The sequence below is a fragment of the Mycobacterium sp. ZZG genome (assembly GCF_054786995.1).
Window position 1 is genome coordinate 1 of record NZ_JBTBFV010000006.1, and the last position, 57671, is coordinate 57671.

At 68.1% G+C, this 57671-nt stretch carries 51 protein-coding genes and 3 pseudogenes (1 of these 54 running past the window's edge); 17 read left to right on the forward strand and 37 right to left on the reverse strand.

Annotated elements, in window-relative coordinates:
* The 6 genes and pseudogenes from ACXMYJ_RS05625 to rpmF all read right to left on the reverse strand — a co-directional run.
* Window positions 1–202 (reverse strand): annotated as a pseudogene (locus ACXMYJ_RS05625) (MspA family porin); the annotation flags it as partial.
* A gap of 717 nt (window positions 203–919) precedes the next feature.
* Window positions 920–1465, reverse strand: a complete 546-nt coding sequence (locus tag ACXMYJ_RS05630) for a MogA/MoaB family molybdenum cofactor biosynthesis protein (RefSeq protein ID WP_260758266.1) — start codon at window positions 1463–1465, stop codon at window positions 920–922.
* 29 nt (window positions 1466–1494) lie between these two features.
* Window positions 1495–2856: a S1C family serine protease gene (locus ACXMYJ_RS05635; RefSeq protein ID WP_460354566.1), complete on the reverse strand. Its 1362-nt coding sequence runs from the start codon at window positions 2854–2856 to the stop codon at window positions 1495–1497.
* 190 nt (window positions 2857–3046) lie between these two features.
* Window positions 3047–4489: a sensor histidine kinase gene (locus tag ACXMYJ_RS05640; RefSeq protein WP_260755130.1), complete on the reverse strand. Its 1443-nt coding sequence runs from the start codon at window positions 4487–4489 to the stop codon at window positions 3047–3049.
* Entirely contained in the window at window positions 4489–5178 is a 690-nt protein-coding gene (locus ACXMYJ_RS05645; protein WP_260755131.1) for a response regulator transcription factor, read from the reverse strand. Before ACXMYJ_RS05645 ends, ACXMYJ_RS05640 begins: the two co-directional genes overlap by 1 nt.
* Before the next feature lie 72 nt (window positions 5179–5250).
* Window positions 5251–5424, reverse strand: a complete 174-nt coding sequence (rpmF, locus tag ACXMYJ_RS05650; RefSeq protein ID WP_003930126.1) for a 50S ribosomal protein L32 — start codon at window positions 5422–5424, stop codon at window positions 5251–5253.
* A gap of 337 nt (window positions 5425–5761) precedes the next feature.
* Between rpmF and ACXMYJ_RS05655 the strand changes: the two genes are divergently transcribed.
* The 7 genes from ACXMYJ_RS05655 (at window position 5762) to ACXMYJ_RS05685 (ending at window position 14921) form a co-directional block, all read left to right on the forward strand.
* Window positions 5762–7555: an acyclic terpene utilization AtuA family protein gene (locus tag ACXMYJ_RS05655; protein WP_460354789.1), complete on the forward strand. Its 1794-nt coding sequence runs from the start codon at window positions 5762–5764 to the stop codon at window positions 7553–7555.
* Entirely contained in the window at window positions 7552–8712 is a 1161-nt protein-coding gene (locus tag ACXMYJ_RS05660; protein ID WP_460354570.1) for an acyl-CoA dehydrogenase family protein, read from the forward strand. Before ACXMYJ_RS05655 ends, ACXMYJ_RS05660 begins: the two co-directional genes overlap by 4 nt.
* Window positions 8709–10301, forward strand: coding sequence for an acyl-CoA carboxylase subunit beta (locus ACXMYJ_RS05665; RefSeq protein ID WP_460354573.1), 1593 nt, complete (start codon window positions 8709–8711; stop codon window positions 10299–10301). The genes ACXMYJ_RS05660 and ACXMYJ_RS05665 overlap by 4 nt, the downstream gene beginning before the upstream one ends.
* A gap of 28 nt (window positions 10302–10329) precedes the next feature.
* Complete coding sequence (locus ACXMYJ_RS05670) at window positions 10330–12300, forward strand: acetyl/propionyl/methylcrotonyl-CoA carboxylase subunit alpha (protein ID WP_460354576.1); 1971 nt, start codon at window positions 10330–10332, stop codon at window positions 12298–12300.
* On the forward strand, window positions 12297–13454 hold the full coding sequence (locus tag ACXMYJ_RS05675) for an acyl-CoA dehydrogenase family protein (RefSeq protein WP_460354579.1): 1158 nt from the start codon (window positions 12297–12299) through the stop codon (window positions 13452–13454). The genes ACXMYJ_RS05670 and ACXMYJ_RS05675 overlap by 4 nt, the downstream gene beginning before the upstream one ends.
* Window positions 13454–14224 (forward strand): enoyl-CoA hydratase family protein, encoded by a 771-nt coding sequence (locus ACXMYJ_RS05680; protein ID WP_460354581.1) that lies wholly within the window; start codon window positions 13454–13456, stop codon window positions 14222–14224. The genes ACXMYJ_RS05675 and ACXMYJ_RS05680 overlap by 1 nt, the downstream gene beginning before the upstream one ends.
* A 109-nt stretch (window positions 14225–14333) precedes the next feature.
* Window positions 14334–14921, forward strand: coding sequence for a DUF1707 SHOCT-like domain-containing protein (locus ACXMYJ_RS05685; RefSeq protein WP_260755137.1), 588 nt, complete (start codon window positions 14334–14336; stop codon window positions 14919–14921).
* A gap of 33 nt (window positions 14922–14954) precedes the next feature.
* Here ACXMYJ_RS05685 and ACXMYJ_RS05690 read toward each other — a convergent pair whose 3' ends face one another.
* The 13 genes from ACXMYJ_RS05690 to ACXMYJ_RS05750 form a co-directional block, all read right to left on the reverse strand.
* On the reverse strand, window positions 14955–16958 hold the full coding sequence (locus tag ACXMYJ_RS05690) for a VWA domain-containing protein (protein ID WP_260755138.1): 2004 nt from the start codon (window positions 16956–16958) through the stop codon (window positions 14955–14957).
* Window positions 16958–18340: a sigma 54-interacting transcriptional regulator gene (locus ACXMYJ_RS05695; RefSeq protein WP_443186901.1), complete on the reverse strand. Its 1383-nt coding sequence runs from the start codon at window positions 18338–18340 to the stop codon at window positions 16958–16960. Before ACXMYJ_RS05695 ends, ACXMYJ_RS05690 begins: the two co-directional genes overlap by 1 nt.
* Before the next feature lie 68 nt (window positions 18341–18408).
* Window positions 18409–19839 carry an amidohydrolase family protein gene (locus ACXMYJ_RS05700; protein ID WP_460354585.1) on the reverse strand — a complete coding sequence of 477 codons (1431 nt, stop codon included), beginning with the start codon at window positions 19837–19839 and terminating at the stop codon, window positions 18409–18411.
* 18 nt (window positions 19840–19857) lie between these two features.
* Window positions 19858–20739, reverse strand: coding sequence for an alpha/beta fold hydrolase (locus tag ACXMYJ_RS05705; protein ID WP_260755141.1), 882 nt, complete (start codon window positions 20737–20739; stop codon window positions 19858–19860).
* A 2-nt stretch (window positions 20740–20741) separates the two neighbouring features.
* Window positions 20742–21149, reverse strand: coding sequence for a RidA family protein (locus ACXMYJ_RS05710; protein ID WP_260755142.1), 408 nt, complete (start codon window positions 21147–21149; stop codon window positions 20742–20744).
* A gap of 50 nt (window positions 21150–21199) precedes the next feature.
* The gene (locus ACXMYJ_RS05715; RefSeq protein ID WP_460354588.1) at window positions 21200–22162 is read right to left on the reverse strand and encodes a DODA-type extradiol aromatic ring-opening family dioxygenase; all 963 of its coding nucleotides are present in this window, start codon (window positions 22160–22162) and stop codon (window positions 21200–21202) included.
* A 1-nt stretch (window position 22163) separates the two neighbouring features.
* Window positions 22164–23051 (reverse strand): fumarylacetoacetate hydrolase family protein, encoded by an 888-nt coding sequence (locus ACXMYJ_RS05720; protein WP_460354591.1) that lies wholly within the window; start codon window positions 23049–23051, stop codon window positions 22164–22166.
* A complete protein-coding gene (locus tag ACXMYJ_RS05725) occupies window positions 23042–23854 on the reverse strand; it encodes an ABC transporter ATP-binding protein (RefSeq protein ID WP_260755145.1) in 813 nt (270 codons plus the stop codon). Before ACXMYJ_RS05725 ends, ACXMYJ_RS05720 begins: the two co-directional genes overlap by 10 nt.
* Complete coding sequence (locus ACXMYJ_RS05730; protein WP_460354594.1) at window positions 23841–24608, reverse strand: ABC transporter ATP-binding protein; 768 nt, start codon at window positions 24606–24608, stop codon at window positions 23841–23843. Before ACXMYJ_RS05730 ends, ACXMYJ_RS05725 begins: the two co-directional genes overlap by 14 nt.
* Window positions 24608–25624: a branched-chain amino acid ABC transporter permease gene (locus ACXMYJ_RS05735; RefSeq protein WP_460354596.1), complete on the reverse strand. Its 1017-nt coding sequence runs from the start codon at window positions 25622–25624 to the stop codon at window positions 24608–24610. Before ACXMYJ_RS05735 ends, ACXMYJ_RS05730 begins: the two co-directional genes overlap by 1 nt.
* 52 nt (window positions 25625–25676) lie before the next feature.
* Complete coding sequence (locus ACXMYJ_RS05740) at window positions 25677–26564, reverse strand: branched-chain amino acid ABC transporter permease (RefSeq protein ID WP_260755148.1); 888 nt, start codon at window positions 26562–26564, stop codon at window positions 25677–25679.
* A gap of 4 nt (window positions 26565–26568) precedes the next feature.
* Complete coding sequence (locus tag ACXMYJ_RS05745; RefSeq protein WP_460354598.1) at window positions 26569–27873, reverse strand: ABC transporter substrate-binding protein; 1305 nt, start codon at window positions 27871–27873, stop codon at window positions 26569–26571.
* Between the two features lie 138 nt (window positions 27874–28011).
* On the reverse strand, window positions 28012–28725 hold the full coding sequence (locus ACXMYJ_RS05750) for a transposase domain-containing protein (protein WP_460354600.1): 714 nt from the start codon (window positions 28723–28725) through the stop codon (window positions 28012–28014).
* 184 nt (window positions 28726–28909) lie between these two features.
* Between ACXMYJ_RS05750 and ACXMYJ_RS05755 the strand changes: the two genes are divergently transcribed.
* Both ACXMYJ_RS05755 and ACXMYJ_RS05760 read left to right on the forward strand, forming a co-directional pair.
* Window positions 28910–29596 (forward strand): FadR/GntR family transcriptional regulator, encoded by a 687-nt coding sequence (locus ACXMYJ_RS05755; RefSeq protein ID WP_460354603.1) that lies wholly within the window; start codon window positions 28910–28912, stop codon window positions 29594–29596.
* The gene (locus ACXMYJ_RS05760) at window positions 29593–30273 is read left to right on the forward strand and encodes a FadR/GntR family transcriptional regulator (protein WP_460354606.1); all 681 of its coding nucleotides are present in this window, start codon (window positions 29593–29595) and stop codon (window positions 30271–30273) included. The genes ACXMYJ_RS05755 and ACXMYJ_RS05760 overlap by 4 nt, the downstream gene beginning before the upstream one ends.
* Window positions 30274–30302: 29 nt before the next feature.
* On the opposite strand, the gene ACXMYJ_RS05765 is transcribed toward ACXMYJ_RS05760, so the two are convergent.
* The 6 genes from ACXMYJ_RS05765 to sfnG all read right to left on the reverse strand — a co-directional run bounded on the left by ACXMYJ_RS05765 (window position 30303) and on the right by sfnG (window position 36909).
* On the reverse strand, window positions 30303–30980 hold the full coding sequence (locus tag ACXMYJ_RS05765; RefSeq protein WP_443186890.1) for a hypothetical protein: 678 nt from the start codon (window positions 30978–30980) through the stop codon (window positions 30303–30305).
* Between the two features lie 11 nt (window positions 30981–30991).
* Complete coding sequence (gene purH / locus ACXMYJ_RS05770; protein ID WP_260755154.1) at window positions 30992–32578, reverse strand: bifunctional phosphoribosylaminoimidazolecarboxamide formyltransferase/IMP cyclohydrolase; 1587 nt, start codon at window positions 32576–32578, stop codon at window positions 30992–30994.
* Entirely contained in the window at window positions 32575–33228 is a 654-nt protein-coding gene (purN, locus tag ACXMYJ_RS05775; RefSeq protein WP_460354792.1) for a phosphoribosylglycinamide formyltransferase, read from the reverse strand. The genes purH and purN overlap by 4 nt, the downstream gene beginning before the upstream one ends.
* A 15-nt stretch (window positions 33229–33243) precedes the next feature.
* On the reverse strand, window positions 33244–34692 hold the full coding sequence (locus ACXMYJ_RS05780; RefSeq protein WP_460354611.1) for a cell division protein PerM: 1449 nt from the start codon (window positions 34690–34692) through the stop codon (window positions 33244–33246).
* Window positions 34693–34752: 60 nt separating this feature from the next.
* Window positions 34753–35607 (reverse strand): DUF5336 domain-containing protein, encoded by an 855-nt coding sequence (locus ACXMYJ_RS05785; RefSeq protein WP_460354614.1) that lies wholly within the window; start codon window positions 35605–35607, stop codon window positions 34753–34755.
* A 162-nt stretch (window positions 35608–35769) separates the two neighbouring features.
* The gene (gene sfnG / locus ACXMYJ_RS05790) at window positions 35770–36909 is read right to left on the reverse strand and encodes a dimethylsulfone monooxygenase SfnG (RefSeq protein ID WP_460354617.1); all 1140 of its coding nucleotides are present in this window, start codon (window positions 36907–36909) and stop codon (window positions 35770–35772) included.
* Between the two features lie 119 nt (window positions 36910–37028).
* Here sfnG and ACXMYJ_RS05795 point away from each other — a divergent pair, with 119 nt between their 5' ends.
* Window positions 37029–37877, forward strand: coding sequence for an LLM class F420-dependent oxidoreductase (locus ACXMYJ_RS05795; RefSeq protein WP_260755158.1), 849 nt, complete (start codon window positions 37029–37031; stop codon window positions 37875–37877).
* Between the two features lie 17 nt (window positions 37878–37894).
* Here the strand turns inward: ACXMYJ_RS05795 and ACXMYJ_RS05800 are convergent, their stop codons facing one another.
* Window positions 37895–39421 carry an acetyl-CoA acetyltransferase gene (locus ACXMYJ_RS05800; protein WP_460354620.1) on the reverse strand — a complete coding sequence of 509 codons (1527 nt, stop codon included), beginning with the start codon at window positions 39419–39421 and terminating at the stop codon, window positions 37895–37897.
* 139 nt (window positions 39422–39560) lie between these two features.
* On the opposite strand from ACXMYJ_RS05800, the gene ACXMYJ_RS05805 reads away from it, so the two are divergent.
* Both ACXMYJ_RS05805 and ACXMYJ_RS05810 read left to right on the forward strand, forming a co-directional pair.
* Window positions 39561–40691 carry an ATP-binding protein gene (locus ACXMYJ_RS05805; RefSeq protein ID WP_460354795.1) on the forward strand — a complete coding sequence of 377 codons (1131 nt, stop codon included), beginning with the start codon at window positions 39561–39563 and terminating at the stop codon, window positions 40689–40691.
* The gene (locus tag ACXMYJ_RS05810; protein ID WP_460354622.1) at window positions 40688–41779 is read left to right on the forward strand and encodes a MarR family transcriptional regulator; all 1092 of its coding nucleotides are present in this window, start codon (window positions 40688–40690) and stop codon (window positions 41777–41779) included. Before ACXMYJ_RS05805 ends, ACXMYJ_RS05810 begins: the two co-directional genes overlap by 4 nt.
* A 39-nt stretch (window positions 41780–41818) precedes the next feature.
* Here ACXMYJ_RS05810 and sucD read toward each other — a convergent pair whose 3' ends face one another.
* Window positions 41819–42721, reverse strand: coding sequence for a succinate--CoA ligase subunit alpha (gene sucD, locus ACXMYJ_RS05815; protein WP_260755161.1), 903 nt, complete (start codon window positions 42719–42721; stop codon window positions 41819–41821).
* Window positions 42722–42733: 12 nt separating this feature from the next.
* Complete coding sequence (gene sucC, locus ACXMYJ_RS05820) at window positions 42734–43897, reverse strand: ADP-forming succinate--CoA ligase subunit beta (RefSeq protein WP_260755162.1); 1164 nt, start codon at window positions 43895–43897, stop codon at window positions 42734–42736.
* Window positions 43898–44149: 252 nt separating this feature from the next.
* Between sucC and ACXMYJ_RS05825 the strand changes: the two genes are divergently transcribed.
* The gene (locus tag ACXMYJ_RS05825) at window positions 44150–45202 is read left to right on the forward strand and encodes a M23 family metallopeptidase (protein ID WP_443186885.1); all 1053 of its coding nucleotides are present in this window, start codon (window positions 44150–44152) and stop codon (window positions 45200–45202) included.
* On the forward strand, window positions 45203–45802 hold the full coding sequence (locus ACXMYJ_RS05830; RefSeq protein WP_460354625.1) for a hypothetical protein: 600 nt from the start codon (window positions 45203–45205) through the stop codon (window positions 45800–45802).
* Here ACXMYJ_RS05830 and pcrA read toward each other — a convergent pair.
* The gene (gene pcrA, locus ACXMYJ_RS05835) at window positions 45799–48120 is read right to left on the reverse strand and encodes a DNA helicase PcrA (protein ID WP_460354628.1); all 2322 of its coding nucleotides are present in this window, start codon (window positions 48118–48120) and stop codon (window positions 45799–45801) included. The two genes, ACXMYJ_RS05830 and pcrA, sit on opposite strands and share 4 nt — an antisense overlap.
* A gap of 275 nt (window positions 48121–48395) precedes the next feature.
* Between pcrA and ACXMYJ_RS05840 the strand changes: the two genes are divergently transcribed.
* Complete coding sequence (locus ACXMYJ_RS05840) at window positions 48396–48662, forward strand: chorismate mutase (RefSeq protein WP_260755166.1); 267 nt, start codon at window positions 48396–48398, stop codon at window positions 48660–48662.
* A 49-nt stretch (window positions 48663–48711) separates the two neighbouring features.
* Here the strand turns inward: ACXMYJ_RS05840 and ACXMYJ_RS05845 are convergent, their stop codons facing one another.
* Together ACXMYJ_RS05845 and ACXMYJ_RS05850 are read right to left on the reverse strand one after the other, a co-directional pair.
* Entirely contained in the window at window positions 48712–50703 is a 1992-nt protein-coding gene (locus tag ACXMYJ_RS05845) for an acyltransferase family protein (protein WP_460354798.1), read from the reverse strand.
* 217 nt (window positions 50704–50920) lie between these two features.
* Window positions 50921–52369, reverse strand: coding sequence for an NAD-dependent succinate-semialdehyde dehydrogenase (locus tag ACXMYJ_RS05850; RefSeq protein WP_260755168.1), 1449 nt, complete (start codon window positions 52367–52369; stop codon window positions 50921–50923).
* A 50-nt stretch (window positions 52370–52419) separates the two neighbouring features.
* Here ACXMYJ_RS05850 and pgi point away from each other — a divergent pair, with 50 nt between their 5' ends.
* On the forward strand, window positions 52420–54069 hold the full coding sequence (gene pgi, locus ACXMYJ_RS05855; protein ID WP_260755169.1) for a glucose-6-phosphate isomerase: 1650 nt from the start codon (window positions 52420–52422) through the stop codon (window positions 54067–54069).
* 49 nt (window positions 54070–54118) lie between these two features.
* Here pgi and ACXMYJ_RS05860 read toward each other — a convergent pair whose 3' ends face one another.
* The 6 genes and pseudogenes from ACXMYJ_RS05860 to ACXMYJ_RS05885 form a co-directional block, all read right to left on the reverse strand.
* Complete coding sequence (locus ACXMYJ_RS05860; protein WP_260755170.1) at window positions 54119–54646, reverse strand: hypothetical protein; 528 nt, start codon at window positions 54644–54646, stop codon at window positions 54119–54121.
* Complete coding sequence (locus ACXMYJ_RS05865) at window positions 54639–54923, reverse strand: helix-turn-helix transcriptional regulator (RefSeq protein WP_260755171.1); 285 nt, start codon at window positions 54921–54923, stop codon at window positions 54639–54641. Before ACXMYJ_RS05865 ends, ACXMYJ_RS05860 begins: the two co-directional genes overlap by 8 nt.
* A gap of 108 nt (window positions 54924–55031) precedes the next feature.
* Window positions 55032–55784 (reverse strand): SDR family oxidoreductase, encoded by a 753-nt coding sequence (locus ACXMYJ_RS05870; protein WP_260755172.1) that lies wholly within the window; start codon window positions 55782–55784, stop codon window positions 55032–55034.
* 69 nt (window positions 55785–55853) lie between these two features.
* Entirely contained in the window at window positions 55854–56327 is a 474-nt protein-coding gene (locus ACXMYJ_RS05875) for a zinc finger domain-containing protein (RefSeq protein ID WP_260758271.1), read from the reverse strand.
* A 147-nt stretch (window positions 56328–56474) separates the two neighbouring features.
* A pseudogene (locus tag ACXMYJ_RS05880) lies at window positions 56475–56717 on the reverse strand (DNA-formamidopyrimidine glycosylase family protein); the annotation flags it as partial.
* A gap of 5 nt (window positions 56718–56722) precedes the next feature.
* Entirely contained in the window at window positions 56723–57103 is a 381-nt protein-coding gene (locus ACXMYJ_RS05885) for a phage holin family protein (protein ID WP_460354634.1), read from the reverse strand.
* Window positions 57104–57200: 97 nt separating this feature from the next.
* Here ACXMYJ_RS05885 and ACXMYJ_RS05890 point away from each other — a divergent pair.
* Window positions 57201–57671 (forward strand): annotated as a pseudogene (locus tag ACXMYJ_RS05890) (AurF N-oxygenase family protein) (its annotated part continues 423 nt past the right edge of the window); the annotation flags it as partial.

Consider the following 57671-nt stretch of genomic DNA (forward strand, 5'->3'; position numbering starts at 1 on the left):
ACCACTCACGGGTCAGGCGGTTGCGGTCCAACGGAAACACGCCGTTGAGGAACGTGTCCCACTGCTGGATCGTCAACGTCCGGCCCTGGCCGTCGACCAGGCTCAGCTCGTTGTCCAGCCCTGCGTGAGAGGTGCCAGTGCTCACGAACAACGCCGCGATGGACGCGACCATCGCGATTAGCACCCGACTGATTGCCTTCATCTTCTCCCTGCTCTGTCGCACAAAGCCCCGGCGGGGCTTCGCTCTGTCCGTGCCTGGCTACCGCTTACACCACACACCTCGCAAGACTTTCATGTGAGGAGAATTAAAAACCTCACATGTCGTTCTTACGATTCACTAATCGTTGACATGAGGAACATAACGGGGAGGCATCGGACCGGCAACGCGGAGCTCCGGGTGGTGTGGACCGGAACCGCTCGCTGCCCGTCGTTTGCTGGATAACCCCCGCCGACCCCCGGCCCCATCCGTGCGACCACGGAGTAAGGCTAGGGAAACCGTCGCGGATTGTGACCCCGCACTCAGCTATTCGCCGGCGAGTCCAGGTCCGTTACGCAAGTCACCTGCTGGTGCTATTGCGAAAACACAGGTCAGTCGTGGTGGGGCGGGACGTTGTCGCGCAGCCAGCGATCATGGTCTGCGTCATCCTCTGGCGAAACCGGTTCGCGCTCCTCAGGTGATACCTCGGGGAACGCCTCGCCGAAGACGCTGTTAACTAGGTCTTGCGGCCTCTTCCGATCTTGCATCACATACCGATCTTGAAGTGATGAAGATCACAGTTTGCTTGCGTCGCCTGTTCACCTGCTCGTAATACCGCAGGTAGGGCGCGGTTACGACAGTGAGGCGCGACGCGGGCCGGCAAGGGCTCGCGTCGCGCCGTCGCATCGCCGTTGTGAACAAACGAGAGCGCAGGCAACCCGCTTAGATCTCCAAACTGGATAGCTGAGCGATGATCTGCCCGGCCAGCGGCCCGAGGGTCGCCATGCCGTCGCGGACGGCCGCGCGGGACCCGGCCAGGTTGACCACCAGGGTGCTGCCGGAGATCCCGGCGAGCCCACGGGAGACTCCCGCGTCGATGATTCCCGCCGCCAGGCCGGAGGCACGGAGAGCCTCGGAAATACCCAACAGTTCCCGGTCGAGGAGCTCACGGGTCGACTCGGGGGTGACGTCGCGCGGCGTCACGCCGGTGCCGCCGACGGAGACGACGAGGTCCACGCCGCCGATGACGGCGGTGTTCAGGGCGTTGCGGATCTCCACCTCATCGGAGGACACCACGACGACACCGTCGACGACGAATCCCGCCTCCCCGAGCAGTTCGGTGACCAGCGGACCGCTGTGGTCCTCTTCGTCACCGTGGGCGGTGCGGTCATCGACGACGACGACCAGGGCCCGTCCGACCAACGCATGAGGCTGTTCCATGAGCTCAACCGTATATCTCGGTCCGGACACCGGCGCAGCCACTCGCAGGTCGGGGCGACCCTGCCCCGCTGACGGTCTCACTGGCTGGCCTTGCCGAGCGTCACGTCCACAGATTGAGTCCGGCCCGACGGGTCGATGAAGGTCAGGGTGACCTTGTCGCCGGGGGCTTTCGACCGCACCGCGGCGACCAGCGCGTCGGCGCTGCTGATCACCCGGTCGTCGAGCTTGGTGACGATCACTCCGCCGGGCAGCCCGGCAGCCGATGCCGCCCCGCCCGCGGTGACCTCGACGATCTTCGCGCCGTCCACCCCGGCCTCGTTGCCGACCTGCACGCCCAGCGAGGCGCGGGTTGCCGATCCGGTCTTGATGATCTCGTCGGCGATCCGCTTGGCCTGGTCGACCGGGATCGCGAAACCGAGCCCGATCGAACCGCCCTGCGGTCCGCCGGCGTCGGCGCCCAGCGTGGCGATCGCAGAGTTGATGCCGACGAGCTCACCGTTCATGTTGACCAGGGCCCCGCCGGAGTTACCCGGGTTGATCGCCGCGTCGGTCTGGATCGCGTCGAGCACGGTGTTCTGGTTGCGTGCGTCGCCGCCGGCCGCGACCGGGCGGTTCAGCGCGCTGATGATCCCTGTGGTGACCGTGCCCTCCAGCCCGAGCGGGGAGCCGATGGCCACCACGTCCTGCCCCACGCGCAGATCGGCCGATGAGCCGACCGTGATCGACGTCAGATCGGACACGTTCCTGGCGCGCACGACCGCGATGTCGCTGCTGGGATCGGTGCCGATGACCGTGAACTCCGCGGTCTTGCCGTCGAAGAAGGTCACCTTGGTCTGTGCGGGACCGCCGGGACCGCCGGCGTTGCCCTGGGCGCTGGCCACCACGTGGTTGTTGGTCAGGATCAGCCCGTCCGAGGACAGGATCACCCCCGACCCTTCCTCTGAGGCTCTGCCCTGGTTGACCTCGAGCTTGACCACGCTGGGCACGACCTTGGCGGCGACCGCCTCCACCGATCCGGCCGGGGCGCTCGCGGCGGGCACGCTCGGCGCCGCCCCCGACGCGCTGATCCCGGTGAGATTGTGGTCGGGGTGCACCAGCATCGCGACGCCTCCGCCGATACCGCCCGAGACCATCGCCAGGGCCACTGCCCCCGCGGCGAGCGCCGCGGTACGGGACCGCTTCTTCTGTCCTCGCGCCGCCGGCGCGGGCATCCCGGGCCGCGGGTACTGGCCGGTGACGGGCGCACCCGCATACGGGTCATAGGGCGAACGGAACGCTTGGCGCTGGTGCTCGGTGGCGTACCGCCAGTCCCAACCACCATTGCCCTGTTGCTCGTAGGCACCCGTCGGCGGGCCGTGATGGCCGGGGGCCGCCTGCCCGGGATAACCGGACTGGTGCCCCTGTTGCTGAGTGGGCGAATACCTCGGGTGGTTGGTCATGTCGCTGCAGTGCTCTTCCTGGAGTCGGTGTCGTCACTAGGAACAATGAAGGTTGCTAGCTCAGCCTGCCGAAACGTGCTGAGAATCGGCTTAGAGAAGGATTGCCGTTCCGAAAACTTTCGGCTCAATCATCGTCAACGACCGATCGCGTTCACGTCGGGTGTACCCCGCGTGTCGCGTTCTATGACCGCTACTCCTCGGCCGGATCGGCGCCGGCGGGCGACGGCCGGCCCGGGAGCACCACATGCATGGAGGTGCCCGGCGGCTGGCCGCCCGGGACCGTCTCGCCGACGTTCACCGAGCCGCCGTGTTTGAGCACCACCTGTTTGACGATCGCGAGGCCGAGACCCGAGCCGGGCATCGCGCGCGCCGAGGTCGACCGGAAGAAGCGCTCGAACACCAGCGCGCGTTCCTGCGGCGCGATGCCGGGCCCGTGGTCGGACACCACCAATTCGGCGTGCGTGGAGTCGATCTGGACCAGGCGAACGCCGACATGCGCTCCCGGCGGACTCCACTTGGCCGCGTTGTCGAGCAGGTTCAGCACCGCCCGGCCCAGTCCGGCCGCGTCGCCGAAGACCTGCCACGGCATTACCGACAGGTCGAACTCGATGTCGTTGCGGCGCCGGCGCACCCGCTCCAGCGAACGGTCGATCACGTCGGTGAGCTCGACCGTCTCGTGGACCGTGAATCCGGCGTCGCCGCGGGTCAGGTCCACCAGGTCACCCACCAGGGTAGACATCTCCTCGATCTGGGCGATGACGTCGGCGCGCAGCTCGGCCATGTCCTCGTCCGGTATCCGCGGCGCTCCCGGCTTCATCGACTCCATCAACAGCTCGACATTGGTGCGCATCGAGGTCAGCGGCGTCCGCAACTCGTGGCCGGCGTCGGCGACCAGGCGCGCCTGGCGTTCCCGGGACTCGGCCAGGGCCCGCAGCATCATGTTGAACGTCTCGGTGAGGCGGGCGAGTTCGTCGTTGCCGACCACCGGTATCGGGCGCAGGTCGTCGGTGCGCGCGACACGCTCGGCAGCCTGCGTCAGCCGGGCCACCGGACGCAGCCCCGCACTGGCGACCATGCCGCCGGCGATCGCCGCCACCGCGACGCCGAGCCCGCCGACGATCAGCAGCACCGTGCCGAGCCGCTTGAGCACCTGTCCCGTCGGGGCGAGGCTCTTGGACAGCAGCAGCGAGTTGCCGCTGTCGAGGCGCAGCGCCAGCACCCGTTGATGCTCGACGGTGCGCAACGACATCCACAGCTTGCCGTCCATCACGTCCTGCTCGGGTGGACCGATGGGCAGCGTCTGCCCTTGCTGGTTGGCGGTGTATTTGCCGCGGCCGGGGATGTAGAACATCGCGTTCGTGTCGGAGTAGGCCGTACCCTCGATCGCCTTGCCGGGGTCGGCATCCAGCGAACCGCTCTCCACCAGCATCTGCGCCCGGCTCTGCAGCTGATCGTCGATGTCTTCGTAGAGCGCGCGGGAGACCACCGCGTACACCGCCACGGCCAGCAGGACGACCGAGATGACCACCATCGACATCGCCAGCAGCATCACCCGCCATCGCAGGGACACCGAGCTGGCCGGATGGGGCGGGGCCGGCGGTAGTCCGGGCCACGGCCTGCCGTCGGCCGCCATCAGGGCGGGGTCTCGCGCAGTACGTATCCCACGCCGCGCACGGTGTGGATCAACCGCGGTTCGCCCTCTGCCTCGGTCTTGCGGCGCAGGTAGCCGACGTAGACTTCGAGGGCGTTCCCCGAGGTCGGGAAGTCGAAGCCCCAGACCTCTTCGAGGATCCGGCTGCGCGTCAGGACGCGGCGCGGGTTGGCGATCAGCATTTCCAGCAGCGCGAACTCGGTCCGCGTGAGGCTGATCTGCCGGTCCCCCCGGGTCACCTCGCGGGTGACCGGGTCCAGTGACAGGTCCGAGAACGTCATCGCCGCGGACTCGGCGGTGCCGTCGTCGGGGCTGGTGCGGCGCAGCAGCGCACGCATGCGGGCCAGCAGCTCTTCCAGCGCGAACGGCTTCGGCAGGTAATCGTCGGCGCCGGCGTCCAGGCCAGCGACCCGCTCGGACACGGAGTCCCGGGCGGTGAGTACCAGGATCGGCAGGTCGTCGCCGGTGCTGCGAAGCTGACGGCACACTTCGAGGCCGTCGAGCCTCGGCATCATCACATCGAGCACCACCGCGTCGGGCCGATCGCTGGCGATCAGGTCGAGCGCTTCGCGGCCGTCTTGGGCCAGCTCTACCGAATATCCATTGAACGACAGCGAGCGGCGCAGGGATTCGCGCACCGCGCGATCGTCATCAACGACAAGAATGCGCACCGGCACAGTCTCAACCCCTCGTCTGAGAGTGAGCTGAGAGGCAAGCCGCCAATTCGGCGCCGCCCCGCAGAGTTAGCGGCGGTCGAGGTCGATCAGGCCCAGACGGGCGGCTTTGAGCAGGCGGCGGGGCACCTTGCGCTGCTGACCCGCCACGGTGACGCCGACCAGATTGGTTGCGGTGGCCTTCCACTGCGCGCGCCGGCTACGGGTGTTCGCGCGCGACATCCTGCGCTTCGGCACAGCCATGATCGAGCTCTCCATCTATCGGGGGTGATACCAGTTCACACTGCCTGCGGGCCTGGATGCGGCCGCGCACCGGCAATTGCGGTTCAGGATAGCCGGTGAGCAGGATCGGCTCCAAACTCGGCGGCTTGCCCGCAGGCGCCGGACGGCGCGGCGCCGGCGTCGGCGGAACCCCCCAACCCGGCGGAGCAGCGTCGCAGACTGGGGAACGAAAACCCGCCCAAAGCCTTGACGCGATACCGCCGGTACCCCGTAACCTACCGGTTGGTTGGTCGCTGGCCCGACGACAGTCAGGAGTGTGTGCGTGACGAATGCGCCGCCCGCAGAGATGCGGATGCCCGTGCGTATCGGCAATTGTTCGGGATTCTACGGCGACCGCATGTCGGCCATGCGCGAGATGCTCACCGGCGGTGAGCTGGACTTTCTGACCGGCGATTACCTCGCCGAACTGACGATGCTGATCCTGGGCCGCGACCGGATGAAGAACCCGGACCGCGGCTACGCGAAGACCTTCCTGCGCCAGCTCGAGGATTGCCTGGGGCTCGCGAAGGACGCTGGGGTCCGCATCGTGGCGAATGCGGGCGGCCTCAATCCCGCGGGGCTGGCCGACGCGGTGCGTGAGCTCGCCGCCAGGCTCGGCGCCGACGTCACGGTGGCGCACGTCGAAGGCGACGATCTGCTGGCCCGCGCGGCCGAGCTCGGACTGGGGAAGCCGCTGACCGCAAACGCGTATCTCGGGGCGTGGGGCATCGTCGAGTGCCTGAACGCCGGCGCGGACGTCGTGGTCACCGGCCGGGTGACCGACGCCTCGGTGATCGTCGGCCCGGCCGCCGCGCACTTCGGTTGGGCGCCCACCGACCACGACCGCATCGCCGGCGCGGTCGCGGCTGGGCACGTGATCGAGTGCGGCGCGCAGGCCACCGGCGGCAACTATGCGTTCTTCGCGCGGGATTTTCCCGACCTGACCGCGTTGACCCATCCCGGGTTCCCGATCGCCGAGATTCACCACGATGGCTCGTCGGTGATCACCAAGCACCCCGGCACCGGTGGCGCGGTCACGGTGGACACCGTCACCGCCCAGCTGCTCTACGAGATCGGCGGCGCCCGCTACGCCAACCCCGACGCCACCCTTCGCATCGATTCCCTCCGGCTGAGCGATGACGGCGCCGACCGGGTCCGGATCGGCGACGTCCGGGGCGAGCCCCCACCGCCGACCGTGAAGGTCTCCCTGAACAGTCTGGGTGGATTCCGCAACGAGGTCACCTTCATCCTCACCGGCCTGGACATCGAGGCCAAGGCCGCGCTGGTGCGTCACCAGCTCGAGACGAGCCTGACCGTCAAACCCGCCGAGCTGGAATGGACGCTGGCACGCACCGATCATGTCGACGCCGACACCGAACAGACTGCCAGCGCGCTGCTGCGCTGTGTCGTGCGTGACCCCGATCCCGACCTGGTCGGTCGCCGGTTCTCCTCTGCGGCAGTCGAACTCGCGTTGGCCAGCTATCCCGGCTTCACCAGCACCGCGCCTCCCGGGGACGGGCAGGTGTACGGCGTGTTCACCGCTGCCCATGTCGCCGCCGGCGAGGTTTCCCACGTCGCCGTGCACGCCGACGGCACACGGGTCGACATCCCGGCGCCGACGGTGACGCGGGAACTCACCGACGTCCCCGAGCCCGGACTTCCCGCGCCTGGTGAATTCGGGGTGACGCACCGGATTCCCCTAGGTTCGGTCGCCGGCGCCCGCAGCGGGGACAAGGGTGGCAGCGCGAATGTCGGTGTCTGGGTTCGCACCGAGGAGCAATGGGTGTGGCTGGCCCACACGCTGACCGTGGACAAGCTGCGCGAGCTGCTCCCCGAGGCGGCGGGCCTCCCGATCACCCGCCATCTGCTGCCCAATCTGCGCGCCGTCAACTTCGTCATCGACGGCATCCTCGGCAAGGGCGTGGCCTACCAGGCCCGCTTCGATCCGCAGGCCAAAGGGCTCGGCGAATGGCTGCGCAGCCGGTCCGTCGACATACCTGTCGAGTTGCGCCGGGACATACCTGTCGAGTTGTGCCGGGACATACCTGTCGAGTTGTGCCGGGACATACCTGTCGAGTTGTGCCGAGCCAGTGCGGAGGAGCCGCTTCGATGAGTATCTGGACCACCCCGGAGCGAGACGAACTGCGAAAGACTGTGCGGGCGTTCGCCGAACGCGAGATCCTGCCGCACGCCGACGAGTGGGAGCGGTGCGGTGAGCTGCCCCGCGACCTGCATCGCGCAGCCGGTCAGGCGGGGCTGCTCGGCGCCGGTTTCCCCGAGGCCGTCGGCGGAGAGGGCGGCGACGGCGCCGACGCGGTGGTCATCTGCGAGGAGATGCACCACGCCGGCGCACCCGGCGGGGTGTTCGCGTCGTTGTTCACCTCCGGGATCGCGGTACCGCACATGGTCGCCTCCGCTGACGGACACCTGATCGACACCTACGTGCGGCCCACCCTGCGCGGCGAGAAGATCGGGTCGCTGGCGATCACCGAACCCGGCGGCGGATCCGACGTCGGGCATCTGACCACCCGCGCCGAACTCGATCTGGCGAGCGACGGGCCGCACTACATCCTCAACGGCGCCAAGACCTACATCACCTCCGGGGTGCGCGCCGACTATGTCGTCACCGCCGTGCGCACCGGCGGGCGCGGCGCGGCGGGGGTGTCGCTGATCGTCGTCGACAAGGGCACCCCCGGTTTCGAGGTGAGCCGCAAGCTGGACAAGATGGGCTGGCGCTCCTCGGACACCGCCGAACTGTCCTACACCGACGTGCGGGTGCCGGCGGCCAACCTCGTCGGCGCGGAGAACACCGGCTTCCTGCAGATCGCGGCCGCGTTCGTGTCCGAACGGGTCGGCCTTGCCGCGCAGGCGTATTCGAGTGCGCAGCGTTGCCTGGACCTGACCGTCGAGTGGTGCCGCAACCGGGAGACATTCGGCAAACCGCTGATCACCCGGCAGTCGGTGCAGAACACCCTGGCCGAGATGGCCCGCCGCATAGACGTCGCCCGCGTTTACACCCGTCACGTCGTGGAACGTCAACTCGCCGGAGAGGACAACTTGATCACCGAGGTCTGCTTCGCCAAGAACACCGCCGTCGAGGCCGGCGAGTGGGTGGCCAATCAGGCGGTCCAACTCTTCGGCGGCATGGGTTACATGGCCGAATCGGAGATCGAACGCCAATACCGCGACATGCGGATTTTGGGGATCGGTGGCGGCACCACCGAGATTCTCACCGCGCTGGCCGCCAAGACACTGGGATTTCAGTCATGAGTTTGACCTCAGCGCTCGACGTCCGCTCGACCGCCTACCGGGAGGCGGCCGAGGCGATGACCGCCAAGCTCGCCGAACTGGAGACCGAACACGCCAAAGCGCTGGCCGGCGGTGGCGAGAAATACGTCTCGCGTCACCACGCCCGCGGCAAGATGACCGCCCGCGAACGTATCGAAGCGCTCCTGGACGCGGATTCACCGTTCCTGGAACTGAGCCCGCTGGCGGCCTGGGGCACCGACTTCGCCGTCGGTGCCAGCGTGGTGATCGGCATCGGCGCGGTCAGCGGCGTCGAATGCCTGCTGGTGGCCAACGACCCGACCGTCAGGGGCGGCACCAGCAACCCGTGGACGCTGCGGAAGATCCTGCGCGCCAATCAGATCGCGCTCCAGAACCGGCTTCCGGTGATTTCCCTGGTGGAATCGGGCGGCGCGGACCTGCCGACGCAGAAGGAGATCTTCATCCCGGGCGGGCAGATGTTCCGGGATCTGACCCGACTCTCGGCAGCGGGCATCCCCACCATCTCGCTGGTCTTCGGCAACTCCACCGCCGGCGGCGCTTACATCCCCGGCATGTCCGACCACGTCGTGATGATCAAGGAACGTTCGAAGGTGTTCCTGGCCGGCCCGCCGCTGGTGAAGATGGCCACCGGCGAGGAGTCCGACGACGAATCCCTGGGCGGCGCCGAGATGCACGCGCGCACGTCGGGCCTGGCCGACTACTTCGCCGTCGACGAACTGGACGCGCTGCGGATCGGCCGGCGCATCGTCGCGCGGCTGAATTGGCGTAAGCAGGGCCCGGCGCCGCAGCCGTTCACCGCGCCGCGTTACGACGAGAACGAGTTGATCGGCGTGGTGCCACCGGATCTGCGCATCCCGTTCGATCCGCGCGAGGTGATCGCCCGCGTCGTCGACGGTTCGGAGTTCGACGAGTTCAAACCCCTCTACGGCGGTTCGCTGGTGACGGGGTGGGCCACCCTGCACGGTTATCCGATCGGCATCCTGGCCAACGCCCGCGGCGTGCTGTTCAGCGCCGAGTCGCAGAAGGCCACCCAGTTCATCCAGCTGGCCAACCGGTCGAACACCCCGCTTCTGTTCCTGCACAACACCACCGGCTACATGGTCGGCAAGGATTACGAGGAGGGCGGGATGATCAAGCACGGCGCGATGATGATCAACGCGGTCTCGAACTCCACCGTGCCGCACATCTCGTTACTCATCGGCGCCTCCTACGGCGCCGGGCATTACGGTATGTGCGGGCGAGCCTACGATCCCCGGTTCCTGTTCGCCTGGCCCAGCGCGAAATCCGCGGTGATGGGCGGCACGCAGCTGGCAGGGGTGCTCTCGATCGTCAACCGGGCCGCGTCCGAGGCACGCGGCCAGCAGGTCGACGAAGCCGCTGATGCTGCACTGCGCGCGGCGGTGGAGGCGCAGATCGAGGCGGAGTCGCTGCCGATGTTCCTGTCCGGCCGGCTCTACGACGACGGCGTGATCGACCCCCGCGACACCCGCACCGTGCTCGGAATGTGCTTGTCCGCCATCGCCGGTGGCCCGATCCAGGGGACGTCGAACTTCGGCGTCTTCCGGATGTGAGCGCCCGCATGTCTGCGAAGGGACATCGATGATCACTCGAGTTTTGGTTGCCAATCGCGGGGAGATCGCCCGTCGGGTGTTCGCGACCTGCCGCCGGCTGGGCATCGGCACGGTCGCGGTGTACACCGATCCCGATGCCGACGCACCGCATGTGACCGAGGCCGACGCCCGGGTGCGTCTGGACGGCACCCGCGGCTACCTCGACGCGAGCCAACTCATCGCGGCAGCGCACGCGGCGGGCGCCGATGCGATCCACCCCGGCTACGGCTTCCTTTCCGAAAACCCGGATTTCGCCGCTGCGGTGCAGGACGCGGGCCTGACGTGGATCGGTCCGCCGGTGGCCGCCGTCGCGGCGATGGGCTCGAAGATCGAAGCGAAGAAGATCATGGCCGCCGCGGGTGTCCCCGTGCTCGACGAGCTGGCGCCAGACGCCGTGACCACGCAGCAGCTGCCGGTGCTGATCAAGGCCTCTGCCGGGGGCGGGGGCCGCGGCATGCGCGTGGTGCGCGATCTGACCGATCTGCCCACCCAGGTGGAGGCCGCACGCCGTGAGGCGCAGTCGGCGTTCGGCGATCCGACGGTGTTCTGCGAGCGCTACCTCGACGCCGGCCATCACGTCGAGGTGCAGGTGATGGCTGACGCGTACGGCACCGTGTGGGCCGTCGGCGAACGCGAGTGCTCGATCCAGCGGCGGCACCAGAAGATCATCGAGGAAGCGCCGTCCCCGCTCGTCGAGCGCGTCGCGGGGATGCGCGACAAGCTGTTCGACGCCGCCCGGCTGGCCGCGACCGCGATCGGCTACACCGGCGCGGGCACCGTGGAGTTCATGGCCGACGATGACGGGTCCTTCTACTTCCTCGAGATGAACACCCGCCTGCAGGTCGAGCACCCGGTCACCGAGCTCACCGCCGGCGCGGACCTCGTCGAACTGCAGCTCGCCGTCGCCGACGGCACCCGGCTGGAGCCCACGCCGCCGATGTCGCGGGGCGCGTCGATCGAGGCGCGGCTCTACGCAGAAGATCCCGCCAAGGATTGGCAGCCGCAGCCCGGCACCGTGCACCACTTCGACGTTCCCACCGCCGGAATCGAATTCGGCCTGATCGACCGGGCCGGGGTGCGTCTGGACTCCGGCGTCGACGACGGTGCGGTGATCTCGGTGTTCTACGACCCGATGATCGCGAAGGTGATCTCATACGCCCCGACACGCGGGCAGGCCGCCGCGCTGCTGGCCGACGCGCTGACCCGGGCCCGTATCCACGGGGTGCGCACCAACCGGGACCTGCTCGTCAACGTGTTGCGCCATCCCGCGTTTCTCGACGGCGCCACCGACACCGGGTTCTTCGACACCCACGGGCTGACGGGACTGACCGCACCCGTGGCCGACGCCCGCACGGTCGCGTTGAGCGCCGTTGCCGCGGCCCTCGCCGACGCGGCCGCCAACCGCAGCGGTGCGGTTGCTTTCCCCGGGATCCCCAGTGGCTGGCGCAATGTGGCGTCGGGATTCCAGTGCAAGAGCTACCAGGGCGCCGACGGTTCGACACACGAGGTGCGGTACCGCTTCACCCGCGACGGGATCACGATCGCCGACCACGACGACGTGTCGTTGGCGTCGGCCGACGGGCGACGGGTGGTGCTGACGGTGTCGGGGGTGGATCGCCCCTTCGACGTCGCCCGCTACGGCGACACGGTGTGCGTCGACTCGCCCGGCGGATCGGCACACCTGCGGGCACTTCCCCGCTTTCCCGATCCGGCGGCAGCGCTGGCCCACGGTTCGCTGCTGGCCCCCATGCCGGGCACGGTGCTGCGGGTTGGCGCCGCCGCCGGTGACACCGTCACCGCGGGACAACCGCTGGTATGGCTGGAGGCCATGAAGATGGAACACACCATCACCGCCCCCGCCGACGGTGTCCTCGTCGAACTCATCGCCGAACCCGGCCGTCAGGTCGAGGTCGGCGCCGTACTCGCCCGCGTCGAAAGCCGAGAAGGAGATTCACGATGAGCTTCATTGAAACCGAGGAGCAGCAGGCACTGCGCAAAGCGGTGGCCGCGATGGCCGCCAACTACGGGCAGGACTACTACCTGGCGAAGGCCCGCGCCGGGCAGCACACCGACGAATTATGGGCCGAGGCGGGAAGACTCGGCTTCATCGGGGTGAACCTGCCCGAGGAGTACGGCGGCGGCGGTGCCGGCATGTACGAGTTGAGCCTGGTGATGGAGGAGATGGCGGCCGCGGGGTCGGCGCTGCTGATGATGGTCGTCTCCCCCGCCATCAACGGCACCATCATCTCCAGGTTCGGCACCGAGGAGCAGAAGAAACGCTGGATTCCCGGCATCGCCGACGGCACGCTGACGATGGCGTTCGCGATCACCGAACCCGACGCCGGCTCGAACTCCCACAAGATCACCACCACCGCACGGCGCGACGGCAGCGACTGGATCCTGTCCGGCCAGAAGGTGTACATCTCGGGCGTTGACCAGGCCCAAGCGGTGCTCGTCGTCGGCAGGACAGAAGACCACAAGACCGGCAACCTCAAGCCCGCGCTGTTCGTGGTGCCCACCGACACAACGGGTTTGACGTATACCAAGATCCCGATGGAAATTGTCAGCCCGGAGTTCCAGTTCCAGGTGTTCCTCGACGAGGTGCGGCTGCCCGCCGATGCGCTCGTCGGTTCCGAGGACGCCGCGATCGCCCAACTGTTCGCGGGACTGAACCCCGAACGCATCATGGGCGCGGCCAGCGCGGTCGGCATGGGCCGCTTCGCGATCAACAAGGCCGTCGATTACGTCAAGACCCGGCAGGTGTGGAAGACCCCGATCGGCGCCCATCAGGGCCTGTCACATCCCTTGGCGCAGAACCACATCGAGATCGAGCTGGCCAGGCTGATGATGCAGAAGGCCGCGACGCTGTACGACGCCGGAGACGACGCCGGCGCCGCTGAGGCCGCCAACATGGCCAAGTACGCGGCGGGCGAGGCGTCGGTTCGGGCCGTCGATCAGGCGGTGCAGTCACTCGGCGGGAACGGCCTGACCAAGGAGTACGGCATCGCCTCGGTGCTGACCGCGTCGCGGCTGGCGCGCATCGCCCCGGTCAGCCGGGAGATGATCCTCAACTTCGTCGCGCAGACCTCGCTCGGGCTGCCCCGGTCCTACTGATGACGAGCACCCTGGTCCGCTACGAGCGCGACGGCGCGGTCGCCCGGCTCACGCTGGACTCCCCGCACAACCGCAACGCACTGTCCTCGGCGCTGGTCGAGCAGTTGCACCACGGGCTGACCCGCGCCGCCGACGACCGCGCGGTGCGCGCGGTGGTCCTCGGGCACACCGGCAGGACGTTCTGCGCGGGCGCCGACCTCGGCGAGGCGGCCGGCCGTGACCCGTCCGAACTGGCCACCGCCCGCGCCCGGGAAATGACACGGCTGCTGCGCAGGATCCTCGAACTGCGCCTTCCCGTGATCGCCGCGATCGACGGGCATGTGCGTGCCGGCGGGCTGGGCCTGGTCGGCGCGTGCGATATCGCGGTGGCCGGCGCTGCGAGCACGTTCGCCCTGACCGAGGCCAGGATCGGTGTCGCGCCGTCGATCATCTCGCTGACGTTGCTGCCGAAGATGACGGCGCGGGCGGCGGGACGGTATTTCCTCACCGGGGAGAAGTTCGGCGCCGTCGACGCCGCCGAGATGGGGCTTGTCACGATAGCGACCCCCGACGTCGCGTCGACCGTCGCCGAATTCACGGCGGCGATCGCGCAGGGCTCCCCCCAGGGCCTGGCCGCTTCGAAAGCCCTGACGACTGCGGCGCTGATCGACGACTTCGAGCGGCGTGCAGAGAAATTGACGCATCAGTCGGCCGCGCTGTTCGTCTCGGAGGAGGCCCGCGAAGGCATGCTCGCGTTCCTGGAGAAGCGTCCACCGCGCTGGGCGCGCTGACACCTCACAGTTTGGTCAAGGCACTTGCGTGAATCGGCGTTCGTCGTAGGCTCGGGGGCGATGTACGCGTGTGCAGCGAGGAGCCGTCGATGAAGAGCAGCGGGTCGCGATGAGCACCCCCGCCTCGCGAAACGGATCCCTGCGCGCCGGGGACACCGACCGGATTCAGGTGGCGCAACTGCTGACCGACGCGGCCGCCTCCGGCACGCTCGGCCTCTCCGAATACGAGTCCCGTCTGAGCAAGGCGTACGCCGCTCAGACCCATGACGAACTGGACCGGCTGTCGGCGGACCTGCCGGGCGCGGTGACGCGGGGCCGCGGCGGGCCGTGCCGGCCGGCGCCGTCGACGATGCTGCTGGCCATCCTCACCGGTTTCGAACGTCGCGGCCGGTGGAACGTGCCGCGCCGGCTCACCACCTTCGCGCTGTGCGGCGGCGGGGTCATCGACCTGCGCTATGCCGATTTCACCTCACCGGAAGTCGAGATCCGCTGCCACTCGATCATGGGCGGTCAGACGATCCTGGTCCCGCCGGAGGTCAACGTCGACACCCGCGGCGTCGCGGTGATGGGCAGCTTCGATCACAGCGTCGACGGTGAAGGCTCTCCCGGCGCGCCGACCGTCCGCATCCGCGGTTTCGCGCTGTGGGGCAGCGTCGCCGTCAAACGCAAGCGGCGCAAGCCGGCAGCCGAGAACTAGCCCCCCGCCCAGAACCAGCCGCGCCCCTCAAGATCAACCGCGCCGCCGCCGGGTGCCCAGATAGTCGCCGACCACCGCGGCGCCCAGACCGTCGAGGTCGGGCACCACCACCCGGCCGCCCACCCGGCGGGCCACCTGATCGATGAACCGTGCCAGCCCCGGGTCGCTGCCGAGCCGGAAGATCGTCACCTGCGCGCCCAACCGGGCCACCTCGTCGAAACCGCGCACGGTGTGCGCGATGGTCCGGGGATGCGGAGGGTAATCGAAAAAGACAGCGGAACGTCCATCCCGGTCGAAGTCCTCCAGGTGCGCCGTCGGCTCGCCGTCGGTGACCACCAGCACCACCGGCTGCGCGTTCGGATGCCGGCGCAGGTGCCGCATCGCCAGCGCCAGCGCGTGGTGCAGGTTGGTGCCCTGCTCGTAGACGCCCTCCAGCCCGGTCAGCTCGGCGGCGGTCACCGTGCGGGCATACCGGCCGAATGCGACGATCTGCAGCGCATCCGACCTGAACCGGGTGCTCACCAGATGGTTGAGGGCCAGCGCGGTCTGCTTCATCGGCACCCACCGGTTCTCCATCACCATGGAGAATGACGTGTCGACCAGCAGCGCCACCGCGGCCTGGGTACGCATCTCGGTTTCGGAGACCTCGACGTCGTCGACGGTGATCCGGATCGGGGGCGCGGACGCGCCGGCACCGGCCTCGCGCCCAACGGCGTTGGTCGCCGCAGTGCGCAGCACTGCATTCGTTACCGTGCGGGTCACGTTCCACGGTTCGGTGTCGCCGAACTGCCACGGCCGGGTGGCGCCGGTCAACTCTCCCGCGGCACCGGCACGCCGGGTGTCGCGTTCGCCGTGCCGACCCGAGAGTTGTTGCGCCACATCCCGTAACGCCGCCTGACCGAGTTGTCGCATCGCCTTGGGCGAGAGCCGCCACTGCCCGTCGGAGCCGCGGTCCAGGAAGCCCTGGTTCATCAGCGCGCGCTCCAGCTCGGCCAGGGTGCGGGCGTTGACCGCGGCTTCGTCACCCAGTTGCCGCGCCAGCATGTCGAGGTCGACGTCGTCCATGGTGGCCCCGGAATAGCTCTGCGAGAGCTGCTCGGCGAGCTGCTCGAGCTCGGCGATGTCGGCCAGTGCCTGCGCTCCCTCGCCCATGCCCAGCGGGTCGTCACCGGAGAACCGCTCCGAACCCGACCAGTCCTCACCCGGCCTGGCCGCCTGCAGGTGGGCGTCGAGACGGTTCAGCGCGTTCATCAACGACGGCGACCCGAATGCCTGCTGCGCCAACGCATCCAGTTCGGCCCGCTGCTGCTCGGACAGGCTGTTGCGGAACCGCTGGGCGGCAGCAGCCCGTTTGGCCAGCGAGTCCAGCAGTTCGTCGATGTTCTGCGGATTCTCCGGGAAGAACTGGCCGTGCTTGGCCATGAAGTCGTCGAAATCCTGCTGCGAGTCCTGCCCCTTGGCGTGCTTGTCGAGCAGGTCGTTGAGGTCGTTGAGCATGTCGTTGACTTGCTGCCGATCCTCATCGGTGGCGTTCTCCAGCGCCTCCTTCATGCCCGCGAACCGCTGATCGAGCATCTCGCGGCCGAGGAGATCCTTGATCTGCTCGTACTTCTCGCGCGCTTCCGGCGATCGCCAGTCGTACTCGCCGAGTTCCTGCACGGCCTTGGCCGGCGACGGCGACAGCGAGTCGAGCTGCAGCTCCCCGAAGCGCGCGTCATCGTCGAGGGCGCGGGCCAGCTCCTTGCGCTCGGCGAGGACCGCCTCGTCGAGCAGCTTCTTGATGTCGGCCAGAGTTCCGTCGAGGTTGTTGCGTTGCAACAGTTCTCGTCGGCGGCGGTTGGCCTCGGCGGCGAGCTTGTCGGCACCGGGCATGTTGCGGGTGCCGCGGCGCAGCAGTTCGGACAGCGCGCGCCGCGGCGACGTGCCCTCCATCACGTCCTGACCGATGGCCTCCAGCGCCTCCCGCAGATCCACAGGCGGCGCCAACGGATCCGGGCCGCCGGTATATCGCGAGTACCGCGAGAGTTTTCTCGCCATCAGCCGTATACCGTTTCGCCCTCGTCGGACACCTTGTCGATGCGCTTGGCCAGATATAACGCCTCCAACGCCAACTCGATCGCGGCGGCGCGCTGCCCCTCCGACGTCGCGCCGAGACGCCGCTGGATCTCGGCCACCGCGGGCACCTCGGGAAGCGCGTCCAGCACCTGGCGGGCCGACACCCGTTCCCCGGTGGTGACGGGTGAGCCGTTCTCCACAGCGGTGACCATGGGTCCGACGTCGATGCCGCCGAGGAGACGCTGAGCGGTCTCGGCGGTCGCGCGCCGCAGCAGGTGCTCCAGCACCGCCTGCTCGCGTCCTTCCTCCCCCGACTCGAACTCCAGTTTGCCGCGCAGCACGTCGATCACCGTCTGCAGATCGACCACCCGCGCCACGGGCTCCTGCTCGCCGAGCAGCGCGGCGCGATGCCGCGCCGACGCGGCGACCGTCTCGGCGGCCGCGATCGCGAAGCGGGCCGACACACCCGAGCGCTGGTCGATCGAGCTGGACTCGCGCAGGCTGCGGGCGAAGCGGGCCAGGATCTGCAGCAGATACTCGGGCACCTCGGCCGCCAGGTGGGCCTCCTGGACGATGACGCCGACCTCGGCGTCGAGCTGGAGCGGATAGTGGGTGCGGATCTCCGCGCCGAACCGGTCCTTGAGCGGGGTGATGATGCGGCCGCGGTTGGTGTAGTCCTCCGGGTTGGCGCTGGCGACGACCAGCACGTCCAGCGGCAGCCGCAGCGTGTAGCCGCGGACCTGGATGTCGCGTTCCTCCATGACGTTGAGCATCGCGACCTGGATCCGCTCGGCAAGGTCGGGAAGCTCGTTGACGGCGACGATGCCGCGGTGGGCCCGCGGGATCAGGCCGTAGGCGATGGTCTCCGGGTCCCCGAGGCTGCGTCCCTCGGCGACCTTGATCGGATCGATGTCACCGACGAGGTCGGCCACGCTGGTGTCGGGGGTGGCCAGCTTCTCGGTGTAGCGCTCGCTGCGGTGCCGCCAGATCACCGGCAGGTCGTCGCCGGAGTCGGCCGCCCGCCGGATCGACTCCGGGGTGATCGGGCTATACGGGTGCTCGCCGAGCTCGGACCCGGCGATCACCGGCGTCCACTCGTCGAGCAGGCCGACCAGCGACCGCAGCAACCGGGTCTTTCCCTGCCCGCGCTCGCCGAGCAGCACGAAGTCGTGCCCGGCGATCAGCGCGCGTTCGACCTGCGGCAGCACCGTGTCCTCGAAGCCGAACAGGCCGGACCAGATGTCGTCGCCGGCGGCAAGGCGGGCCAACAGGTTCTCCCGCAGCTCAGCCTTGATGCTGCGCTCCTGATGGCCGGAGGCACGCAGCTCGCCGAGGGTGCGGGGCAGATCGTTAGGTGATGTCACGACCACCACGCTACGACTGTCCCCGACATCAGGCAGCCGCTCCCTGCTGAGAGCGAAAAAGGGCCGACCTATTCCGCGGCGGGCGCGGCGCCGATCTTCTCGTACTTGCGGACGTCGTTGACGACGTCCAGGCGCTGCTCGGAGGTCCAGTCGAGTTGGGTCTTGGGGGTCTCGGCGCCCTCGAACGCCCGCTCGTAGGACAGCAGGTCCCACCCGTACTCGTGGGGCAGGTAGTCGTTGCGGATGAACCGGGTCCGGATGTCCTCGGGGAACGTCTGGATCTCGCCGTTGAGGACGACGGTCTCGACCCTGCCGGGCTGGTACAGCACCCGGATGTCGGCCACCGGGTCGCCGTCGACGACGATGATGTCGGCCAGCTTGCCTTCGGCGAGCACGCCGAGGTCGTCGGGCAGGCCCATCGCGTTGGCGCCGTGCTTGGTGCCGGCCTGGATGGCCTCCAGTGAACTCATGCCGGTGTAGAGCATCAGCATCTCCAGCTCGCGGGCGTGCCACTGGCCGTACGGCACCAACGAGAAGCCGCTGTCGGTGCCCATCGCGAACTTCACCCCGGCCGCGTACGCGCGGTGCAGGCTGTCCATCGTCGCGTCGTTCATCCGTTTGGTGGCCTCGGAGATCGACGGACGCACCCGCAGCGTTTCGGCGAACTCCACGATGTGGTGCATCAGCAGCTGGGTGGGCGCCAGCGGGATCCGGCTCTTGGCCAGCTTCTCGATGGTGGCATCGGACATGTGGTTGCCGTGCATGATGTGGTCGAACCCGGCCTCCACCGCCGCATTCATCTCTCCGTCGCCGCGGGCGTGGATGGTGATCTGCATGCCGAGCTGATGGGCCAGGTCGGCGCACAGCTTCAGTTCGTCGTCGGTGAACGCCTGGTAGTCGCCGAACGGGCTGTCGGCGAGCTTGATCAGATCCACCCCCGCCTTCTTCTGACGGCGGATCTCGGCGATCATCTCGTCCGGGGTGTTGGTCAGCTTGCCGGTGCTGGACTCCGGGTTGCCGGTGGCGTCCGGGAACCAGTCCGTCAAACCGTTGCTCGTGGTCAGATACCGTCCCGCCGAGGTCATCCGGGGGCCGTGCACGATGCCGCGTTTGATCCCTTCCCGCAGCCCGACGCCGATGTAATACGAGCCACCCGGCTGCGAGATGCTGGTGACGCCGGCCGCCAGCACCTTCTCGATGTTCGCCGCGGCGATGAGCGTGCGCAGCTCCGGCGGCGTGTACATCGAGATCTCTTCCTCGGTGCGTGCCAGGCCGTAGGTCATATGGCAGTGGATGTCGATCAGCCCCGGCATCACGGTCTTGCCGCGGGCGTCGATCACCTCCAGCCGTGCACCCCGCGGGATGTCGGCCTCACGGTCCACCGAGCCGATCTTGACGATCCGCGCATTGCGCACCAGCACAGCGCAATTCGGTACCGGTGGGTTGGCGTCGCCGTCGACGACGGTGCCGTTCTCGATCAGTAGCCAGTTGTCGGCCACGGTGAGTCTCCTTGTCTTTCAGTCCAGTCCGACGCGGTGCCTGATCAGGATCTCGACGAAGGCGTCGGGATCTTCGAAGTACGGCGCGTGGCCGCAGCCGGGCATCAGCTCAAGAGGCGCTCCGGGCAGGTTCTTCTGGGCCTCCATGCCCATCGACGGCGGGGTCCACTTGTCGTCGGCGCCCCACACCAGCAGCACGGGCAGGCCGGGCAGCAGTGAGGCGAGCTCGGTGTCCACCCGGGCGTCGTTGCACTCGGTGTCCAGCCATTCGGAGACCTTCAGCAGGGCCGCCTTGGCACCGGTCGAGGAGTTGATCATCGACTCCTCCCGTACCCAGGCGTCGGTGACCATCTCCGGGTCCGACACCAGGAAGGTCAGCTTGCGGCGGACGCCGTCGACGCTGCCGTCGGAAAGCACCTCCGGCGGGGTGTGGAACTCCTGCGGGAAGTCGCCGACGCCGACCGCGCCGATCAGCACCAGGGCTTTCACCAGATCCGTGCGGTGCACGGCCAGGTGTGCGGCGACGTGACCGCCCAGCGAGGTGCCGACGACGGTGACCTTCGACAAGTCCAGCGAGTCGAGCACCCCGGCGATCACGTCAGCGAAACCTGCTGCGCTGTAATCGATGTCGTCCCGCTTCTCGGCGAACCCGTGGCCCGGGAAATCGATCGCCAGCACCCGGTAACCCGCCGCCACCAGGCCGGGCATCACCGGGACGAACCGGTCCGCCCGGGAGCCGGCGCCGTGCAGGCACACCAGGATGTTGTCGCCGGAACCGGATTCGACGACGCGCGTGGTGACGCCGGCCCCGGTGACCGGATAGGCGATCACGGTGTCCCGACCGTGGTGGAACGGGTAGCGCCGCGGCTGCACCGCGGCCTCGGGCGTCACCTCCTGCACCGTCACGACGCTGCCGCCGGACGCACCGCCAGTGCCTCGATCTCGACCCTGGCCGCCTCCTCCACCAGGCCACCGATGATCAGCAGGGTGTTCGGTGGGTACACGCCGGACGGGTAGATCTCGGCGAACTTCTCCTTACGCCCGGCCATGAACTCCGGGATCATCTCCCGGCCCACCACGTAGGTGCGGAACCCGATGACGTTGTCGAATCCGAGTCCCGCTGCGGCCAGCGCGACCCCGAGGTTGTCGTAGGTGGCCTTCACCTGCTCGGCGCCGTCGGAGGTGGGGAACTTACCGTCGGCGTTCGCGCCCATCTGCCCGGCCACCACCACGACCTCGCCCGGGTTACCGGAGGCAAGGGTGGAGTAGTCGCCGAACTTGGGCAGGGGCGCATCCTGGTAGGTGATCACGTGTCTTCCTTTTCCTCTTCGTGGTTTTCGTAACTGGATTCTTCGGTGGCCTAGACGGCGTAGCGGACTGCACCGGTACCGCAGATCCAGGCCGGGGTCGGTTGATAGGTGAGCACCTCGCACGGCCCGCCGCCCATGGCTCCGGCGACGGCCATCCAGTTCAGGATCTCGTGGCCGCCGTGGCCGCCGCCCTTCTCGATGTCGTCGTAACTCCAGGCGAACAGCGTCTGCATGTCACCGGCGGACAACAGGTTCAGGAACTGTCGGTCCCATTCGGGGTTTACGCAGGCATCGCCCATCTCCTGGGCCATCTTGATCTCGTACGGGCCGATGTCGGTCCACAGGTTCGGGTCGCGTTCGAGGTAGCCGCGTCCCTCGTTCTGAAACGTCTTCATCCTGGCCAGGAACTCGTCCGACTCGCGGCTCGGCTCCCAGATCGGCGGCCAGTGCGACAGCCCGCCGGTGCCCCAGAACATGATCCGCTTGTCGCTGCCCTCAACGGCGGCGTGCACCGCCGCGCCGACCTCGAAGGCGCGCTTCATCGTGATCAGCGGAGGGGTGAACACGTTGATGTACACCGGGATCACCGGGATGTCCGCTTCGGGACGCAGCAACCGCATCGGGACCATCAGGTTGTTGCCGAACTCCGCGGTGCCCATCCGGGCCGCGTCGATGCCGGAGGCCACCAGTGTGCGCAGGATACGTTCGGCGAGTTCCTTCTCACCTTCGAATGTCTGCACCTGATCGAACTTCAGCAGCTCGAGGAGGTGCTCGCCGGGACCGGTGTGGTGTTCGGCCACACCGACGCTGATCGACGGCATCAGGTTGCGGAAGTGGTTTTCGAAGTGGTCGTCCAGGAAGGCGATGATCACGTCGGGGCGGGCATCGGCGACGCTGCGCCTGAGCTCGTCATAGGCGGCGAACACCGCTGTGTGCTCATCGGCGGTGACGTCGCCGGGCCAACCGAGGATTCCCGGCGCGTGGGATGCGGAGATCCCTCCGACTACCGGCATGTCAGAACTCCGTCCGAACCTTGTTGGAAATCTTTCCCACACCGGCGATCTCGACCTCGACGACGTCGCCGTCACGCAGGAACTCCGGCGGGTTGCGTTTGAAACCCACGCCGGCGGCAGTGCCGCTGACGATGACGTCGCCCGGCAACAGCGGTGTCACCTGGGAGATCTCGGCGATCAACCGGGGAATGTCGAAGATCAGGTCCCGGGTGAACGCGTTCTGTTTGACCACCCCGTTGACCCGGCAGGTCACCTCGATGTCCGGCTTGATACCGACGGTGTCGCGGTCGACGATGCCCGGCCCGATCGGGGTGGAGGCGGGCGCGTTCTTGCCGAGCGTCCATTGCACGTGCCGGACCTGACGGTCGCGCACCGACACGTCGTTGACGACCGTGTAGCCGGCCACCACATCCCAGGAGTCCTCTTCGGACACATTGCGTGCGGGGGCACCGATGACGACTCCGAGCTCGGCCTCCCAGTCGAACTCGACCGACAGCGCACTCGGCAGGTCGAGCCGGTCGAAGGGACCGGCGATCGTGGAGAGATCCTTTATGAAGACCACCGGCGCCTTCGGCACGGTGGCCAGAAAGACGTCCTTGGACTCCTGTTGATGGTCCAGGTAGTTGATGCCGATGCAGAAGATGCGACTCGACGGCGTGACCGGAGGCAGCAGGACCACCTCGCTGCGCTTCACCCGCCCGGTGCGGGCCTCGGTGACGCGCTCACCCTGCCCCGCCGCCAGCAGCACCAGTGCATCGCGCAGTGACCAGTCCAGGCCGACGATCGTGGCGTCGCCGCCATCGATGAAGCCGTCGCCATCGATGAAGCCGTCGCCATCGATGAAGCCGCACCGGGTGCTGCCCTGATGGACGTATTGAACTAACTGCAACGAACCTCTCCTTCGGTATCCGTGGTTTCGGCGGCGCCGGCCAGCAGGGCCTCTTCGGTGCCGCCGAGGAAAATGTGCGAGAAACTGGGATCGGCGCGCAGTTCGGCCGCCGACCCGGACCGGCGCACCCGTCCGGTAGCCAGCACGTAAGCCCAATCCGCCGATGCCATCGCAAGATTGGCGCGCTGCTCGACCAGCAGCACCGCGATTCCACTGGCCTTGAGTTCGGCGAGCTGCTCGTCGAGCAGACGGGAGGCCATCTCCTCGGTCAGGCCCGCCGTGGGCTCGTCGAGAAGAAGCACCTTCGGCTCGAGCATCAGCACCCGCGCCATGGCGAGCATCTTGCGCTCCCCGCCCGAGAGCACACCGGCGTGCCTCTTGAGCATCGACTTCAGCCGAGGGAACAGCTCGAGCACCCGCTCCCTGTTGGCCGCAACCCTGGTTCTGGACAACGTGTAGCCGCCGATGACGATGTTCTCCTCCACAGTCAGAGGTTTGAAGACGTCGTCGATCTGCGGGACGTATCCCATGCCGCCGGCGGCCCGCTCTGCGGTGGACATCGCGGTGATGTCACCGTGATCGGCCAGCTCGACCGTTCCGCCCATCGGTTTGACCAGCCCGGCCAATCCCTTGAGCAGAGTGCTCTTTCCGCAGCCGTTGGGTCCGACCACACACGCGGTCTTTCCGGCGACCAGCTCCAGGCTGACGTTGTGCACGATCGGTACGCCGTTGTAACCGACCGTGAGATCCTGTACGCCGAGCACCTTCGCGCCCGTCGCGGTGCGGGTGTCATCCGGCGACATACGCGTCCACCACTTCCTGTTCGCGGCGGGCCGCCGCCATGGATCCTTCAAACAGCACCTGCCCGCGCGCCATCACCACGACCGAATCGGTCAGGCGTTCCACCGCATCGAGCTCGTGGGCGACCATCAGGATGCTGATACCGCGGTCCCGCAGCGCCATCAGGAAATCGGAGATGCGCTCGATGATGCTCGCGTGCACACCGGCGAACGGCTCGTCGAGCAGCAGCATCTCGGGTTCGGTGGTGACCGCACGCAGCAGTTCCAGGATGCGGCGCTGACCTCCGGAGAGATCGCCCATGTAGTCGTTTTCCTTGGCCTCGAGGCCGAATTCGGCGAGCAGCGCCCGTGCTCTGGCCACCGCGTCGCGCTGGCCGGGCAGCCAGCTGCGCCGGGGACGGGTGAAGACCTGCAGGAACCCGGTGCCGCCGACGGCGCGGTCGGCCAGCAGCAGGTTCTCCAGCACCGTCAGCCGGCCGAAGTCGGCGGGCATCTGGAAGGTCCGCATGATGCCCCGCCGAGACCGCTTGTACGGCGGCATCTTTGCGATGTCCAGACCGCGGTGGAGCACCCGTCCCGCCTGCACGGGTGCGGTACCGGCCAGCGCGTGCAACAGCGTGGACTTGCCTGCGCCGTTGGGGCCGACCACGGCGGTGATCCTGGCCCGCGGCACGCTCAGCGCGACGTTCTCCAGTACCCGGTTCGCGCCGTAGGCGACGGTGAGCCCGTCGATGGTCAGGATGCGATCGTCACTCATCACACCACCCCTTGTCTGGGTTCGCTCCTGGACCAGAACGGCACCGGGGCGCCATCGACGCCGAAAGTGCGCTTGCGCTCGGGGAACACGCCCTGCGGCCGCCACCACAGGAACGCGATGATCACCAATCCGACCACCACGTACTGCAACGCGTCCACCGTTCCCGGCGCACCGAACTGCGGCAGGTAGCGCGTCGCCTCGGTCAGCCCCACCGGCAACAGCAGCGCGCCGAGCAGCACGCCGAATCGGTTTCCGGCGCCGCCGACGATCACCGCGCCCATCAGGATCAACGTCTCCTGATACGACCAGTCCGCCGGCGCGTAGGTTCCGATGAACGCGGCCAGCAGCGCGCCACTGAGCGCTCCGAGGCCGTTGCCGACCGCGAAGGCCGCCAGCCGGACCGGGGTGACGTTAATGCCGAGCGCGTCGGCGGCCTCCGGGTTCTCCCGCACCGCGCGCAGCACGCGCCACAGCGGCGCCCGCGAGATCCGCAGCACCACCCACGCCGCCAGCACCGTCATCGCGATCGCGAATCCGGCGTATAGCCAGGAATATTCGTCCGACCGCAGCCCCAGCTCCGATTTGAGCGGAGCCGGGATCAGATACAGGCCGTGCCCGCCGCCGAGCAGTCCCGGCATCGCCACCACCAGCGCCGCGGCGATCAGCGCCACCGACAGCATCGCCACCGCCTGGTAGTCGGACCGCAGGCGCCGCAGCGCGACCAGCCCGATCGGTAGGGAGATCAGCATGCCGGCCAGCACCGCGCCGACGAACGGCAACGGGAAGGGCAGCGACGCACCCCAGAAGTACTCCTGGACCACGGTGCCGCCTCCGGCCTCCGGTGGGCCCAGCGACAGCAGCGCCACGGTGTAGCCACCCACCGCCACCGACACGATGTAGCTCAGATTGAGCAGGCCGGTGTCGGAGTACTGCAATTCCAGTCCCCAGCAGCCGATCACGGCCACCGCGGCATAGACCACGAGCGTGACGAGGTAGAAGGACAGATCTGTGCTCATGCGCGATCCGTTCCCGTGCTCTTGCCTCGCACGTCCACTCCTTGCTGGGACGTCATACCTGCAAAGCCCTTCCCGCCGAGAACTCCGCACGGATGCCCTGCGGTCGTGCCATCAGCACGCCGATCAGGACCACCAGCGCGATGGCGATCTTGAAGCTCGGATCCAGCCACACCGCGGTGAGTTCCGTTGCCAGGCCGAGGACGAGCGCACCGAACATGGCGCCGTAGGCGTCACCGATTCCGCCCAGCACCGCGGCGGCGATCACCAACACGATGAACGTGCGTCCCGAGGTGGCCGAGAACGACGAGCTGATGACGAACAACGCCACCCCGGCCAGACCGCACAACGCGCCGGAGATCGCCCAGGCGGTGGCCACCACACGCTGGGTGGGGATGCCGCACGACTGCGCCAGTCCCCCGTCGACCGACGCGGCGCGCATGGCCAGGCCCAGCCGGGACCGCTTGAGCAGCAGATGCATGGTGACCATGGCGATCAGCGCGAGGGCGATCACGATCAACTGGAGGTCGGTGACCGCGGCGCTGGCGATGGTGAACACCACCGTCGGGGTGACCTCGTACCGGAACGACATCGGACCCACCATGGCCAGCAGGGTGTTGGCCAGCACCAGGCTGACCGCCAGGCTGATCACCAGCATCTGGAACACCGACACACCACGCCGCGCGAACGGTTGGTACACAAAGCGATTCAGCAGCAACGAGATCACCACGCCCGCTGCGACACCGATCAACGCCGCGGCAGCCATCGGGAGTCCGGCCCGGCCGGCCCCCAGCGCGGCGAACCCCGAGACCACCATCGTCTCGCTGAACGCGAGGTTGAAGACGTTCGAGACGCTGTACTGCAAGGTGAAACCGACCGCGGCCAGGGCGAGCACCGCGGCGATCACCATCCCGAACACCGTCGCAGAGACAAGCAGATTCACGAGATCAGCGCTGTCCGCTCGCGAGGGCTTCGAGCTCTTCGGCGGGAAGCTGGCTCACCAGCCGCAGTTGCCTGGCGGCCGGATCCCAGTCGTAGAACGCGAAGGCACCGATCACGTTGTGGAACTCGTTGAGCCGGTATTCACCGTTGGCGCCGACGTACTGGATGTTTTCCCCTTTGCCGAGCGCCTCGACGCCGTCGGCGTAGTTGGTCACCACCGTCTTGCCGTCACCGGCGGCGAGGATCTCGGGGATGGCCGAGTTGTAGTCCTCGGGCTCCACCGAGTCGGTCTTGGTGGCGGCCAGACCCGAGAGCACCACACCGTCGTAGGCCGCACGGGCGTACGCGCTGTCCTTGAACGACGGGATGTCGATACCGTCCGTGCCCTCCAGCGACTGCAGGGTTTCGACGAAGGTCTCGGTGCCCGCACCCCCTTCCTGGGCATACCGGACGACCACCTGCAGCGATTCCGCCAGCGCCTCGTCCCCGCCGTAGGCCCCCAACGCCGCTTCCTGCCAGTCGCCGGTGGTGGCAAGGGTGTTCGTGACGATCGGGATGTCGCCGCCGCCGGCCTGGTTGAGTTCGGTCAGGAAGGTGCCCGCGGTGACCGCGTCCGCCTCGAACACGATGGCAGCCGGCCGGTTCTGCAGGATCCGCGCCACCTCGGTGCGGTAGGAGGGCTGCTCGGGCTGGATCGTCATGGCCTCGGTGACACCGACGCCCAGTCCCCCCAGCGCCTCTTCCAGCGGCGGGATGTTCGCCTGCGCCGAGGCGCCGCTGACGAACACCAACGCGACCTTGTCGAAGTTCTGCCGCTGCGAGTGCAACGCCATCGCCTGGGCCCCCACCGAATCCGAGGTGATCAGGCGGTAGTAGTAGTCGAGCTCGGTCCGGTCGAAGCGGCCGTCGCCGGCCGGGGAGAACATCACCTGGCCGGCCTCCTCCAGCACCGGGGCGGCCGCGGCGGCCTCGGCGGTGCTGGGGCCGAGCACGGTGAACAGGTTGGAGGTGGTGCTCAACATCTGGCGCGCGGCGGGCACCGAATCGCTGGCCGTGCCCTTGGTGTCGAACGCTTCGCACTCGATGTCACGGCCGAGCACCCCGCCGGCCTCGTTGATCTCGGCAGCCGCAGGCAGGCATCCGTTGACCACCTCGGCACCCTCCACCGCGGTGGGACCGCTGAACGCCATCAGCATGCCGACCACAAGTGGGTCACCAGTTCCGGCCTTACCACCGCCCGAACATGCGGGCACTGCGAGCAGGGCGGCCGCGGCCGCTGCGCTGGACCAGACCTTCGTCGATTTCTTCATGTCACTCCCACGTGAGTCGGCAACCAATCTGCAACCATTCCTCGCCCAATGAGGCTAGAAGAGTTGTGCTGTGCCGGGAACACAATCACGCAAATTGCTCGACCGCCAGCGCGGGGTCTCGTTGATTTAGTAACCGGATCAGGACAACGACTGCGCGATCCTCGACGCCCGCTCCCACGCTGCGATCACGCAGGCGCGCGCCAGCGCCTCCTGGCGCCAACCCGCGCTGGTCCGGGCTCGCAACCCCAGCCACCACGCCCCGTCGGCCGCGGTTGAGCGTCCCGTCTCGATCCGGACGTCAGCGCCGAGCTGCTGCTGCAGACTCGCGCCCACCCCGACGGGCAGATCGACGGTCACGTGGGACACGCCGGCGCTGCGCAACAACCTCACTGCGGTGTCCAGACTGTCGTCCCGCGCGTCGCAGCCTCGCAACGCGCCGGTGTCAGGACACGTGATCCACCACAGGCCCGGTACCCCCACGGCCTGGAATCTATGCAGGTAGACAGTCGAAATAGGCTCCACTTCGGGAGCCGCTGGCGCCATCCGGGACAGCAGCGCCGCGAGCGGATCGGCACCCAAGCGCGACCGGGCCCTGGTGATCGCGCCGCGGGTCGGGCGCTGCCGCGAGAGGCCGCGTCCGGTGGCCGCCGGCAGCGTCGTCCACACCAGGTCGGTGACGTCGTCGTAGGTCGCGCGCGGACTCATCGCCGAGCCGAGCACGTGGTAGGTCGTCACCCAGGGCGGCAGGGTCCGCACCCGCTGGGCCCCCACGCCGGCGGCCAGCACCGCGTCGTCGACCATCGTGGGAGGCACCGCGCCGACCAGCGCGCACAGCGCCAAGCGGTCGGACATGGTGAACACCTCGGCACCCGCCTTAAGTCAATTCACGAATGGGTCTGTGCGTTCAGAGTTTACGCATGCGTTACTAGAACCAATTCTCATACATTGGTCGAGTTATGTTGGCTTACTCACTAGTGCCGCCCAATACGGTCGCATTGGTTACAGTGAACGCACTCGGCACACGAAAGGGGGACTGATGAGCGGCGGAGCCATGCCGGTGGTCGATCGTGACATCCGACGGCTCATCGACGAGTGGGTCGCTACCGCACATCTCCCCCGCAACGGCCGGTTGCCGGCCGAGCGCCACCTCGCGGACCAACTCGGTTGCACCCGAGCTCAGGTGCGCCGCGTGATGGCCCAGCTCGAACGGGAGGGCCGGGTGGTGCGCGAGGTCGGCCGCGGAACGTTCCTCGTCGCCGACGGCGACGAGGCTGCGCCGTCCGGCACTTCGGGTGCCGGCGGGTCGTTTGCGCCGGCGGCGATCATGACTGCGTCCTTGCTGTTCGAGCCCGAGGTGGTGTCGGTGGCGGCGTTGGCCGCCACCGAGGAAGATTTCGCCGAACTGCGTCGCTGCCTTGCCCGGGGAGAAGCGGCCACCGACTACGAATCCTTCGAACAGTGGGACATCACCCTGCACCACGCGTTCGCGGTGTCCACTCATAATCCGCAGATCGTGGCGATGGTCGACGTGCTGAACTCGACACGCAACAACCCGGTATGGGGCCGGCTCAAGCGTGACGGCTACACCCCCGAGAACCGAGCCACCATCGAACGCGAACATCAGGAGATCGTCGAGGCGCTGATACAGCGGGACCGGCGCCGGGCGGCCACCGCGATGACCGATCACCTTCGCTTCGTGCGGTCGGTGGTGACCGGGCAATGACCGCCCCCGGACCGGAAGCCACCTCGGTCGCGCAATACCTGGACGGTAAGATCCTGGCCGGCGCGCTCAAGCCCGGCGGCCGCGTGCCGACCGAGCGTGCGCTGGCGGGCCTGCTCGGGTGCAGTCGCCACGACGTGCGCCGGCAACTCGACGTGCTGGAGACCCAAGGGCGGGTCACCCGCGAAGTCGGACGCGGCACCTTCCTGACCCGCGACGGCGCCGGCTCCCCCGCAGCTGTGGCGACGCCGGTGAGGATCAGCCCACTGGATTTGATCGACGCCCGCGCCGCGTGGGAACCCAACCTGATGACGCTGGTGGCGGTGGCCGCCACCGCCGAGGACTTCGCCGAGATCCGAAGGTGCCTGGAACAAGGCGAGGCCGCACGCACACCCGTTGAATTCGCGGAGTGGGACATCGCTTTTCACCGCGCGCTGGCCTTGGCCACGCACAACTCCGTGGTGGCCGCACTCAACGACATGGTCGAGTCCGGCAGGCGACGATTGGCCGGCAGCGCGCTGGACACCCGCCCGTACACCCCGCAGAACTACGCCGTGTGCCAGCGTGAGCACCGCGAGATCGCCGAGGCGATCTTCGACCGTGACGCCACCAGAAGCCGCGAGGCGATGCGTCATCACCTGCAGACCGTCCGCGGGCAACTGCTCGCAGGACTGCCCTGATCCGCCAGAACGCTTGTCGGAGAGGGTGATCAGCGGCTGCCGGGAGGCAGCATCTGGAACCCGCCGAGGATCCGGTCGGCGTCCCGCCGGTAATCCGGGTCCTGCTCGTCGGCGCTCTGCACCGTGATCGCCACACCGTATGTCCGGCCTTCACTGACCATCACGGCGCTGAGCAGGTCGGCCCGGCGTGGCTTCAGACCGGGCAGCAGAGGCGACAGGTAGTGCCCGCGCACGGCGGGCAATCCGCACAACGTGGTGTCGGTCAGCGTCAGATCGGTGACGCCCAGCTGGGACACCTGGCGGCGTTGATCGGCGAAGAACTCCTCCGGGGCGATCTCACCGCGGTGCGACTCCAGGGTCACCACCGCGGTCGGCGCGATCCCGCCGGCCGCGAGCCCGTCGTTGCGCATGACGAACCGGATCATCGGCGAGTCCAGCGCGGTGATCCGCTTCCAGCCGTCGGGCTGCGGAATACGAAGCACCGGTTCGGTGTCGGACGCCGGACCGCGCGGCGGCGGGACGTCGGCGAGCTTGCCGTCCACGGGAGTGCACAGATCGACCGACGCGTACGAGCCGAACGGTGTGCCGGGTTCCACGGCCACCGCCCGCGCGTCGTCGACCACTCTTGTACACGACGACACCAGCGCCGCCACCGTCATGACGGTGGCCGCGAACACGCGGCGCCGCAGCAAGGGTGAGATCTTCACCCGATCACCCCCTAGTGCGCGAAATGCCTTGCCCCGGTGAGATAGAGCGTGATGCCGGCCGCCTCGGCAGCTGCGGTCACCTCATCGTCACGCACCGACCCGCCGGGATGCACCACGGCCTTCACCCCCGCCTTGATCAGCGTCTCGAGCCCATCGGGGAATGGGAAGAAGGCGTCGGAGGCACCGACCGCGCCGCGGGTGCGGTCGCCGGCGCGCTCGACCGCGAGCCTGGCCGCGTCCACCCGGTTGACCTGCCCCATCCCCACACCGACCGTCGCGCCGTCCTTGGCCAGCACGATCGCGTTCGACTTGACCGCGCGGCAGGCGCGCCAGGCGAACACAAGATCAGCCAGTGTGGCGGGATCGGCCGGCGATCCGGTGGCCAGCGTCCAATTGTTCGGGTCGTCACCGCTGGCATCCAGAGCGTCGCGCTGCTGCACCAGCAGCCCGCCGCTGACCTGGCGGAACTCGGTGCCGCCCGGCTGCGGTTCGGAGGCGAGCAGCACCCGGATGTTCTTCTTGCCCGACAGCACCTCGACGGCGCCCGGCTCGTAGGCCGGAGCGATGATCACCTCGGTGAAGATCCCGGCGACCGTCTCGGCCATCTCGACGGTGACCTCGGTGTTGGCCGCGATGACCCCACCGAAGGCCGACAGCGGGTCACAGTCATGGGCCTTGCGGTGCGCATCGGCCACCGACACCGACGAGACCGCGATGCCACAGGGGTTGGCGTGCTTGATGATCGCCACGCAGATGTCCTCGTGGTCGAATGCGGCGCGCCACGCGGCATCGGCGTCGGTGTAGTTGTTGTAGGACATCTCCTTGCCGTGCAGCTGCTCGGCCTGGGCCAGGCCCGGCCAGCCGCTGTCGTCGCGATACAGCGCCGCCTGCTGATGCGGATTCTCGCCGTACCGCAGCACCGCAGACCGGTGGAACGTCAAACCGACCCAGGGCGGCAGCTCGGTCGACGCAGCGTCGTGCTCAGGAGCCAGCACCGACTCCATCCAGGACGCGACCGCGACGTCGTACTCCGCGGTGTGCCGGAACGCCAACGCCGCCAGCTTCTTCCGCTCCGCATAGGTGAATCCGCCGGCCCGCACCGCGGCCAGTACACCGTCGTACCCGAGCGGCTCGACCACCACGGCGACACTCGGATGATTCTTGGCCGCCGCCCGCACCATCGACGGACCACCGATGTCGATCTGTTCCACGCACTCGTCGACACCGGCCCCGGAGGCGACGGTCTGGGTGAACGGATAAAGGTTCACCACCACGAGTTCGAAGGCCGCCACACCGAGCGCTTCGAGCGCCGAAACATGTTCGGGTTTGCGCTGATCGGCGAGCAGCCCGGCGTGCACGTGTGGGTGCAGAGTCTTCACGCGCCCGTCCAGCACCTCGGGGAAGCCGGTGACGTCCTCGACCGGGGTCACCGGAACACCGGCGCCGGCAATGGTTTTCGCGGTCGACCCGGTCGACACGATCTCGACACCCGCCGCATGCAGTCCCTGGGCGAGCGGAACGAGGCCGGTCTTGTCGTAGACACTGATCAGCGCGCGGCGGATCGGCCGCCGGAACACCTCGTCGTCGTTGTCGCTCATCCTAGGGTCGCCTTTCGTCCTGTCCGGGTCACGCCGCGGGTTGCCACCGCCGCCACCACATCCACCAGAAGTTGTCGTTCGATCACCTTGATCCGCTCGTGCAGGGTCGACTCGTCGTCGCCGTCGAGGACCTGCACCGCCCGCTGGGCGACGATGGGTCCGGTGTCGGTGCCCTCATCCACGAGATGAACCGTGCACCCGGTGACCCGCACCCCGTAGGCCAGCGCATCGCGCACTGCGTGGGCGCCGGGAAACGCCGGAAGCAGCGCCGGGTGGGTGTTGAGCACCCGCCCCGGAAATGATGAAAGAAACCTCGGGCCAAGGATTTTCATGAACCCGGCCGACACCACCATGTCGGGCCGGTGGGCGGCGGTTGCGGCGGTCAGCGCGGCGTCCCACGCGGCACGGTCGGCGTACTCGCTCAGCGGCACGGTGAACGTCGGTACCGCCGCTCCGGCCGCGATGTCCAGCGCGGCACACGCCCGATCAGTGCCGACCGCCACCACCCGGGCCGGGTAGTCACCGACAGCCGAGTTCAGCAGAGATGCCAGCAGCGAACCGGTGCCCGAAGCCAGCACGACAAGCCGCGCGTCCGGCGCGCTCGGGGGTACGCGCAGGCACGACTGCTCTTCGCGTCGGCCGGCCTCCAGTTGCACGCTGAAAGCCTAGTGGTCGCGGCGTTCGCGTTCGCCGCCGCTGTCGGTGTCGTGACCGTCGCGGTCTACGACGCCCCGGCCATCTCTTTCGTCTACGACGCCCCGGTTATCTCTTTCGTCTACGACGAAGTGCTCCTCCGGGTCGAACTCTTCAAGCGGCAGACCCCCGACCGGTCCGGCCGGCTCGGCCGCGGCATCGGCGGGCCCGGCGTCGACGACGATCTCGTCGGTCTGCGGTTGCGCGTCCTCTTCCAGGCCAGAAGTCGTTTGCGCCCCGTCGTCCACGTCGTCCGGCTCATCGACGGTGGATACGTCCACCGGCTTCGGAGTGCGGACCCGCGGAGTGACCCCGCCCGACATCACGACGGTCAGCGCACCGATCCCGAGCATCCACAGGAACACCGCGGGGCCGAACGTGGTCTGGTCGACCCCGATGTCGCCGAAGTTGCCCAGCGGGCCCCCGCCGGCCTCGGCGAGCAGCGCCATCACCGCGGCCGCGGCTGCGGCGGCGACGACGACCTTCAGGAGCGCCGGCCCCAGCGGCAGCGGGCGGCGCGCGCACTGCTGGCCGAGCGCCACCCCGGAGACGGCCGCAGTGATCATCAGCGCCACCCACACCGGACCGAGCGGCGGCGTCGGCACCGCCGCCAGCACCGGCAGCGCCGGGATATCCCCGCCGAACACGGTGAATGAACTGAACGTCGCCAATCCGACGTGGGCACTGGACCCCACCGCCACCGCGGAGGCGCCGACCATCACATTGGGCAGGTACAGCACCGACAGCACCATCAGGCTGAGCTGCCCGAACATCGAGTCCGTGATGGAGAACAGGTCGTGCATGGTCGACCAGTGCACGATCAGCGATCCGGCGACGATCGCACCGGACAACCCCATCAAGGTGAGCACACCGGCCGCAGCCGCCCGCAGGGATTCCGGAAGCCACTTCGGCAGCGGAGTCGAGGCCAGCAACGGGCCGCCGACCCGCGAGCCGACGCCGAGCACCGCACCGATCGCGTGCACCGCGAACACCGACCCGAAGGCGTGCAGCGCGTCCGGGGTCTGCAGTTCGGTGAGCACCGAGGCGGCGTCATGGATCACCGCCAGGCAGATCGCGGCGATCAGCACGGGACCGCCCAGCGCCGACGCCACCACCCAGCGGGTGACGAACCACGATGTGCCCGCCGCCGCAGCGGTGGTGCGCGCGGTGCCGTAGATCATCACCAGGACCGGCAGCAGCGGCATCACCCCGAGGGCGCTGCCGCCGATCGATACAGGGACCTGGTGCACACCCAGCCACATGCTGGCGATGGCGCCGAGAGTGCCTGTCATGTCGCTGTTGGCGATCACCAGCTGCAGCAGCACCACCGCAGCGATCACCAGCAACGCGACGAGAGAGGGTCCGAACGCGACCCGCAGCAGGTCACGCGCCTGGCGTGTGCCGACTGGCCGGGTGCTCACAGGTTGGGCCGCTCCTCGCAGGCGCTCGGGCGCGCGACGTTCGCGCACGCGCGGCTCAGACTACGACGACGACTGACCCGACTGCGAGGATGACGGCGGCTGGTGTTGCGTGGGCACATGGGTGGTCGGCGTGTCGCTCGCCGGCGGCTGACCGTAGGTGGGGAAACCCGTGGGCGGGGTCGGCGGTCCCGACGGGGCGGACTGCCCGGACGGGGATGCGGCCGGGAAGCCGCCGGTGCCCGGGTAGCCGCTGCCGCCGTACTGCGACGGGTAGCCGGGACGCTGGTGCTGCGGGAGCTGCTGGTGCTGCCCCTGGCCCGTGTGCGGCCCCTGCTGGCCGTAGTAGCCGTACTGCCCGTAGGACTGCGGCTGCTCATACTTCGGCCGCGGCGCCGGCGGAGTGATGATGCCGGAATCGAACAGCAGCACGACGACCGCGGTGGCCGCCTGCAGCAGGGTGAACGCAACGGCCAGGTACAGGCCCCAGCCGATCGAGGCCTCGGAGGGCTTGTTGATGACCTCGGCCAACACGAGCAGGAAGCCCAGCACGGCGGCAACCGCGGCGACGGCGACGAAGTTGCGCTGCCGGGGCAGCAGACCGACCCCGGCGAGCAGGCCCGCCACCACCGCGGCGATGACTGCGAAGAACACGCCGAAGGAGCTGGCGGTCAGCGGACGGAAATCGGGGAAGTCCGACGACGCGACAGTGAATTGGGGGCCGAAGCTGGACAGGTACACCAGCAGGCCGAGGACCGCGACGGCGGCGCTGAGAGAGAAGGGCAGCCGGCTCGGACCGTCGGCGGCCGGTTCGGCGTCAGGAATCCGACCGAACTGCTGAGTCGGCGCCGTGAACTGCGTGGTGGGCTGCTGACCGGGAAATCCAGGACCTCCGGGCGCGCCTTGTGGGTACGACATGACCTCTCCTGTGCTGTGCGGGCGTCGGAACCGACGGTGCCGCCATCAGGGCGACAGTCGACGTCGATCAATCCGCCTGAGCGATTCGATAAACCACGCTAGCGCACCGCGGGGTGGGCCTGTCACTTCGTCACCGGCCCGCACCCTCGCCCCGGGCCCGTGCTACGCGGGCGCCAGCACGGGCGAATCAGCCGACGCCTGCTCGGCGTTCTCGATCTCGCGCACCAGCGGCAGAACCCGCGCCCCGAAGTACTCGATCTCCTCCTGAAAGTGCAGGAAGCCGCCCAGGATCAGGTCGACGCCACGCTTGCGGTACGCCGCGATGCGTTCGGCGATCTGCTCCGGCGTGCCGATCAGCCGGGTGCGGAAACCGTCGTTGTACTGCACCAGGTCCTCGAAGGTGGAGTCGGCCCACATCCCCTTTTTGTCGCTGGTCGAGTTGCCGGCCTGCTGCACCGCACCGCGGAAACCCTCGACCGCCGGCTTGTTCGCCTTGGCGATGATCTCCTTGAGGGTCTCCCGGGCCTCTTTCTCGGTGTCTCTGGCGATGATGAAGCCGTTGAGCCCGAAGCTGACCTCACGGCCCGCTGGAGCGGCACTGCGGGCGTGGTCGCGCACCTCCACCAACTGCTCGGTGACCCCGTCGAAGTCCTTGCCGTTGGAGAAGTACCAGTCGGCGTAGTAGCCGCCGTTGCGGCGGGCGGCGGTCGAGTTGCCGCCTTGGAACAGCTCCGGATTGGGTCGCTCGGGGGTGTTGGCGGGTTTGGGTTTCAAGGTGAAATCGTGGATGCGGTAGAAGTCGCCGCGGAAATCCACGTCATCCTCGGTCCAGATCTTGCGCAGGACCTGCAGGAACTCCGCGCTGCGTCGGTAGCGCTCGTCGTGTTCCAGCCACGGTTCGCCCAGGTGGGTGAACTCGTCTTTGAACCAGCCGCTGACGACGTTGACGGCGAAGCGGCCACCGGAGAGCTGATCGGCGGTGGCCCCGAGCTTGGCCAGCACGGCCGGCTGCCACAACCCTGGGTGCACGGCCGCGATGACCTTGAGCCGTTCGGTGGCAAGCAGGAGCGCAAGACTGAAGCTGGTCGACTCGTGCTGGTACTCGGCGCCGTAGCTGGCTTCGTACCGCACCTGCGACAGCGCGTATTCGAAGCCGTTGTTCTCCGCGCTGCGGGCAAGTTTCCGGTTGTAGTCGTAGTTCCAGTCGGTGCGCTGCTCGATGTCACTGGTGACCAGGCCACCGCTGACGTTGGGCACCCAGTACGCGAACTTGACGTGGTCGGCGATGCGTTCGGTCGTCATGGGAAGCCATGCAACCGCCGCAGGGCGGCACGGTCATCGGTATGGATCGCGGTGAACCGAAACCACCTCAACCCGACCCCCCTTGCGCCGCCAGATTGGAACACGTTCTAATTCTCGGCATGAACTACGGGTTGGTGCTGTTCACCTCGGACCGCGGAATCACACCGGCGGCCGCCGCCAAGCTCGCCGACGAACACGGCTTCGAGACGTTCTACGTCCCCGAACACACCCACATCCCGATCAAGCGGCAGGCCGCCCACCCCACCACCGGCGATGAATCCCTGCCCGACGACCGCTACATGCGCACCCTCGACCCATGGGTCTCTCTGGGCACCGCCGCCGCGGTCACCTCGCGGGTCCGGCTGTCCACGGCGGTGGCACTGCCCGTCGAGCACGACCCCATCACACTGGCCAAATCCATCGCCACGCTCGATCACCTCTCGGGCGGGCGGGTCTGCCTGGGCGTCGGTTTCGGCTGGAACACCGACGAGCTGACCGACCACAACGTGCCGCCGGCCCGCCGGCGCACCATGCTGCGCGAATATCTGGAAGCCATGCGGGCGCTGTGGACCCAGGAGGAAGCCGAGTACGACGGCGAGTTCGTCAAGTTCGGACCGTCCTGGGCGTGGCCCAAGCCCGTGCAATCACATATCCCGGTTCTCGTCGGCGCCGCCGGCACCGAGAAGAACTTCAAGTGGATCGCGAAGTCCGCCGACGGCTGGATCACCACGCCGCGCGACTTCGACATCGACGAGCCCGTCAAGCTGCTGCAGGACACCTGGGCGGCCGCCGGGCGTGACGGCGCCCCGCAGATCGTCGCGCTCGATTTCAAGCCGGACCCCGAGAAGCTGGCGCACTGGCGTGAACTCGGCGTCACCGAGGTGCTGTTCGGGCTGCCCGACCGGTCCGAGGCCGACGTCGCCGCCTACGTCGAGCGGCTGGCCGGGAAGCTCGGCGCCCTGACCTGAGTCCACCGGTCGCGGCGCTACCCCGGTACCGCGCGGTTGCCGTTCTCCGTCGGCGTGACGCGGACCGACGCGCCCAGCGGGTCCCCGCCGGTCATCAGCGACACGAGTTCGACGTCCTCGGTGGTGGCCAAGAATCGGGATCCGTCGTCGAGGCGCCCGACGATGATTCCGGTGCGCACCGGCCAGTCGTGATGCACCGAATAGGTCTCGATCGTGCCCGTTCCCTCGGGGGTCTTGGTCACCGCGACGGTGGGCCGTGCGGCGACTTCGGCGGTCAGTTCCGCGCTGCGTGACGTGCGCCAGCCGACCGGCTCGGTCGAATAGACCCCGACGGAGTACTTGCTCATGATGCCGCCGTTGGCGCCGACGAAGCCGAATCGGCCCGGGTGGTCCCGCATCTGGATCACCGTCTCGGCGATGCCGTGCAGCGAGTAGCTGTTGCCCGGGCCCCCGAAATACGGCAGCCCCCCGGTCAGGGTCAGGCCCCGGGGGTCGTCGCCCGACAGGCCGAGCGCCTCGCAGATCACGAACACCGGGAACGGGAAACAGCTGTAGAGGTCGAAGGTGCTGATGTCGCGCACACCGACGCCGGCCACTCGCAGGGCTTCGTGTGCGGCGTGCACCGCCGCCGGGCTGGCGCCGAGGTCCGCCCGGTCCAGCAGCGGCTGCTCGACCAGATCCGAGTGGCCGTGCTGGTACACCCACTTCTCTTCGGGCACATTGAGCCTGCGCGCGGCCTCGATCGACATCAGCACCGCGGCAGCGCCCTGGTTGACGGTGTCGCGGGCGACGAGCAACCGCGGGTACGGATCGCAGATCATCCGGTTCTCGTCGGTCACTGTCGCGATCTCGTCCACCGAGCGTTCCACCGGAGACGACGAGAACGGGTTCTTGGCAGCGACTTTGGACATCGGCGCGAAGAGTTCGGCCATCTGGCGCCGGTACTCGTCGACGCCGAGCCCGAGCCGGGCGCGCCGCGCGTTGTCCAACAGCCCGTACTGCACGGGAGCGCCGGTCAGGCCGTGCCGGATGGTGTATTCGTCGACATAGGTGAAGATCTGGTGTCCGCGGTCTTCCAGCTGCCCGTCGACGTGCTCGGTGAAATCCGGCTTGTCGTCCCGGTTCGCGAAGTACTTGGCCGTCGACCCGGGTTCGGAGCCCATGATCATCACGACGTCCGCGTCACCGGCGACGATCAGGTTGCCGGCCTCGGTGACCAGTTTCTGCGGCCCCTGCCCGCCGACGGGTTCGAGCACAACGCGGGCCGGGGCGCCTCCCACCCGGTTCATCACCGAACGCGGGTAGTTGTCGGACTTGCCGAGCGTCGCGGGCATCGGGCCCGAGATCTCGAACTGGCGCAGCCCGAACACCGTGTCCACGGCGGCGGCCACGTCGGCGGGGTCGGCGCCGGTGTCGGCGAGGGCGGCCCGCACCGCGGCGGCCGCCAGCTCGACGGCCGACATGCCGCGGTAGTCCGGGTCGTCGACCCGTTCGGTGAACTGCCCGACGCCTACGATCACCGGCGTCCGTGGATCCACTGCCATGCGCCCGTCCTCTCAGTTACTTCGGGAGGCTAATAGAACATGTTGCAGAAGTTCCACATACGCTGTGTCCGACGTACGACTATCGTGATGTACGTCTTTATTGACGTATAGTTCGGTCATGAACTGGGACCCGCGTCCGATGTCGCTGGTCGTCGGCGGGGTGGTGCCCGTCGAGGACGTGGTGGGCCGGGTTCGCGAATCCACCGAGGTCCTGTCCACGCTCCCGAACTCCGGTGCCGTGCTGGTCGGTGACCGCAGGCACGGCAAGACCTCGCTGGCCCGGCTCGTGCAGCGAAGGGCCGCCGACACCGGCGCCGTCGTCGTGTCCGTCAGCGCCGAACGCGAGACCTACGCCGAGTTCGTCGCCGCGCTGATCTCCGAGCTGGCCCGCCTGGACCCGGCGTGGGCCCAGGAACTCGCCCGGATCCGGCTCACGCTGACCGCGGGACCCGTCCGGCTGGAACGCGACAGCCGCGCCGCGGCCACTCTCGACGATCTGCTCGACCGTGCCATCCGGCGGGCCGACGGACGCATCCTGGCGCTGTTCATCGACGAGGTCAGCGTGTTGGCACGCAACCTGGAGCGCGCCGCCGCCGGCTCCGGGGATACCTTCCTGCACCTGCTTCGCCGGGTGCGTCAGGACCATCCCGGCAGGGTCGCGACGGTGCTCTCGGGCTCGATCGGCTTCCACCACGTCTCGGCCGACGCGCCGAGCACGGTCAACGACATCCCGAAGATCGCGGTGGGGCCCATCCGTTCCGATCACGCCACGTATCTGGCCGAGTGCCTGCTGCTGGGCAGCGGCGTGCCGACCACCGACCGGCGCGAGGTCGCCGCGGCGATCGCCGCGGCCGCCGAGAATGTGCCCTACTACATCCAGCACCTGGTGGCCGCCGCCCGGAAATCCTGGCTCGACACCGGCGTGGCGCCGTATCCGGAACTGGTCGATCTTCTGGTGCTCGACGCCGTCGAGAGCCCCTACGACCCCTGGGATCTGCGGCATTACCGAGACCGCTTGCCGCACTACTACGGCGCCGACGCGCCGGCGATCGCCGGGCTGCTCGACATCTACGCCCACGCCGGTGGCCCGCTGGGCGTCGACACCGTGCTGATGCTCCTGCGCAGCGAGGGCAACCCGATCACCGACCGGGCACAGCTGGTGTCCGTCATCGAGCGGCTCACCCTCGACCACTACCTGGTCCGCTCCGGTGACGCCGACGCGTTCTCCTCCCCATTGCTACAGCGGGCGTGGAAAGCGATGCGGCGGTGAGCTATCCGCCGTTGTTCACGCCGTCGGCCGCCGACGCCGCCGAACTCGAAGCGTCGACGGTGGGCCGGACCGACCTGCTCGACACCCTGACGAACCGCATCACGGCTGCGGCACGCGACGGCTCCCGACCGCACACGCTGCTGGTCGCACCCCGCGGCGCCGGCAAGACACACACCTTGCGGGTGGCCGTCAACCGCGCGATCTCGGATCCCGAAACCGCCGAACGCATTCTGCCCCTGGAGGTTTCGGAGGACTCGCTGGCAATCGGCTCCTATCTCGACCTGCTGGTGGAGATGGCGCGCGCAGTCGGGCCCGAGGTCGGCGAGGAGGCCAGGGCGCTCAGGAACGCCCGGGACCCGGTGGGCATCGAGGCCGCGATCATCCGCTCGGCCGCGGACCGGATGATCCTGCTGGCGATCGAGAACGCCGATCGCGTGTTCGACGCGATCGGCGCGCCCGGGCAGGGAAGCCTGCGGGCCTGGGTCGAAACATCCACGGCCGTACTGGTTCTGGCGACCACCCCCGCGCTGTTCCCGGGCGTCTCGTCGCGCGAGTTCCCGTGGTACGGGTCGTTCATGATCGAGACGCTGACCGCACTCACGACCGAAGAAGCGACCGAGTTGTTGCGCCGCGCGGCACGGCGACGGGGGGATGCCGGCTTGGCGGCCTACCTCGACTCCGCCGCCGGCCGGGCCCGGGTGCAAGACGTGCACCGGATCATCGGCGGCACTCCCCGTCTGTGGCACCTGCTCGCCGAATCCACGGGCGAATCCGAGCTCACAGCGCTGACCCCGGCAGTGGACGCGGTGCTCGATCGGCTGGCGCCGCAGTTCCAGCAGCAACTGTGGCAGTTACCGCCGGGCGAACAACGGCTGGTCGTCGAACTGGCCCGGGGCTCGGCACCGCGATCGGTCTCCGACCTCGCCCACCGCGTGGGGGTGTCGAATCAATCGGCGTCCGCGGCATTGGGACGGCTGGCCGCCGCGGGCTGGGTGACCTCGTCCAAGGCCGACGGTGACCGCCGCACCTCCTGGTACGACCTCGCAGATCCGCTGCTGCGCAGCTACCTGCAGTACCGGGAGCGCTAGAAACGCGGCGAGCGTGTGCTGCTCGAAAAGATCTGGAGCTCAGAGGCTTTCGAGGAGCTCGCGGGCCAGCTTGGCGGTCTCCGACGGGGTCTTGCCGACCTTCACCCCGGCTGCCTCCAGGGCCTCCTTCTTGGCGGCCGCGGTGCCCGACGAGCCCGACACGATGGCGCCGGCGTGGCCCATGGTCTTGCCCTCCGGAGCGGTGAAGCCCGCGACGTAGCCGACGACCGGCTTGGTGACGTTGGCCTTGATGTAGTCGGCCGCCCGTTCCTCGGCGTCACCACCGATCTCGCCGATCATCACGATGATCTTGGTCTCGGGGTCTTTCTCGAACGCCTCGATCGCGTCGATGTGGGTGGTGCCGATCACCGGGTCTCCGCCGATGCCGATCGCGGTGGAGAAGCCGAGATCGCGAAGCTCGTACATCATCTGGTAGGTCAGCGTGCCCGACTTCGACACCAGACCGATCGGGCCCTTGCCGGTGATGTTGTTCGGCGTGATGCCGACCAGCGACTCGCCGGGAGTGATGATGCCCGGGCAGTTGGGGCCGATGATGCGGGTCTTCTGGCCCTTGTCGACGTTATAGGCCCACGCATAGGCGGTGTCCTGCACCGGGATTCCCTCGGTGATGACCACCAGCAGCGGGATCTCGGCGTCGATGGCCTCGATGATCGCGTCCTTGGAGAACGCCGGCGGCACGAACGCGATCGAGGTGTCGGCGCCGGTCTCCTTCATCGCCTCGGCGACCGAGGCGAACACCGGGAGTTCGACGTCGTTACCGTCTTTATCCTGGTGCGTGACCGTCGTGCCGGCCTTGCGCGCGTTGACACCGCCGACGATCTGAGTGCCTGCCTTGAGCATCAGCTTGGTGTGTTTGGTTCCCTCACCGCCGGTGATGCCCTGGACGATGACCTTGCTGTCCTTGTTCAAAAAGATCGACATCTCGTATGTCCCTTACTTGTTCGCCAGCTCGGCGGCCTTGTCGGCGCCGGAGTCCATGGTGTCGGCCTGGATGACCAGCGGGTGGTTGGCCTCGGAGAGGATGCGACGGCCCTCTTCGACGTTGTTGCCGTCGAGACGCACCACGAGCGGCTTGTTGGCCTCGTCGCCGAGCATCTGCAGCGCCTTGACGATGCCGTTGGCCACCGCGTCGCAGGCGGTGATGCCGCCGAACACGTTGACGAACACGCTCTTGACCTGAGAGTCGTTCAGGATCACATCGAGCCCGGCGGCCATCACCTCGGCCGACGCACCGCCGCCGATGTCGAGGAAGTTGGCCGGCTTCACACCACCGTGCTTCTCGCCGGCGTAGGCGACGACGTCCAGCGTCGACATCACCAGACCCGCGCCGTTGCCGATGATGCCGACCGCGCCGTCGAGCTTGACGTAGTTGAGGTCGTTCTCCTTGGCCTTGAGCTCCAGCGGGTCGGTGGACTCCTTGTCCTCGAACTCGGCGTGCTCGGGGTGGCGGAAGTCGGCGTTGGCGTCGAGCGTGACCTTGCCGTCCAGCGCGAGGATCTGGTCGTCGGGCGTGCGCACGAGCGGGTTCACCTCGACCAGCGTGGCGTCCTCGGCGACGAAGACCTCCCACAGCTTGGCGATGGTGACCGCGGCGGCGTCGAGCACCTCGGCGGGCAGATGGCCCTTCTCGGCGATCTCGCGGGCGAACGCCTCGTCGACACCCTTGACCGCGTCGACGGGAACCTTGGCAAGCCGCTCGGGCTTGGTGGCGGCGACCTCTTCGATCTCCATGCCGCCCTCCACCGAGCACATGGCCAGGTAGGTGCGGTTGGCGCGGTCGAGCAGGAAGGAGATGTAGTACTCCTCGGCGATGTCGCTGGCCTCGGCGACCAGCAGCTTCTTGACCACGTGGCCCTTGATGTCCAGTCCCAGGATGTTCTGGGCATGGGTGAAGGCATCGTCGGGGGTGGCGGCGTACTTCACGCCACCGGCCTTACCCCGGCCACCGACCTTGACCTGCGCCTTGACCATCACGGGTTTGCCGATTTCCTCGGCGATCGCTTTGGCGTCCTCGGCGGATTCGGTCACCCGGCCGGGAGTGGTGGGAACGTTGTGCTTGGCGAACAGCTCTTTCGCCTGATACTCGAAGAGGTCCATGGACTCTTAGAACTTCCCTGTCTGTGAGCGGCTAGAAGTACGGCCCGACGGGCTCGGGGGAACTGTATCGACCCGCGTGCCACTCATTGTCACCGCCCACCGCTCATGTGGTCGATCTCACCGGCATCACCAAAGTGATTCAAATCACAAATAGCGGCGGAATAGACGCACGGGTTGCCACTCTGATTGGAATTTGGTTAACGTCCATTGGTCTAGATAACGGTCTGGTCACGACGACAAGGATTTTTCAGGTTGCCTCAGCATCGTCCGCCTCGCTCTTCCGAGGCCCTCGCGGCGCCTGGTCCCACCGAAGTCACCGACATCATCCCGTTCAATGAATTCGGCGAACTCACCGATCACTTGAATCTAGAGTTCTTGTCGCACGCGGCTTTTGACCGCGACACGCAGGTGATCCACGCTCCGGAGCTCGACGACCTCAACGACACCGACGACGAGACGCCGCTGCGCCTGGCCGTGCCGGACGAGTTCCGCGCCGCCCCGCAGGCCGAGCGCCGGCCGTCCGCGCGGGCCTACCGCGATAGTCACACCGACGTCACCGACGGCACAGCAAAGACGGACATCATCGATATGCGCGGCCGCACCGGCCAGCACCGCAAGGCCGAGGTACCCGTCCGGGGCCGTCTGGTCGTCGCGGCGATGGCTGTCGGCGCCACCGCGGCCGGCGCGTACACGATGACCAACCAGACCTCCAAGGCGCCGGCCGAGACGGTACTTGCCGCGGATCAGATCGCGCTGGGCGACGGCAGCACGATCACCGGCTCGGTGGACGGCATGCAGATCGTGACGGTCGCCCCGGCCGCCAACTCTGCCGTGCACGCCGAGGAGATCACCAAAGCCGCCGCGTTCGCGCAGGAGCGCGCCGAGCGCGAAGCCCGGCTGACCAAGCCCCAGTTCGTCATGCCGACCACCGGAGTGTGGACCTCGGGCTTCGGCTACCGGTGGGGCGTCCTGCACGCCGGCATCGACATCGCCAACGCCATCGGCACGCCGATCCTGGCCGCCGCCGACGGCGTCGTGATCGCCGCCGGGTCCGAAGGCGGCTACGGCAACGTGGTGAAACTGCGTCACGCCGACGGCACCGTGACGTTGTACGGGCACAACAGCTCGCTTCTGGTCAACGTCGGCGAGCGGGTCATGGCCGGCGACCAGATCGCCAAGATGGGCAACACCGGCAACTCCACCGGTCCGCACTGCCACTTCGAGGTGCACATCGGCGGTACCCGCGTCGACCCTGTCGGCTGGCTGGCCAAGCGGGGGCTGTCCCCCGGCGGCTACGTTGGCTGAGTGGCCGACGAGTCCTCTGATTCCACCGAAGAGACCCGGATCCTGCGGCGCGCACCGCTGACGGGCTCCCAGCCCTTTCCGTCTGCCTCGCAGTCCTCCACTGAGCCTCCTACCGGCATCCTGCGCCGCCATCCCACCGGCGAGCTGCCCGTCGCGTCCGTCTCCGACCCAGTTACCCAGTACGTCCCGCGGGCCAAACCCGTCGCGGTGGGAGCCACTCGTCCGACCCGGGCCGAATCCCGCGCCGCCATCGCCGCCGCGGGGACGACGATCGTGTCCGGCTGGGCCACCGGGGTGATCGCGACCGACCTGATCGCCGGCTGGTGGTCCACCGACCCGCTGTTCTGTGTCGCGATGGGGTTCCTGGCCGCGGTGACGGCCGCGGCGTCCATCAGCGGTGTCATTGCGCTGCTGTTGCGCCGCCCCAACGCCCGCCTGCTGATCGTGGTAGGCGCCGTCATCGCGATCCTGATCTTCGCCAGCCTGTTCGTCGCGGGCGCGAAGCTGCCCCCGCTGGTCTACGCGATGCCGGTGCTGCCGCTGGCATCGATCGCGCTGGCGGCGCTGCCGGCCACCGCACGGTGGAGCCGCACGGGTTAGAGCTTGCTGACCGGCGCGTGGTTGTGCATCAGCTTGACGCGGCCGGCGCTGCCGAAGTCGATCAGCGACATCGCCGACTCCCCGGCGCCCGAGACCTCCTCGACCCGGCCCAGCCCGTACTTGTCGTGGGTGACGCGGTCCCCCGGCTCGAGCACGATCAGCGGCCGCTTGCCGGCCGCCGACCGCGTCGGTGACGGACGCGGTGTGCCGTACCGGCCCGCGTTGCCGACCGGCGCGGAGAACGACGACGCCGGCGCCTCGGTGCGGCGCCAGTCGATGAGCTCCTTCGGGATCTCGCGCAGAAACCGGGACTCCGGATTCAGCATCGGCTGCCCCCAGGACGACCGCACCTTGGCACGGCTCAGGTACAGACGTTGCCGGGCGCGGGTGATGCCGACGTAGGCAAGCCGGCGCTCCTCGGAGAGTTCGGCCGGATCCCCGAGCGCACGCATGTGCGGGAACATGCCGTCCTCCCAGCCGGTGACGAACACGACGGGGAATTCCAGCCCCTTGGCGGTGTGCAGCGTCATCATCGTGACGACGCCGGAACCGTGCTCGGGGATGTCGTCGGCGTCGGCGACCAGCGACACCCGCTCCAGGAATGCGGCCAGCACACCGGTGTCGGGGACGTCCTCGTCCTGCTGCTCGTCCCCGTCCTCGCCGGCCAACGCCCTGGCGTTGGCCAGGTCGGTGCTGAATTCGTGTGCGACGCTGACCAACTCGTTCAGGTTGTCCAGCCGGGCCAGGTCCTGTGGATCACTGGAGGCCTCCAGTTCGGCGCGGTAGCCGGTGCGGTCGAGCACGGTCTCGACAAGATCGCCGAGTTCGCCGTCGAGTCCGCCGCGCAGTTCGTCGAGCAGGTCGACGAAACCCTTGATCGCCTTCTCCGACCGGGTGTTGAGCATCGGCACCTTGCCTTCGGCGGCGGCCGCGAGCGCGTCGTTGAAGTTGGCGCCGGTGGTCTCGGCGTACACCGCCACACAGGCCTCGGCTCGGTCCCCGATGCCGCGGCGCGGAGTGTTGAGGATGCGCCGCATGCTCACCGAGTCGCCGGGGTTGTCGAGCACCCGCAGATAGGCGACGATGTCGCGGATCTCCTTGCGCTCGTAGAAGCGCACTCCCCCGACCACCTTGTACGGGATGCCGGCCCGGATGAAGACCTCCTCGATGGCCCGTGAGGAGTTGTTGGTGCGGTAGAACACCGCGACGTCGTTGTACGAGAATCCCGGCACCGAGTCGGCCAGCGCGTCGATCTCCTGCGCGACGAAGCGGGCCTCGTCGTGCTCGTTGTCGGCGACGTAGCCGACGATGAGGTCGCCTTCGCCGGCATCGGTCCACAGCCGCTTCTCGCGCCGCCCCGTGTTGCGGGCGATCACCGAGTTCGCCGCGTTCAGGATCGTCTGGGTGGAGCGGTAGTTCTGTTCCAGCAGAATCGTCGTGGCGTTCGGGAAGTCGCGCTCGAAGTCCTCGATGTTGCGGATCGTGGCGCCGCGGAACGCATAAATGGACTGGTCGGCGTCGCCCACCACGCACAACTCGGCAGGTGCGACCCCGTCGACCGTTTCGGTTCCGACGAGTTCCCTGACGAGCACGTACTGCGCATGGTTGGTGTCCTGGTACTCGTCGACCAGAATGTGCCGGAAGCGGCGCCGGTAGTACTGCGCGATCTGGGGAAACGCCTGCAGCACAGCGACGGTCTCGCCGATCAGGTCGTCGAAGTCCAGCGCGTTGGCCGCCCGCAGCCGGCGTTGGTACTCCGCGTACACCTCGGCGATGATCCGGGCGAGATCGTCGGCGGCCTCGGAGGCCTCCGCGGCGGCCTGCTCAGGTCCGATCAGCTCGTTCTTCAGATTGGAGATGCCGTTGGACAGCAGCCGGGGCGAGTACTTCTTGGTGTCCAGGCCCATGTCCTTGCCGATCATCAACAACAGACGGCGCGAGTCGTCGGCGTCGTAGATCGAAAAGTTCGAGTTCAGGCCGGGCAGCAGCGAGGCCTGGTTGCGCAGGATCCGCACGCAGGTCGAGTGGAACGTCGACACCCACATGTTGCGGGCCCGCGGGCCGACCAGTGCGACCACCCGCTCCCGCATCTCCGCGGCCGCCTTGTTGGTGAACGTGATGGCCAGCACCTGACCGACACCGACGTCGCGGGCGGCCAGCAGGTGGGCGATGCGCCGAGTCAGCACCGCCGTCTTACCGGAGCCGGCACCGGCCACGATCAACAGGGGCGTGCCCTCATGCAGCACTGCCTGCCGCTGCTGCGGGTTGAGCCCGTCCAGAAGCTCGTCGGTGCCGGTGTCGGAGAAAAGCGAAGTCATATCGGTCCCCAACTTACCGCCGGGCGGCGACACTCTTTGCGCAGGCGAGCCAGGTGGTGGCAGACTGTTCGGGTGCTCACCGCGCAGCTCGGCCATACGCACCTCGCCCGAGGGGCTTGTCGCCGATTTTTCTACGGGTACCGGCCAGCGGTGCCCGTGGTCTAGCTGCTTCCCAGAGCCCCGCGGTCCGCTTTGCGATCCGGGGCTCGTCTCGTGTGTGAGGCCCGAAACGCACCGGAGCGGGCCGATCCCACAACGAGAATCCGGAGAACGACATGACGACGATGGAAACCGCCCAAGTGCCTGAGATCGACGAACTGCGCGAGGAGATCGACCGTCTCGATGCGGCGATCCTCGAGGCCGTCCAGCGCCGCACCGAGGTATCGCAGATGATCGGCAAGGCACGGATGGCCTCCGGGGGCACCCGCCTGGTGCACAGCCGCGAGATGAAGGTCATCGAGCGCTACAGCGTGCTCGGCGAAGAGGGAAAGAACCTCGCCATGCTGCTGCTGCGCCTCGGCCGCGGCCGCCTCGGCAAGTAGCGTCCCCGGGCGTAAAAACCGTCGCTGCACGGCGGTGGGCACGCCGAAGTCACTCGGAGGTCAGGGCCTCCATCAGCCACGGTGTCAGCCATTCCACGGCCTCGGGGGTGGGGTGCACGCCGTCGCTGCGCACCCGGATGCCGTCCACCCTGGTCTGGTAGTAGCCGTTGGGGCTGAGCTTCTTGTTCAGGTCCAGCACCGTCGCGTTCGGCCGTTCGTCGACCACGCTGCGCAGCAACGTATTCCACTGCTCGACACGCTTGGGCTCATCCTCGGGGTACAGGCTGCCGTCCGCTTTCTCCGCGCGCCGGTTGTACGGCTCGGTCGTCACCACCAACCGGGCACCGGTCGAGCCCAGGATGTCGAGCGCCCGGTTGAGCTCCCCACGCAGATACGCGTCGTAGCCGGGCTCGCCGATGTGGGTCCACCGACCCTCGTTCAACCGGTCCACCACCTCCCACCGGCCGACGATCAGCAGCACCACATCGGGCTTCTCGTGTCCGATGCGCTGAGCCCAGCGGGCCGGCCACGCGTCGCACTCCGGCTTCTGCGGCAACTCCTGGCCGACGTATTCATAGGGCCCGCCGCGGGCGATGCCGCACCCGATCGTGGTGTAGTCGGCGAAGTCCAGGCCCGGCGTCTCAGGCAGGTACCGCATCAATGTCCACGCGATCGAGTCGCCGAACACCGCCACCCGCAGGTCGCCCGGAGCGCGCGGCTTCTGTGGCCTGGTGACCTCGACGGGCACCTCGGCGCCGACCAGCGCCGCGATGTCCACGTCCGGGCCCGGCTGGGGTGTCGCGGGCGCGACGCGCACCGGCAGCACCGTCATCGTCACCACCGCGGCCGTCGCGGCCGTCGCCGCCGCCAGCGGCAGCATCGGCACGAACGCGGGCCGCCACTCGCGGATCGGCTGCTCGATCAGCCACCACGACACCGCCGCCACCGCGATCGTCGCCGCGCAGCGCAGCGCGAACAGCTCCCAGCCGTCGATGCCGGTGCGTTCCCCGTTGAGCACCAGGAAGATCGGCCAGTGCCACAGGTACACCCCGTAGGAGATCGCGCCGAGCCCGACGAGCGGGCCCGCCGAGAGCAGCCGCGCGACCGGCCCGTCCTGGGCGAGCGCCACCGGGGCGATGATGAGCACTGCCGCCACGGCGACTACGAGCAGCAGTCCGGCCCGGAACTCCGCGGCGCTTCCGGTGGCCATCCGCGCGGCGCTGAACAACACCACCAGCCCGGCCAGCGGAAGCCACCACGCGATCCAGCGGGCCCAGCGCGACCGGAACATCACCAGGCCCGCGGTCAGCCCGCGCCAGTCGCGCACCAGCAGCGCGGCCGCGGCGGCGCCGACCAGCAGGGCCTGCACCCGGGTGTCGGTCCCGAAGTACACGCGGTTGAGGGTCGCGTCGGCACTGCGCATCGTCGTGGCCGCTGCGGACGCGGCAACGCCTCCAGCGGCCACCACGAAGACCGCACCACGCACCACCCGCGCAGACAACGGCACCCCGCGCCGATACGCCAGCGCCGTCAGCCCCGCGACGACGGCGGCGATCAGCAACGGCCACAGCACGTAGTACTGCTCCTCGACGGCCAGCGACCACGTGTGTTGCAGCGGTGAGGGCGGCGCGCCCTGAGAGAAGTAGTCGGTGTGCTGGGCGACGAACACCCAGTTCGACATCCAGAAGAACGCGGCGACGGCGTCTTCACGCAGGTTCGCGGTGGATTCCTCGGAGAACAGCTCCCGCAATGCGACGACGGCCAGCACCATCACCAGCAGCGCGGGCAGCAGTCGGCGGGCCCGCCGGATCCAGAAACCCTTCAGCCCGATCCGGCCGGTCCGCCCGACCTCGTCGAGCAGCAGCGAGGTGATCAGGAATCCGCTGAGGACGAAGAACACGTCGACGCCGAGGAAGCCACCGGACAGTCCGGGGACGCCGCCGTGGTCGGCCAGCACCAGCGCGACCGCGATCGCCCGGATGCCGTCGAGGGCCGGAATCGACTGCCCCGGCCCGACATACCGCCGCGGGCCCACTCGCATCGGCGCCGCACTCACGGCAGTCAATTTCCAGGGCCCTCCTCGCCTACTTCAAGCAAGGAAGTCTAGGGTCCGACCGCCGGCGGATCCGGAAGGCGCGCTGGCTCCAACCCCTGCCCGGTCCCGCAAGCCGGGGGCGCCTCCCTCGTGCGAGCAGACGCAAACTCTGGCGTGTCGCCGGCGACTCGCCGGAGTTCGTGTCTGCTCGGCGCGCAGGTGACTACTTGGTGAGCGCGATGTACTTGATGTCGAGATACTCCTGTATGCCCTCGGTGCCGCCCTCGCGGCCGAAGCCCGACTCCTTGATGCCGCCGAACGGCGCCGCCGCATCGGAGATGACCCCGCGGTTCACGCCGACCATGCCGGACTCGATTCCCTCGGCGACCCGCAGCGCCCGGTCCAGCGACTGGGTGTACACGTAGGCGGCCAGTCCGTACTCGGTGTTGTTGGCGGCGGCGATGCCTTCTTCCTCGGTGTCGAACCCGGCGATGGGTGCCACGGGCCCGAACACCTCTTCCTTGAGGATGCGGGCATCGGCGGGGACGTCGGTGAGCACGGTGGCCGGGTAGAAGTTGCCGGGCCCGCCCGGGGCGACGCCGCCGACGGCGACGGTCGCGCCGCGCGAGACGGCATCGGACACCAACTCGGTCACCTTGGCGACCTGCTTGGCGTTGATCAGCGGGCCGAGTGTCGACTTCTCGTCGAGGCCCTTACCGAGGGTGAACTCGCTCATCCGCTTGACGAACTTCTCGGTGAACTCCGCGCGCACGGCGTTGGCGACGTGGAAACGGTTGGCGGCGGTGCAGGCCTCGCCGCCGTTGCGCATCTTGGCCAGGATCGCCCCGTCCACAGCGGCGTCGACGTCGGCGTCGTCGAACACGATGAACGGAGCGTTGCCGCCGAGTTCCATCGACGTACGCAGCAGTTTGTCGGCCGACTGCTTGACCAGCGCCTTGCCCACGCCGGTGGATCCGGTGAAGGTCAGCTTGCGAAGCCGGCCGTCGCTGGTCAGTGCCTCGGTCACGGGCCCCGGGCTGCTGGTGGGCAGCACCGACAGCACGCCCTTGGGGAGGCCGGCCTCGGCCATCAGCTTGGCCAGAAGCAGCATGGTCAGCGGCGTCTCCTGTGCGGGCTTGACGATCATCGTGCACCCGGCCGCGAATGCCGGACCCATCTTGCGGGTGCCCATCGCCAGCGGAAAGTTCCACGGCGTGATCGCATAGCACGGACCGACCGCCTGCTTGGTCACCAGGATGCGTCCGGTGCCGGCCGGGCTCGTCGTGTACCTGCCGTCGATACGCACGGCCTCCTCGGCGAACCAGCGGAAGAACTCCGCGCCGTAGGTGACCTCGCCCTTGCTCTCGGCGAGCACCTTGCCCATCTCCAGGGTCATCAGCGCCGCGATGTCGTCGGCGCGCGCGGTGATGGTCTCGAACACCGACCGCAGGATCTCTCCGCGCTTGCGGGGCGGGGTCGCGGCCCATTCCGCCTGCACCGCACATGCCGCGTCCAGCGCGTCGCGCGCGTCGTCGGCGGTCGCGTCGGCGACCTCGGTCAGCACCTCGTCGTCACTGGGGTCCAGCACGTTGAACGTCGACTTGCCCTGGCGTTCCTCACCGCCGATCCACAGACCGGTCGGTACCGAAGCCAGCAGCGCGGAAGTATCCATACCTCCATCATTTACTCCTTCGTCTGCGCGCCCGCACTAGGGTTCTGCACATGGGTTCTGACATCACCGGCACGCCTGCGTGGCAGGCACTGTCCCGCCATCACGACGAGATCGCCGCCGCGGATCTGCGTGAACTGTTCGCCGAGGATCCCGCCCGGGGCACCGAGCTGGCGCTGACGGTCGGCGACCTCTACATCGACTACAGCAAGCACCGCGTCACCCGGGAGACCCTGCGCCTGCTTACGGATCTGGCCCGCGCCGCCGACGTACCGGCCAAGCGGGACGCGATGTTCGCCGGGGAACACATCAACACCTCTGAGGACCGCGCGGTGCTGCACACCGCGCTGCGCCTGCCGCGGGACGCGTCTCTGACCGTCGACGGGCAGGACGTCGTCGCCGACGTGCACGAGGTGCTGGACCGGATGGGCGATTTCACCGACCGGCTGCGCAGCGGCGACTGGCGTGGCGCAACCGGCGAACGCATCACCACCGTGGTCAACATCGGCATCGGCGGCTCGGATCTCGGGCCGGTGATGGTGGATCAGGCGTTGCGCCACTACGCCGACGCCGGCATCTCCGCGCGGTTCGTCTCCAACGTCGACCCCGCCGACCTGGTGGCCAAACTCGCCGGACTCGACCCGGCCACAACGCTTTTCATCATCGCATCGAAGACATTCTCGACGCTGGAGACGCTGACCAACGCGACGGCCGCACGGCGCTGGCTCACCGAGGCTCTGGGCGATGACGCGGTCTCGAAGCACTTCGTGGCGGTGTCGACCAACGCCAAGCTGGTCGACGAGTTCGGCATCGACACCGACAACATGTTCGGCTTCTGGGACTGGGTGGGTGGCCGGTACTCAGTGGATTCGGCGATCGGGTTATCGGTGATGGCGGTGATCGGCCGGGAACGATTCGCGGAGTTCCTCGCCGGCTTCCACCTCGTCGACGAGCACTTCCGGACCGCGCCGCTGGAGGAAAACGCGCCGGTGCTGCTCGGGTTGATCGGGCTCTGGTACAACAACTTCTTCGGCGCCGAAACCCGTGCGGTACTTCCCTATTCGAACGACCTGGCCCGTTTCGCCGCCTACCTGCAGCAGCTGACGATGGAGTCCAACGGCAAGTCGGTGCGCGCCGACGGCACACCGGTGTCCACCGACACCGGCGAGATCTTCTGGGGCGAGCCGGGCACCAACGGGCAGCACGCGTTCTACCAACTGCTGCATCAGGGCACCCGACTGGTCCCGGCCGACTTCATCGGGTTCAGTGAGCCGACCGACGACCTGCCGACCGCCGACGGCACCGGCAGCATGCACGACCTGCTGATGAGCAACTTCTTCGCACAGACGCAGGTGCTGGCGTTCGGCAAGACGGCCGAGGAGATCAGCGCCGAGGGAACGCCGCCAGATGTGGTGCCGCACAAGGTGATGCCGGGCAACCGTCCGAGCACGTCGATCCTCGCGACCAAGCTGACCCCGTCGGTGGTCGGCCAACTCATCGCGCTCTACGAGCACCAGGTCTTCGTCGAGGGCGTCATCTGGGGCATCGACTCGTTCGACCAGTGGGGCGTGGAGCTGGGCAAGACTCAAGCCAAGGCGCTGCTGCCGGTGATCACGTCCGACGAGCCGCCGGCCGAGCAGTCGGATTCGTCGACGGACGCCCTCGTCCGCCGCTACCGAGCGGAGCGCGGCCGCACCGCGTGATTTCGGCGTGGTTATCGTCGCTCAGCGGCGACAATCACGCCGAAAGCGCTCACATCTCCGGATCGGGGCGCGTCCAGCCCAGGATCATCGCCGGTGAGCATCCGCCGATCAGCAGCACGGTCAATGCCATCAGGCCGCCGGCGTAGGCCATGTCGGTGTCGGTTCCGCCGGTGAAGGCGGCGCCGAAGATCAGGTAGAAGATCGGCACCATCATGAGGTATTGCGTGAGGGTCAGCCCGATGGATCTGGCGCTGTTGCGTTGCGCCAGTTCGTATTCGTCAAGTGTGGCGTCCGGTGCGTCACCCTGGCGCCCGGACACAATCTGCAAGGTCACCCAGAGCGGGAAGAACACCAGGCATGCGGGCAGCCATAGCAGCGGTGCCCACTGGATGCCGAACGCGCACAACAGGCTTACGCCGAACATGAACCCAAACGTCGCGGCCAACCCGGTGACGAGCATGCGGCGTCTACGCTGGGTCCGCCACCCGGGAAGCGAATTCGCATACTTCGATTCGTTTTTCAGGAACTGCTTGGTGCGGTAGTTCTGGTAGCGGTCGATCAAGGTGGCTTCACGCATTCGTCTTTCCTCCTTGTTCTCGGCGATACAGCGCGGTCGACAGTGGTGCGAACGGTTCGCGGGAGAAGACCGCCTCGACGGGTAGGTCGAACACCTCACAGATGCGGAACGCCAGATCGAGGCTCGGGTAGTGATCGCCTCGTTCTAGTGCTCCGACGGTCTGCGGGTTGACGTCGATCAGCTCTGCCAGCTGCGCCCGCGACATCCGCCGCTCCGCGCGCAGCACACCGATGCGGTTGTGGATGGGGAAGGTTTCCCCGCGGCGCACTGGACTCACCTAATCGATTGTTAGGAAAACCTAACAGTCTGTCAAGCAAACCGGGCGATTTCGGCGTTCTTCTCGTTGCGAGTCAGCGACAGTTTTCACACCCACATCGCAAGGTACTCAGGCGAAGTACTTCGTGAACCGCGGCGGCAGCAGCTTCATGACCTCCACCAGCGGCCACCACGGCCAGCCGGGGACGACGGCGCGGCCCTTCTCCTTCTCGATGGCGTCGACCATGGCCTTAACGCCGGTCTCGTTGTCGACCATGAGCATCGTCGAGTTGGACTTGGCCGTCATCTCCGACTCGATGTAGCCGGGCTCCAGCACCGTGATCTTGATCGGCCCGGACGACGGGTATTCGGCACGCAGCGACTGCCCCAGCGACGTGACACCGGCTTTGCTCGCAGCGTAGGCGGCCTTGAAACCCGGCACCCCCACGTTGCCGAGCACCGACGACACCAACACCAGCTGCCCCTTGCCGGCAGCCTTGAACATCTCCAACGCGGTCTCGATTTGCACCAGCGCGGCAACGAGATTGGTCTCGATGGTGGCCTTGTTCGCCCACAGCTTGCCGCCGCCGAGCGGGTAGCCCTTGCCGATGCCCGCGTTGACGATCACGCAGTCGATGCCGCCGAGTTCCTCGGACAACTCACCGAAGACCTTCGGAACCTGCTCGTGATCGTTGACGTCGAGCGCGGCGACAGCGACCTTGATGTTCGGATACTTCGCTGCCAGCTCGGCCTTGAGCTCCTCAAGGTTGTCGACGCGACGCGCACACAGGGCCAGGTCGCGGTCCCTGGCGGCGAACTGGCGGGCCATGCCCGCACCGAGGCCCGAGCTCGCACCGGTGATCAAGATCTTCTGCCGAGTCATGCGGGCAGGATAACCGAGTTAGACAAGTCGCGAGTAATCGCCGAACGTGCAGGGCAACGCGCGAGACGGCTACTTGAGCAGTCGGGACATCCGCCGGTCGGCCAGCACCTTGCCGCCGGTCTGGCACGTAGGGCAGTACTGGAACGACTTGTCGGCGAACGACACCTCGCGGACGGTGTCCCCGCAGACCGGGCACGGCAGGCCGGTGCGGGCATGCACCCGCAGTCCGGAACGTTTCTCGCCCTTCAATGTGGCCGCCTGTTGGCCGACCGACCGCGTCACCGCGTCGGTCAGCACCGAGATCATCGCGTCGTGCAGCGTCGCCAACTGCGCCTCGGTCAGCTTGTTCGCGGTGGCGAACGGCGAGAGCTTGGCGACGTGCAGGATCTCGTCGCTGTAGGCGTTGCCGATCCCGGCGATCACCTTCTGGTCGGTGATAACGGTCTTGATGCGGCCCGTCTGGCCCTTCAGCGCCTCCGTCAGCGCCTGCAGGCTCAGCGAAAGCGCATCGGGACCGAGCGCGGCGATCTGCGGGACGGCCAGCGGGTCGGTGACCAGCCACACCGCGAGGCGCTTCTGCGTGCCCGCCTCCGTCAGGTCGAAGCCCGGCGCCGAGCCCGGCTCTCCCAGATGCACGCGCAGCGCGATCGGCCCCTTGCCGGGCTTCAACGGTGCCGCGGCGAGCTTGTCCGACCAGCGCAGCCAGCCTGCCCGGGACAGATGCGTGATCAGGTACAGCTCACCAGCCTGCAACCCGAGGTATTTTCCCCATCGGTGCGCGCCGGTGACCTCTTGGCCGCGCACCGCGGAGACCGGCGGGTCGAAGGTCTTCAGCACCGACAGCGCCGATACGTCCACCCGGCCGACGGTCGCGCCGACGGCATGACGGCGCAGATGATCGGCGAGCGCTTCGACCTCCGGGAGCTCGGGCATGACACTCAGTCTGCCTTGACGAACAGCGAGAGCACCCAGCTCACGACCGACAACACGATCGCCGCCCAGATTGCGGTCCACCAGAACTGGTCGATGGCCAGGCCCCAGTGGGCGGTGTGCTCGGTGATCCACGACGTGATCCACAGCATGAGCGCGTTGATCACCACGTGGATGAGGCCCAGCGTGAGGATGTAGAGCGGGATCGAGATGATCTGCACGACGGGCTTGATGATCGCATTGACCAGCCCGAAGATCACCGCGACGACGAAGACGATGCCTATCCGGGCAGCTGTCGAGTCGCCGCCGACGAACTCGATGCCGGGCACCAGCAGCGTCACCAGCCACAGCGCCAGCCCGGTCAGTGCCGCCCGCAGGAGGAATCCCATGGAGTCATGATCCACCGAGGAGACTCCCCGAGTGTGCTACCGCAGGTATGCGGTACCGCGGGTATTGACATCGTGCGGTGTGTGTTCCTACCTTCGAATGGTGACGATGCCCACGAAGACGACGCGCGAAGAATTTGCCGAACGGCTGTTGAAAGGTTCGGTGAAGAAGTCCTATGCCCCGGTCGTCGACATCGACTGGGACGCACCGCTGGACCCCGACAAGTTCTTTCTTCCGCCGAAAGTCGTCACCCTCTACGGCACGCCGGAATGGGACGCGATGAGCCGTGCGCAGCAGATCGAGCTGAGCCGACAGGAACTGGTCAACATCCTCTCGGCCGGCATCTGGTTCGAGAACATCCTCAATCAGGCTCTGCTCCGCGATCTCATGCACAAGAACCCGACTGCCGCGACCACGCACTATGCGCTCACCGAACTCGGCGATGAGACCCGCCACATGGTCATGTTCGGCCGAACCATCGCATGTGTCGGCGGTATTCCGGTGCGTCCCAAATTGTTTCAGCGCATCATCATCAACTCGTTGCCCTTCCTGTTCCGTGGCAGCGTGCTG

Bases quoted from the DNA above. Each gene is read 5' to 3' on its own strand.
- ACXMYJ_RS05795 (WP_260755158.1), top strand. From the start codon at position 37,029: ATGAACTACGGGTTGGTGCTGTTCACCTCGGACCGCGGAATCACACCG.
- ACXMYJ_RS05640 (WP_260755130.1), bottom strand. From the start codon at position 4,489: ATGGCGGCCGACGGCAGGCCGTGGCCCGGACTACCGCCGGCCCCGCCC.
- ACXMYJ_RS05665 (WP_460354573.1), top strand. From the start codon at position 8,709: ATGAGTTTGACCTCAGCGCTCGACGTCCGCTCGACCGCCTACCGGGAG.
- ACXMYJ_RS05675 (WP_460354579.1), top strand. From the start codon at position 12,297: ATGAGCTTCATTGAAACCGAGGAGCAGCAGGCACTGCGCAAAGCGGTG.
- ACXMYJ_RS05685 (WP_260755137.1), top strand. From the start codon at position 14,334: ATGAGCACCCCCGCCTCGCGAAACGGATCCCTGCGCGCCGGGGACACC.
- ACXMYJ_RS05730 (WP_460354594.1), bottom strand. From the start codon at position 24,608: ATGAGTGACGATCGCATCCTGACCATCGACGGGCTCACCGTCGCCTAC.
- sfnG (WP_460354617.1), bottom strand. From the start codon at position 36,909: ATGACGACCGAACGCATCGCCGACCACGTCAAGTTCGCGTACTGGGTG.
- ACXMYJ_RS05785 (WP_460354614.1), bottom strand. From the start codon at position 35,607: ATGTCGTACCCACAAGGCGCGCCCGGAGGTCCTGGATTTCCCGGTCAG.
- ACXMYJ_RS05690 (WP_260755138.1), bottom strand. From the start codon at position 16,958: ATGGCGAGAAAACTCTCGCGGTACTCGCGATATACCGGCGGCCCGGAT.
- ACXMYJ_RS05840 (WP_260755166.1), top strand. From the start codon at position 48,396: ATGACGACGATGGAAACCGCCCAAGTGCCTGAGATCGACGAACTGCGC.
- pgi (WP_260755169.1), top strand. From the start codon at position 52,420: ATGGGTTCTGACATCACCGGCACGCCTGCGTGGCAGGCACTGTCCCGC.
- ACXMYJ_RS05750 (WP_460354600.1), bottom strand. From the start codon at position 28,725: ATGTCCGACCGCTTGGCGCTGTGCGCGCTGGTCGGCGCGGTGCCTCCC.
- ACXMYJ_RS05760 (WP_460354606.1), top strand. From the start codon at position 29,593: ATGACCGCCCCCGGACCGGAAGCCACCTCGGTCGCGCAATACCTGGAC.
- ACXMYJ_RS05800 (WP_460354620.1), bottom strand. From the start codon at position 39,421: ATGGCAGTGGATCCACGGACGCCGGTGATCGTAGGCGTCGGGCAGTTC.
- ACXMYJ_RS05850 (WP_260755168.1), bottom strand. From the start codon at position 52,369: ATGGATACTTCCGCGCTGCTGGCTTCGGTACCGACCGGTCTGTGGATC.
- ACXMYJ_RS05885 (WP_460354634.1), bottom strand. From the start codon at position 57,103: ATGGGATTCCTCCTGCGGGCGGCACTGACCGGGCTGGCGCTGTGGCTG.
- ACXMYJ_RS05735 (WP_460354596.1), bottom strand. From the start codon at position 25,624: ATGAGCACAGATCTGTCCTTCTACCTCGTCACGCTCGTGGTCTATGCC.
- ACXMYJ_RS05805 (WP_460354795.1), top strand. From the start codon at position 39,561: ATGTCGCTGGTCGTCGGCGGGGTGGTGCCCGTCGAGGACGTGGTGGGC.
- ACXMYJ_RS05660 (WP_460354570.1), top strand. From the start codon at position 7,552: ATGAGTATCTGGACCACCCCGGAGCGAGACGAACTGCGAAAGACTGTG.
- ACXMYJ_RS05745 (WP_460354598.1), bottom strand. From the start codon at position 27,873: ATGAAGAAATCGACGAAGGTCTGGTCCAGCGCAGCGGCCGCGGCCGCC.
- sucD (WP_260755161.1), bottom strand. From the start codon at position 42,721: ATGTCGATCTTTTTGAACAAGGACAGCAAGGTCATCGTCCAGGGCATC.
- purH (WP_260755154.1), bottom strand. From the start codon at position 32,578: ATGAGCGACAACGACGACGAGGTGTTCCGGCGGCCGATCCGCCGCGCG.
- ACXMYJ_RS05725 (WP_260755145.1), bottom strand. From the start codon at position 23,854: ATGTCGCCGGATGACACCCGCACCGCGACGGGCGCGAAGGTGCTCGGC.
- rpmF (WP_003930126.1), bottom strand. From the start codon at position 5,424: ATGGCTGTGCCGAAGCGCAGGATGTCGCGCGCGAACACCCGTAGCCGG.
- ACXMYJ_RS05635 (WP_460354566.1), bottom strand. From the start codon at position 2,856: ATGACCAACCACCCGAGGTATTCGCCCACTCAGCAACAGGGGCACCAG.
- ACXMYJ_RS05715 (WP_460354588.1), bottom strand. From the start codon at position 22,162: ATGCCGGTAGTCGGAGGGATCTCCGCATCCCACGCGCCGGGAATCCTC.
- ACXMYJ_RS05670 (WP_460354576.1), top strand. From the start codon at position 10,330: ATGATCACTCGAGTTTTGGTTGCCAATCGCGGGGAGATCGCCCGTCGG.
- ACXMYJ_RS05860 (WP_260755170.1), bottom strand. From the start codon at position 54,646: ATGCGTGAAGCCACCTTGATCGACCGCTACCAGAACTACCGCACCAAG.
- ACXMYJ_RS05845 (WP_460354798.1), bottom strand. From the start codon at position 50,703: ATGCGAGTGGGCCCGCGGCGGTATGTCGGGCCGGGGCAGTCGATTCCG.
- pcrA (WP_460354628.1), bottom strand. From the start codon at position 48,120: ATGACTTCGCTTTTCTCCGACACCGGCACCGACGAGCTTCTGGACGGG.
- ACXMYJ_RS05680 (WP_460354581.1), top strand. From the start codon at position 13,454: ATGACGAGCACCCTGGTCCGCTACGAGCGCGACGGCGCGGTCGCCCGG.
- ACXMYJ_RS05870 (WP_260755172.1), bottom strand. From the start codon at position 55,784: ATGACTCGGCAGAAGATCTTGATCACCGGTGCGAGCTCGGGCCTCGGT.
- sucC (WP_260755162.1), bottom strand. From the start codon at position 43,897: ATGGACCTCTTCGAGTATCAGGCGAAAGAGCTGTTCGCCAAGCACAAC.
- ACXMYJ_RS05755 (WP_460354603.1), top strand. From the start codon at position 28,910: ATGAGCGGCGGAGCCATGCCGGTGGTCGATCGTGACATCCGACGGCTC.